We start from the raw sequence: 41,950 nt of genomic DNA, 5'->3' as shown, positions 1-41,950 counted from the left end.
CCGCGCTGGCTGTAATGTAGGTTAGGGTATCTACGCCTGCTCCTCCATCCATGATATCATCTCCTAAGCCGCCGGATAGAATGTCATTACCTCCTAAGCCTAGTAGGGTGTCGTTGCCCTCTAAGCCGCTTAGGGTGTCATAACTTCCTGCATCAATTGCATCACCGTTTAGGGTATCGCTTCCAGCAGTTCCGGTTAAAACAAGATCATCGCGTATTGGTGTAACATTGAATGTTACTGTATTTGCAGTTGCAGAGTATGCAATACCATCAGAGACTTTAAATCCAAATGATGTGTAAGTGTTTCCATTGCCATTTGCATCTGGGGTAAAGATAAGATTGCCTCCACTGATATCGTAAGCATAAATCTCTTGGTTTAGGGTGACGCTATAGCCATTGAATGTCAGTGAACCTTTTGCCGGGAGGGTTGTAATCATGATTTTGGTGAGGATGTCACCACTGTCGATGTCTGTGAATGCAAAGTTGCTTAGGGTTAATATCTTTGCTGTGTCTTCGTTGGTAGTGAGAGTTGCATTGCTTGAAGTGGGTGGAGTATTGCTGAAAAGAGAAGCATCGATAATCGTATCTGAAAATTGAAGAAATTCGATATTTGTAAGGATGTCACTCCCTTCACTTCCAGTTATGTTATTGGTAACGGAAATAGAACCATCGTTATTGCCAATGATAGTATAGTCGTTTGAAGCGTATGTGTAAAGAGCAGTGTCTGTACCATTTCCTCCGTTGATTGTATCGTTACCACCGTTACCTTTGATTTGGTTATCGCTTGAATTACCAATAAGTGTATCGTTATAGGCACTACCGTCTAAATTTTCAAAATTCAAAATGGTATCATTGCCATATCCTGTATTTTGTGCTGTGGTAATGCTAAGATTTGCAGTGATATTTCCCGTGGCATTTTCAAAGGTAAATGTGTCGATGCCATTTCCACCGTCTACTGTATCGTTCCCATCACCGCCTCCGATAAAGTCATTTCCACCGCGTCCATAGATGATGTCATCTCCTGCTTTACCTTTGATATAGTTGTCCCCTTCAGTTCCATAGATAGTGTCATTGTAGTTTGAACCGATAACGTTTTCAAAGTTGAGAATCGTATCGTTACCGCCACCACCTGTGGCTTGTTGCGTGGTGATTTCGAGGTCAACGGTTACTCCGCTTCCCGCTTGTGCGAATTGAATCTCATCAATACCGTTTCCTCCATCGAGATAGTCATCTCCTGCTGATGCTCCAATAAAATCATTTCCAGCATCACCGTAAATCGTGTCATTTCCAGCTCCGGCACTAATGGTATCACTACCATCTCCGCCATGAATGATGTTTGCTTGAGCGTTTCCGGACAATGTGTCATCATAGTTTGATCCGACAAGGTTTTCAAAGTTAAGCAAGGTATCAGTACCTGCACCGATAGTATTTTGTGCGGTGGTGAGTCCAAGGTTTACTGTAACACCGGCAGTGGCTTGATCGTATAAAACGGTGTCATTTCCAATGCCACCATCCAATACGTTTGCATTATTATCACCGGTGATTATGTCTGCGTATGCACTTCCTGTCACATTTTCAAATCCAAAAATTGTATCATTTCCAGATGCCCCTGTCGCTTGTGGAGAAGTGGAGAGAAGAGAAATGACTATACTACCTGTTGCATTTATATACGATAAAGTATCGTTGCCTCCTCCTCCATCGATGATATTGTCACCGCTTCCAGCTATTATAGTATTGTCTTGTCCATTCCCAAAGGCACTAGCTACGCCGGTATTCATGATTTTGAGTGTTTCGACATTCCACTGTAAATAAGAATAATCTAGGTAGCTTAAAACTGTGTCATTGCCCGCATTATCGTTTTCCCAATAGTTGTCTCCTGCATCATCAACGACATACGTATCATCACCCATTCCACCGCTCATATTGTCCGAACCAATTTCTCCATTAAGTGTATCGTTTCCATTACCTCCATCGAGTTCATCATTTCCATCGCCACCATTGAGTGTATCATTGCCATCATCACCGCGCAGTTTGTCGTTTCCAGGCGTTCCGGTAATCGTATCATTACCAGCACGACCTTCAGCTTCTGTCACACCAGTTAATAGTGAAAGATCGATGATGTTATCCCCCGTTCCACCCATAGCAGACATAAAGGGATCGGTACTGGTAAAGGTATTGCCTACACCATCGGTTGCTGTAAATGCATGAGTTGCAGTAGCATCGACGACAACGAAATCAGTAGCGCTTAGGGTTTGTGTAGAGGAGGTCATTGTGACGGTAGAACCATTAAGTGATTGGGTTAAAGTGCCCATATCGGTAGTACCATTCTTATAAAGCTTAAGTCCGGTAATGAGAGCCGAAGCAACCGTTTCTCCATAATAAAGGTTGATGCCATTGGAGGTAAGTACTGCATTTAAAATATCAGGACCTGTCGTATCGACGATTTGAACAACGTTTGTCCCTTGGGTAGTGCCGAGAGTCGCTCCGGATATACCATTGAGTGCAACTACAAGGCTTTTATTCCCCGTTGCTCCTTTTTGATAAATCCCAAGAGCTGTACCATCTACCGATACTTGTGTTCCAATAGTGGTTCCCGGAGTAGTAATATTGGTTTCAAGATAATCGTACATTGCTTGCGCTTTTTCTGCCGTATCGATGGTAATGATTACCCCATTCGTATCTTTAAAAGAAGCAAGACCATTGGTAATACTGTGCGAAGCGAAAATCCCGACATCGGTTCCATCAACATAACCTACGGTATTGGAGGCTATAACATTAGAAATCATACTAAGCTTATCATTGGTTGTTGTTCCGGAAATATCAAAACCTTGGATAATCTGAGGTCCTTGCGTCAATAAGCTAAAACTATCATTTACCCACTGATCTCCAAAACTAACCGTGTCGGAAGCAGCAGTGCTTTCTGTGAGGTTGACGTAAGTCGGTACATTGCCACCGCTAAGCGTGATACTATCGGCTCCATTATTGGCAAAAACAGAATAAGGCTGATTGTAATTGTAAACATTCATCAAATCGATCGATGAGACACCGCTTCCTCCAACGAAAGCTGTACCATAACTCAAATATTGTCCACTGTTAACACCCTGCGCTACTCCACCGGATGATTGCATAATCACATACTCGGTAGATGTAATAGGGGAGCTGAGTGTTAGCGTCCAGATACTTGTGGCAGGGGAACCATATCCCGCACCACTTACAGCAGTAATACCTAATTGATTTCCCGTACTTGTATAAAAAGTTACGTTGGATGGGTTTGTTAGTTGCATTGCCTCATCATAAGTGATTGTTAGAATGTTGTTAACGACTGTTGCTGAAAGTATTGTTGCCATAGTAAATCCTTTCGTGATTTGTATGGAAATCATTTTAGGTTATAAAAGCTAATTTTTGTATTAAGAAAAATAACAAGAAGTTATTGTGAGAAGTGAGGTGAAAAACCTCACGAAAAAAGGCTAGAATTTTAAGACGACGTTTGCAGCAATAGCGATTTGATAAAGGATTTGCGTTATTGCACTAGCTACTTGGAGTGTTTGGCTTTCAGCTTTTGGAAGTACTAAAACAGAGTCCCCTTTTTCCATTTTAGGTTGGTTATTAAACGAAAACATGGATGCATCATATTTTTCTGCTTTTCCACTTGCACGAATTACTAAAATACGTTCTTTATTGGCACGTTCACTGATGTCGCCTGCCATTGCAATATAATCATTTAAAGTGTATTTGTCCATATAGGTAAATGCACCTGGAAGAGCCACTTCTCCCTGAACAACAACAATATTGTTTTTTGTTGGAACTCGAATAGTATCACCCTCTTGTAAGACGATAGTATCAAGCGCAGAAAGGTCACTAATCGTGATTTGACCGGTTGGTTCTACTTTTTTTGCACGATCGATAAATTGGAGAATTGATTGAGTCTCTTGTGACCTCATTGAAGCTTCTTGAGGTGAAACAGAAGAGGTGGTAAGTGCTAGTGTTTCCAGCTCATGCAGTTGGGCATCAATCAACTTTTTTTGTATCTCCGCAACACTTTTACGGTATATTTGGATTGCGTCGACATTGGACTCAGTATTAAAATGTATCTGCTGACGTAGTTTTCCTAAAGTTGTCCCTTTAGGTACAATGAGCGTATGTAATCCTGAGTGTTCTCCGTCAATAGTTATTTGAACATTCGATGCTGAGTAATCGGGTAAAAATTCTACTGTGTCTCCAGAACTCAACGTGATAGAATTAAATTTGTTAAATGGATATGATTTAATGTTTAAATGATTATCACTACCATAGTTTTTAACAACTGCATTGGTTGCTGTCGGCTTTATCCCGCTAAGACGAGCAAGTTCTGAGAGAGACATCGTTAACTCTTTGGCTTCAAAACGGAAAGGGCGTTGCACTTCTCCTAATGCGCTGATATAAGTTCCGACACTATCAACCAATATGACGTCTCCTGTCCGAAAGGCAAACAGTTCCATTTGTCCGTTAAGCATGAAATCGTAGAGGTCAATTTTTTTAAGTATTTTATTATCTCGTAAGACAGATATACGCCGAAAACTACCAAATTCAGGATTAATTCCTGAAGCTTTGTCAATATATTGCAAGAGGGAGTCGGAGCTAAGCCCTTTATATAGTCCCGGTTTATTAACATTTCCGGTAACAAATAAGGAGACATTTTGATATGCTCCCATATCTGCATAAACATACACATTATTGCGATACACTTTTTTCACATTATTGGTGATAGTTGTTACTAAATCTCCATTACGAATCCCTAAAAGCTGTACCGTTCCTACTCTGGGAATAAAAATATTGCCTTGAGAATCAATAGTCAGTGGTTGCTCATAGTCAAAAGCTCCCCACATTTTAATCGTCACAACATCTCCGATTGCAAGTCGATAATCGGGATTATAGATATGTTGGGTGCTTTGGGTAAAGTTACCGTTAAAGAGATGTGCTCCAAAAATTGCTTTGGTACTTATTGGTGAGATCGATGAGTTATTGGCTTCGCTCATGGTGATGGATGATACATCAACGGCAAAGAGATTGATGGATAGTAACAATTGTAAAGTGAAGAATTTTAGTGTTTTCATTAGTATTTACGATCCTCTATGGTGGCTTTAATAAGACGTCCAATTCCAAATAATATCGACAATACGATAAATAATGTAATCAAATTGTACAAACGGCGCGGATATGTAGCCATCTCAGGGAGAGGAGGATTCTGTATAACCGCTAAATATTTAGTTTTTTGAAGGGCGTTGATACGACTTTTTTCTACTGCAGTTAGTGCTAATTTATAGCTGTCTTCCGCAAATCCTGCATCAATAGTTAAATTTTGAAATTCTGATGCTAACGCATTCATCGGTTTCCCGGATGAAGAAGCAACCGCTGCACTCTCTTTTTTCATCTGCTGTTTGATAGCCGCGATCTCACTTTTGAGAGTAACTACTTGAGGAGCACTCTCTTGCAGATAAGAAAGCATACTGTTTAATTCAGCCTCTTTTTGAGCAAGTTGTGTATCAAAGCCGGTAGACAATGATGCTTTTGCTTGAGCTTGACTTATTGGGTCAAACATCCCGTATTTATTTTGGAATGCTAAAAGTTTATTTTTAGCATTGCTGTAACGCTCTTTTGTTTTTAATAATTCTGATTCTGCAAAAGTGAGTTGTTGACGGGACATTTTGTGAGAAAGTTCATTAACGAATTGTTCACTTTCTTCTAAAATGGTGGATGAAAGAAGTTGTGCTTGTTCCGGCGTAAACCCTTCAGCCCTTATTTTTAATAAACCCGTTATGTCATCATAAACAATTTCGACACGGTTTTGATAATACAATAAATATAACTCTTCTGGCATCCAATCATACAAACGGTAAAGGGGATCTCGCTTTTGAGCTTGAAAAGTTTTTTTAAGGGCAATTTTTTGATCTAAAGTTTTCAGCATATCGATAGAATGGATATATTCACGTAAGTAAAGGGTATCTTGCTTAGATGATGAAGTCATTCCTGTTAGCATAGCTAAACCGCTAAGTGAACTATCTGCCCCGTTAGCCTGAGTGACGCTGACGACACTTTCACTAACATAACGGTTTGCAGCAAAGAAAAAATAATATGCCATTGCAATTCCTAATGGAATCAATACAAAGAGTGTAAACGGTTTTGAGAATCTCATTTTTTTTGTCCTATTGTTTGGTACACACTGATCCCTTCATTAACATCTTCATAGATAGTTGCTTCCCCGTGATTAATAATGACAACATAGTGACATAGGGATCGAATATCTGCCATGTTGTGAGACACCATGATAACATTTGCGTTGGCTAATTTCTCTTTATAAACTGCGGTACTTTTTTGTTTGAATTGAGCATCCCCGACGGCGCCTATCTCATCAATTAGATAATAATCAAAATCAAACGCCATGCTAAGACCGAAGGTTATTCGTGATCTCATGCCGGACGAATATGATTTGATAGGCTGATCAAAATATTCACCGATCTCAGCAAATTCTTGGACATAAGTTATTTTTTCTCGCATCTGATCCCCAGTATACCCATAAATACGACAAATAAATTTGATGTTATCCCGTGCACTAAGAGATCCTTGCAATCCACCGGATAACCCTACTGGCCAAGAAATCGATTTATCCGTTATTACACGTCCACTATCGGGGATATCGATTCCCCCTAAAATTTTCAATAATGTTGATTTACCAGCACCGTTTGGCCCCAGCAAGCCAATACTATGATTCTCAGGAAAGGTGAATGAGAGATTTTGAAAAACATGATGATACCCTCCCCCGGCTAAAGGGTACGACTTTGAAATATTATCTAAAATAATCATGTACTTGTCCCTAATGCAATTCGATTACGATAATAAAACCATAGAGAGATATATAAAACAATCAAAGTGAAAAAGATAGGATAACCGATGGTTATTCCCTCTATTGTAGGATAATAAGAAAAAAAAGACTCGCGAAAAATTTCAATAACATGCAATACTGGATTATATTGTAAGACGGATAGATATTCGGCGGGAATTAACCAGATTGGAAACATCACACCTGAAACAAGATAAAGTACCGTTATTACCGCATTGACAATTACTTTAGTGATTGAAAAAGCATGCGCCAACATACTTACAGCAATTCCGACACCAACCCCCATAATAATAATTAATCCAAGAGCTCCTAATGCTTCCAGTGGATGATTGACGGTAATATCAACACCAAAAAACCACCCCATAATGATGATGATAAAAGTAAAAACAGTTAAATAAATAGTAACTTCTAGGACTGTACGCGTTATGTAAGTATCGATAGGCTTAACAGGCTTATAGGCAAATAATGCACGATTGGCATCCAGGCTAGACATTAATCCTGTAACAATATTTTTAAAAATAAAAAAAGGGAGCATTCCTGTTACATAAAAAAGGGCAAAAGGGACTTGAGGCATCATGCTCGACCGCATAAAATTAAAAATTAATAGCATAAGTACAATTTGTATCATTGGCTCTAAAAAAACCCATAATACCCCAAATTTACTATTTCCAAAACGTGTTTTAAGCTCTCTCAAAAAAAGGGCAAAAACAACAGTACGGAAAATTTTAAACGGAGAAATTGCCATCGTAAAGTGTTTACTCGCTGTATTTAAATTTAAGGGTGATATTAAATTATACTCCATATTATATTAAAACTACTGTCATTGACTAATGAATACATACTACTATTGCTTCAACCTTAAAGCATCCTAAATATAAAAAACCCTTAAGGTATCTATAACATCGTTTGCACTATTATCCCAAAAGTTAAACAAGACTATTTTAGTCTTTTATTTGAAATCCTACTTAGGAGCATGAAATGCAAGTCTATTTGGACAATAACGCAACAACGATGGTCGATCCCATCGTCACTGAAGCGATGATACCGTTTTTTAGTGAGATTTACGGTAACCCAAACTCGTTGCACCGATATGGAACCGCGTCGCATCCCGCGATCACGAAAGCGATTAATCAGATGTATAAAGGGATCGGGGCGAGTGATAACGATGATATTATCTTTACGTCGTGTGCGACCGAAGCGAACAATTGGGTTCTTCAATCGGTATGGGTGGATAAAATTCTAAACGGCGATAAAAACCATATTGTGACCACCGAAATTGAACACCCATCCGTCCTCTCTACCTGTAAGTTTCTCGAAGAGCAAGGGGTAAAAGTGACCTATTTGCCGGTGAATGATCAAGGGGTTGTGGAGGCGCACACGGTACGTGCTTTTATCACCGAAAAAACGGCATTGGTCTCGATCATGTGGGCGAACAATGAGACAGGGATGATTTTTCCGATTAAAGAGATTGGTGAAATATGCCGTGATAAAGGGGTTCTTTTCCATACCGACGGTGTTCAAGCGGTGGGTAAAATCCCTGTGAATATGCAAGAGGTTCATGTCGATTTTATGTCGATGTCTGCCCATAAGTTTCATGGGCCCAAAGGGATTGGTGCCCTTTATATCCGTAATTCGCAAGATTTGAGTCCATTATTGCACGGTGGGGATCAAATGGGGGGTCGTCGTTCAGGGACTCTCAATGTCCCCTACATCGTGGGGATGGGGATGGCGATGGAGCTTGCAACCACTAATATCGACGAAAAAATGGCGCTCATCCGTGCCAAGCGCGATCGTCTCGAAGATGCTTTGCTCGGTTCACTTCAAGATGTCTTTACGGTAGGTGATCGCAATAACCGTACCCCAAACACTATTTTAATCTCGATTCGCGGGGTTGAAGGTGAGGGGATGTTGTGGGATTTGAACAATGCCCTTATTGGTGCCTCTACCGGCTCTGCCTGTGCTTCGGAAGATTTGGAAGCAAACTCGGTTATGCTCGCTATCGGTGCCGATAATGAGTTAGCTCATACGGGTATCCGTCTGAGTCTGAGCCGTTTTACGACGGATGAGGAGATCGATTACGTCATAGAGAAATTTGAGTCGGCAGTCAAGCGGTTACGGGCAATTTCGAGCTCGTATGCAATCGTACAGCCAACCCCCGGCGGTGAAGCCGGAGAATGTCACATTCACCATTAAAAGGATACCACTATGGCAAAAAATGATTTATTGGGAGGGTCTCTTTGGGATCAGTACTCCAACAAAGTAACCACATTGATGAACAATCCCCACAACCAAGGGGAGATTACTGAAGAGGAGTGTGCGGCAAGCGGACATAAACTCATCGTTGCCGATTTCGGTGCGGAGAGCTGTGGGGATGCGGTACGTTTGTATTGGGAAGTAGATCCGCAGAGTGATACTATCGTCAAATCAAAATTTAAAAGTTTCGGTTGCGGCACGGCAATCGCCAGCTCCGACATGATGGCGGAACTCTGTATCGGTAAAACGGTTCAAGAAGCGGTTAAAATCACCAATATCGATGTGGAGTTTGCTCTTCGTGATGAGCCAAATACTCCAGCCGTTCCACCTCAAAAAATGCACTGTTCCGTTATGGCGTATGACGTTATCAAAAAAGCGGCAGGATTGTATCTCGGTGTCGATGAATCGAGCTTTGAAGATGAGATTATCGTGTGCGAATGTGCCCGCGTGAGTTTGGGGACGCTTCGTGAAGTGATTCGCTTGAATGATCTTAAAACCATCGAGCAAGTGACTGATTACACGAAAGCGGGCGGTTTCTGTAAATCGTGTATCAAACCGGGTGGACACGAAGCGCGTGAGTATTATCTCGTCGATATTCTCGCCGATGTACGTGCCGAAATGGATCAGGAGAAAATGCGCGCTGCTGCCGATGCGGGAAGTCACGGAGATTTCGAAGCGATGACGTTGGTGCAAAAAATCAAAGCGATTGATAGTATCGTCGATGAGTCGATCCGTCAGTTTCTCATCATGGACGGCGGAAATATGGAGGTTATCGATATTAAAGATTCTCCCGATTATATCGATGTCTATATCCGCTATTTGGGTGCGTGTAATGGGTGTGCGAGTTCCAGCACGGGGACATTATATGCTATCGAAGCGACGTTGAAAGAAAAACTTTCACAAAAAATCCGCGTTCTTCCAATCTAATTTTTCTCCCGTCATTCACCCTAAAGAGCATTTCGCCCGCGAAGGCGGGCATTGCCTTCATAGAGGAGGCTTTGCACTGCCCCCTGTTGCAAATCCAATTTTTCTAATATTAAAAAGTTTATTGTATTAACTCACCAAACTGGTCATTTTTAAATGTCGCTTGACATCATAGCGTTCACCTTGCATCACATCCATATAACCATACGGTAATGTGGGGTCATTTGATTTATGTTCCCATCCGCTTATTGTATACTGAGTTCCATTTGTAGTGGTATAAATCAAAAATTTATGATAATACTCTACGCCACCAAATGAACCTATATTTCTATAGCCAACTTCTATTGTTTCCATTTTAAAAATCTTCCTTTTATTATTGTCGTCTAAAATAACGTGAGCTAATGCTTACTAGCTTATTATTGCTATCAAATTCAAAAAATACTTCTACGGTTTTATCATCATCTTTAGAAAATAAAGGATTATTCCCCTTTATACCAAATGCAACAATTCTGCCATCACTCTTTACATTTGAGTCGATTTTCATTTGAGATAGTTTTGTTATTACCTCTTCTTTACTTTCACCAATTTGAAAATACTTCATCACCATGTTCGTAACTTCAGCATAATTTTTTTGTATACCCAAGTAATTATCTGGTTTTATTTTTGAATTGTAAATTTCATTAAACATCGCTTTATCCCCTTTTGCATTTATATTACTAAATTGAATCGCCGAACTATTACACGCACTTAATCCAATGACTAAGGTCGATTTCAAAAGTATTTGCAACAAACTTATTTTTATGTTTCCATTGTGTTTTGACTGTGTATTCATTTACGCCACTCTCCTTGTATCTTTAAAGTTTTGATTATTCACAGCATCTATTTTTTTATGAGCTAGATTCCCGCCTTTGCGGGAATGACGAGGAAGTGCCGCAAACCCATTTTGTGCTCTTTTGCCATCAACTATCGTACGATCTCCAAACAGTTCTCCACCGTTATCAATAGTCCCATTGCCATTACGATCCAATACCAACATACCATCATCCGCACTAACCCATCCGGTAGCGGTTTTTATCCCATCACCATCATGATCGAATAATACATTTCTAGCATCACTCACTCCGATTGTTTCGATCCCATCTCCATCGAGGTCAAGAACGAGAGGATCAGCACGAGGAGGTGACCAGTTTTTCGCGGAGGTGTAGAAGTCACTGACGGAGGGATCGATAGGTCGAGTAGTGTGATTGTCGGGGAAAGGGTCATTTTTCCAATCTTTTCCTCCAAGTGTATCTAGCTGCGCTAAAGCGACATGAGCTAAATCCCATAAGCTCTTAGCCCCAAATGCCAGTTCTGCCAATGGAGCATATAACACTCCGTATAATCCAGAATCCCAATTGCCATTTGCTATATCACTCAATAGAGCGATATCGGCATCAAAAATCATTTGAGCCGCAACAACAGGGTCTGCTACAGCCTTTTTCTCAGCTTCCCAATAAGCTTTATCATGTTTTAGAAAAAGTGCATCAAGACCATCATATACACCATAATTCCAATCGGGTTCTTTCCCTGGAGGAGTTCTTTCCCCAGCAGACCAACCCGGTCCACCCCAATATCCGTATGTCGGTACAATTTCATTAAGTGTCATGATTGCACCTCTTGTCCTACATTAATCCAACTAGTATTTTCAGGCTTTAACTCTATGGGTGCTGTTGTATTGGTCTCGATGTTGTATAAGTAAACTTTCCGTTCACTTCCTCGTGATGGTGTGGTATCGGCGACAAAAACAGCCTGTGTTCCATCAGGGGTAATTGCCCCATCAATGATCATCCATTTTAGATCGGTGAGCTGGCGTCTTTGGCCATCTTCATACAGAAATAGGTCATAATTGTAAGGAGTAGTATTATGTAAATGGCTTCTTGCAATACAAAGGATTTTTTTACCGTCTTTAGAGATATCTGAAAAATATGAGATATCTTCATAAATAATTGCTGGGTTGGCTTCAGTTTGTAGAATTTTACTATTATTAATATAAGTTATATTACTTTTATATTTCTCCTCGTGTATATTTTGACGTTGTTTTATTTCTTCAGTGTAATCAAATCCAGAATAAGGCCAGTCGGCCGCAAAAATATAATTCTCTCCGTTTGGAAAGTAACGTGGTGCTGCTCGTCCACTGCGAAAGCAAATATTAGTTAGACGCTTTTCTTGTTTATTGGACAAATCCATTTCGAAAATATCACTATGACTATATTTAAGTTCTCCACTTTTTGTTCGAAAATATGCTGATTTAAAATAGATTAAGCGATCACCGTTCGGTGAAAATGATAGATATGTTCTTCCCGTATCGGATTTTAGAATTGTTCTAAAAGTTAATGTAACTAAATTTAATATACATAATCCAGTATCTTCTTGGAGTTTATTTTTAAGAGTAAATGCAAATACCATCTCTTTACCATCAGGAGAAAAACTTCCGTCATACCACATCTTATATTCTTCCGGTGGACGAATCAGCTGGAGCTTGCCTGTCGCAATTTCAAGAATCCCGATATACGAAATCCCTTCCTCATTATCCACCATCGGTCGATAATTGAGAACCACTTTAGTTCCATCAGGCGAAAAGTTTCCAAACCGTATATCGGGATCATGAGATGTACGCATCATCTGATGATAACTCTCAGATAAATGCCCATAATTGAAAAGTGTTCCGAAAAAACCTTTTATTCCTTCACTACTTGCCATCATTATTCCTCCTCCTATTAATAATAACCCTGCAAGAGCTGATCGTCTAGTGATTAATTTTTTTTGTTCATTTTCCATTGCTAACATAATCATGCTCCTTGTTTTATTGAATCCTGTATTATTTACGATTATCTCGTCATTCCGCACACGAGAAAACATCGTATTGTGAGCTCAACCCTTATCTTTATGCGGGAGCCATCCTCAAAAATTGATTCCGTGTCGTAGCACGAAATGATGGATGAGGTGAAATATTGAGATTACAAAATAAATAAGATTGGTATATTTTAGCAAATATGCGTTAAAAAATAATAAATATAATTGATAATATTTTATCGAGTCAGGATTGTATTATGGTTTTAAAGAAACTTTTATATGACACCAAAAGAGTTTTTACACCACATAGGAGAGATCTAATGCAAACAATGAGCTTAAGAATGCCAGACTATTTAAAATCAGCGGTCAGTGATGTTTGTGGGGCAGAAAAAATATCATTAAATCAATTTATCATCAATGCTTTGAGTGAAAAGGTATCCGCATTGCAAACGGTTGATATTATTGAACAAAAAGCTTCAAAAGCTTCAAAAAAAGATTTTTTAAATGCTTTAAATCAAGTTCCAAGCAATGAACCATATGAAGACGATAAGCTTTAAAGGCAAAATAAAGTGATTTTCGTTACGGTTGCATTATTGTTTTATAGCAAAACAGTTTATTCTTTGTAATTGTGAATCGGAAGGGTGATCGTAAAGATCGCCCCTTTCTCTTCATTTGCGGCTTCAATTTTCCCTTCAAAATGTTTTTCAATAATGGTTTTAGACATATAGAGCCCTATTCCACTCCCTTGTACTTTATTTTTGGTTGTAAAATAGGGATCAAAAATTTTAGGGAGTACGGTTTCGGGAATACCTCCCGCGTTGTCGGTAATCGAAAGGGTGATGGAGTCATCGGTTGCGCTGAGATCGATCCGTACATTGCCACTGTCATAACCATTCTCTTTGATCGCATCGCGAGCGTTGCTGAGGATATTGAGGAGTACTTGAGAGAGTTCTCCTTGCGGTCCGTATACAGTTATGGTGCGTAATGCATTATCGGGTGTGTATTCAAGCGAAATGTTGTTCATCTCATAGGCACCGCGAATAATGTTGATGGTTTGTCCGATACACTGATGGAGAGGAAAGATGGTTTTATCCTTATCGGGATTGGAGAAGTTTCGGAAATCATCGATAGTACCCGAGAGAAATGCGGTGTAGGTGTTGATTTGCTTAAAGGTTTCGAGTATCTCATCGGTTGTCATCCCTGCCAGTTCCAGGGCAAATTCAGCATTAATAATCGCGTTATTGATCGCCCCGATGGGTTGACGCCATTGGTGGGCGATATTGTCAAACATCTCTCCCAATGCCGCCGAACGTGATTGTGCAATAAGGCTTTCTTGCTGCCCTTTTATCTCTTGGGTAGCTTCGTAAATTTTTGTTTGAAGGGTACGCAGATGGGTTTCAAGTGCGGTGACATCGATTCGCATATCCATATACTCTTCGATTTCGTATTTACCGTTTAAAAGAGGGATGATATAGGTATCGGTATAGATGTCATCCTCTGATTTAGCTTTGTTGATAAGTGTACCATGCCATACATGTTTTGATTGAGCCTTTTTCCATAAATCGATCATCTGCTCTTTTGCAGTATTCTCAGGATGGTGAAAAAGTACGTGTCTTTGCCCGATAATCTCTTCGGCTTTATACCCATAGAGGTAGCAAAAATGTTCATTAACATAGGTTATGACACCGTTAATATTGGTTTTAGAGATATTGAGGCAAGAGTCAAGGGCGTTTTTGTATTGGTTTAATAAGAGATTTTGTTTGATTGTTTGCTGGTTGGAGAGGGAGATAAAATAGAGTTTTTTTGACATCTCTTCAATCTCATGGGTTTGCAACGGGAGTGTCAGTACGGCATTGATAGAGATGCGGACAGCTTGCAGAAGCTCTTCACAGGTTGGATGGGTAGCTACAATGATGGTAAGAAGAGATTTTTTGACCATTTTGATTTTCTCTACGGTGTTGAGCGCTTCGCTAAAAGGAAGTGAATCATCGATCAAAATCGCATCAAAGGAGTTGTGGATTACCTCTTGGAGTATGTCAGTACCGTTAGTGAGCTGTTGCATTGTGGGGAAGTAATGATGAATCATCTCCATAGAGGATTGGCGATGCCCTATATAGAGGAGATTAATAGTGTGCATTAGAAAAATTCTATCTCACCGTCGACTTCGGTTTGGGTGAGGATGTTATGGATAAGCTGGATATCGCTTAAAAGGGACGCGTTATAAAAGCATGGGTCAGAAGATGGTTTTTCCCATACATTTTGTCTAAATGTTATGAGGGTAAAATTAAAACTCTCTAATAGTTCACGCAACGAGGAGATTTTTTCGATAAATACATCTTTATGTATTTCAAATGCACGTGCCATCTCCTGTAGTTGAAGACCTATCTCTACAAAAAGGGTATGCGCATAGAGAATAGCGCCGTAACGTCCGTACTGTTTTGCTATATGGGAAATAGAAGGGTAATCGATGTGATCATTTTGAAACATCATTAAAATATCGCTATCAAGCTCTTCATTGAGATCGCGTAGCTCATCTATCTCATCGGGGAGAAGTTGGCTGAAGTAGTCTTGGTTAGCCTCAGAACAGGGTATAGGGTTAACATTTTTGACTTGTTGACTTTTGATATGCTCTTTTTTGATTTGGGTTTGAAGAATACGAATCTTATGCTCTAGATCTTCTTGATACGCTTTGATTTTTCGTCGGTTGTCGATGGCAGAGCATACGCTGTACAAGGCATTGATAAGATTGATTTTATTGATCGGTTTGGTAAGGAAGCGATCAACCCCAAGATTGATTAACGTGAGTAGTCTATCAGCATCATTTTGAGCGGAAGTGACGATAATGGGAGCTTCAGAATTTACTTCTTTAATCTGATCAATCATGGTGATCCCATCCATAGTAGGCATCGATATATCGGTGATGATGAGGTCATAGTGATTGGTGTTATAAAGTTTTAACCCTTCTGAGCCATTTTCGGCAGCATCTACCTCTTTAAAAAGCTGTTTTAAGCTTGCAAGTAATCCATCACGAATCATTGCCTCATCTTCAACGTATAAAACACGTAGCTCTGAGGTAATGAGTTTGAGTTCCGAAAGGGTAAATTGTTTCATGTGATTTCTCCTGTAATGGTTTCATAGGCGAGTTTTGCAGAGGTTATATTTAAGGAATATTCTTCCAAGATAGGTTCAATCGTCTCAAATGGTTCAATACCTTTGAGTGTAAAAAGGAGACGTGCACATTTGAGGACAGCACACAATTTTGGATCATGTGCATAAGCAGGTGCAAGTGAATACTGGAGGCAATTAATCAAAGTGGTATCAAAAAACCATAGCTCGAACAGTTTGCAGGCCAGTTCATCGCCGGAACTTCCGATAATATTTTTCTCTTCCAAAAGGAGCTCTTGGGGAGAATTTTTGGTAAATCTATAAGGATTGGAGGCAAACATCAGTGCATAAGAGGCGATAAGACGACCTATTTCAAGGATAAAAGGGAGAGCCCCAAGGGATTTAAGAAGATGACGCTCTGTTTTTCCTAGCCAAAGATTCAAAAATGCTTGTTGTCTCTCCATCACTTTAAACCATATCTCAATAGTAATCCCAAAGGGTGTGAGATCGTTAAACGGATGAGCTTTAAGTGCGGCAACCATCGCCATACCTTTTAGAGAGTTAAGTCCAAAAAGGGAAATTACTTGTGAGATATTGGAGAGCGGTTTTTTAAATCCGTACTGGGGGGAGTTAGCGTAGCGTAAAATATCGGTATAAAGAAGTGGATCGGATTCTACAAGGCGTTCAACTGCTTTGTTGTTAATCTCCTCGGCGTTGTAGAGGTCGTTAAGTTTGAGAATAGTCTCTCTTAGAGGAGGGAACGATTCGATTGAATAGAGTAAAAAATCGTCCACAGTAACCCCTAAAAATTCTTATCAAACCAATCGGCAACATTACTACGGATGGTGTGGCGCAGTTGAATGCCGCCGATAAAATTACTGTGTTGTGCTTTGTTGAGCAATGTCACAAGGGCATTTCGACGTTTTGAGAGGAACGGATGGTCAATTTGCCCCGGATCTCCCATCACGACGAGGCGGGTTTCATCACCCATCCGCGTACCGATAAGTTTGAGGGTGGCATTGGTCATATTTTGCGCCTCATCGATGATGACGAATTTGCGTGAGATTGTTGTTCCCCGCATGTGGGCGATATCCATCACTTCGATGTTGTATTTTTTCATAAAGGTTTCGGTTGCATTTTCCCGTTTGACGGAGTTGGTATTTCCAGTATATTCGACCCGTGCATCGATGGAGCGTTTACTTTGGTGTTCAATAGTAAAGTTGATGGCAGAGTAGAGGGGATACATGAAATAACCCAGTTTTTGCTCTTCGTCCCCTTTTCGAAATCCGAGTTCGGCTTGTTGGTCGTTGGAGGTGACGGTGTTACGAGCATAAACAATCCCCTCGACAATCCCCTCGCTCACCAGCTCTAATCCCGCTTGCAACGCTACGAGTGTTTTCCCCGAACCGGTAGACCCAGCAACCACGGTGACGTAGTTTTGGGGATGGGTCATCATGGAGTAATAAAACTTTTGTTCCAGATTGAGCGGTCGAACTAAGTCATCATCGAAGTGTTCACCGAATCGGCGGTCGAAATCACACCACTCTAGGTTGTTATTGACGCTAAACGCGTGACGCTGAATCCCTGTCTCGTAAGTTTCGTTGGTACTGCTAAGGGCTTGTTGGATAAAGGTGAGCTGATTGAAGTTGTGATGCTCCATATCGGTAGGAAATTCAGGGGTTTCGGTATAGGTGTAGGTATAGTTAAAATCGATTGATTCAGGGGACTCGACACTGCTGTTGCGGATGCTCTCGGTAGGGATACCGCGAATTTCTGAGGCAATCCGAAACGACATGTCGTTCGTGAGGAGGGTGAGATCATAATCATCGGCAATTTCGCCGATTTTGGCATCATTTATCCCTTTTGGCTCAGTAAATGAGGAGGAGATACGGTAGTGTTCACGATGGATGATGATAAGCTCGATAAGAGTCTCTTCACCTCCGTGCAGTGAACGGTCATATTTGAGATCGAGCCGATAATAGCGATCCTCTTTGCATTGAGCCGTATCGAGGGTCTCTAAAATACATTCGGGAAGCTCTATGGCGGCGATGGGTTCACCGAAAGCGACATCGGCAAGGCGAAAGAATTCACGTGCCATATAGCCCGCTTCGGAGCGTATGTCGTCTTTTTTACTGTTAAGTTCGGCTAAGACGATATTGGTGATAACGACAGCGTTGGCATTCTCTTGGCTGATTCGTAAAATGTTGGTGGGATCATCGAGGATAACGGAGGTATCAAGTAGGTAGCATTTTTGAGTATCACTCACAAGCAAATCCTTGGAAAAGATTTCCTATGGTAGTGGAAAGTTTCTTAATGGGAGATAATAGCTATTTCGTCATTCCCGCGAAGGCGGGAATCCATCCCCCACTAAAATAAAGCTGGATTCACCCGCAGGGGGCACAATGCCCGCCTTAGCGGGAATGACGGGGAACTTATAGAAATGATTACTTGTAATATCCCTGTAACCCACTCATCGTGCGTCCCATATTGAGTAATACCATATCAGCACATACGAGCGCCGCCATCGATTCGGCAACAACTGACCCGCGTACGGCGACGCACGGATCATGTCGCCCTTTGAGGGAGACGCTAACACTTTCGTTATCGGTGTTCGTACTCTCTTGCTCGATAAAGATTGAAGGGGTTGGTTTGAAATGAACGCGTAATAGCACATCATCCCCGTTGCTCATACCCCCTAAAATCCCCCCAGAGTGGTTGGTTTTAAAGCCGTTGGGTGTGATGGAGTCGTTGTTTTCGCTCGCGAGAAGCTCCGCACTGTGAATCCCCTCGCCGATTTCGACCGCTTTTACCGCATTAATACCCATCATCGCTGAGGCTAACACCGCATCGAGTTTGTAATAAAGCCCCTCACCGAGTCCGATAGGGAGTCCGCTGATTTTTACCGTCGCAACACCGCCGACCGAATCATGAGCGTTTTTTGCCTCCAAAATAGCCGCTTTTTGAGCCTCTTCGACGGAAGGGTCGAGGGCATAGATAGGGCTGTTTTTCGGATACTCAAAGTTTAAATTTTGTGATTCGATACCGTGTATGGCACTGATACCGCTGGCAAAGTCGATTCCCAATATTTTGAGCATCAGTTTGGCTACCGCACCCCCCGCAACCCGCGCGGCTGTTTCGCGGGCACTTGAGCGACCACCTCCGCGATAATCGCGTAATCCGTATTTATGAAAATAGGTAAAATCAGCGTGGCCTGGGCGGAAAATATCTTTGACGTTGGAGTAATCACCGCTTTTTTGGTCGGTATTATAAATCACCATCATGATGGAAGTTCCGGTGCTGAGACCTTCGAATACACCGCTAAGGATTTCGACTTTATCGTCTTCTTTGCGCGCAGTTGCAAACTCGTTTTGTCCCGGTTTACGGCGGTCTAATTCGCTTTGAATATATGCCTCATCGATTGCTAGCCCCGCAGGGACACCATCGAGCATACATCCGATAGCTTTGCCGTGGGATTCACCAAAAGTGCTAATGCAAAAACGTTCTCCGAAGCGGTTCATATTATGTTATCCTTTATTAATTTTATTATTGGAATATATTTTTTATATAATCAGTAAGCATTGTATTCGTATGATTTAATTCTTTTGCAACTTCAACATATTTATTTGCAAATTCAATTTTTCGATATCCATCGTTTTGATCGAAAAAGTTTTTGATTTTATCTTTGTCACTTTCTCTGAGATTTAAACAATAATATGAATTTGTTGCTGAAGTGTCTATGTTATTAGTATCATTTAAAATAGTTTTGATATCAGTATCTTGAAATTTTTTTAAGGTTTCTAAAAATATTATAGGGTCTAAACAATCTTCTATTTCTGTGGGTGGTGTGTGTGTTTTATTTGTTACAGCAACCAATTCAATAATTTTATTTGTGTTTAATAATCTTCTGGCTTTTAAATGATCATACTCTTTTGCTTCAAAATCAATTCTTTGTTTATCTGTATCTATAAGACACAAGATTTTACCTTTGATTGCTTTTTCTTTTTCTTTAAGGGGCAACTCTAAATATTCAAAAATTCTTTTAACTTCTGGTGCTCCACCTACAGGTAAAATACGTAGTTTATTATTTTTAATTTCATTTGATAAATAATGTTCAAAATATATTTTTTCTGAACTTCCTTCACATATTAACCAATTATATGGATCCTCAGATTTTACAGAAGAAACGATTGATTGTATTAAATCATTTAAACTTTTTAAGTTGATATCATCAGGGAGCTCTTTTCTGTTTTGTGTCATGTGTTTTAAAGCTTCTCTATAATTGAATAGATTAAAAGAAGTGATTTTAGAATTTGTTATAAAATGTGCAGTTCCTTTTGAAATAATTGGTAAAAATCCATACCAATGTGTAGTAAGTAGAATTTGATTATTATTAGTTGCTAAATTAAGAAGTTTTTCAAATTGTTCATAGCATTTTGCTACATTTAGTGAAGCTTCCGGTTCATCTATACCTATTATGATTTCTCGGTCAAATTTACCAATTTGTGCTGTTAAAAATGCTTCAGCTATGTCCAAAACTGCTTGTCTTTTTTCGCCTGCACTTAATAATTCTACTGAGAGTAAATTTTGGTTTTGTTCTTTATGTAAGGTTCGTATAGAAAAAAATAATTCAATAATTTTATTTACAATTTCTGCTGGACTTATGTTGATTCGACCGGCTTTACTTTTATATTTATATTTTGTTAAGGCCTTTTCAATATTTTCTACAAATGTATTAAGCGATGTATTAATTTTTTGTAGTTCACCATCTCCAACAGCTTCACGAATTACTTTTTTGATGTCTTGACCCATTAGTTTTTGCATATCAGTCGTTTCAAGCTTTGTAAATTCTTTGATATCAATTTCAACTGGGATATATATATAAGAATATTTTTCTTTGATATAGGAATTAAAATCCTTAAATTTTGATTTAAATTCTTTTTCTTCTGCTAATGTAGATGTATCCTCGTCTGTATTTTTGCTAGTTGAAGGGATAGTTTCTTCTGGAATATTTTTAAAAAGTTCTCTTATTTTTTTATCAAGGGTACTAAAATGAACTTCATTTTCATTAGCACCATATTGTTTTCCTGTAATAACTAGAAAGTGAGTATCTTTGAATTGCAATATTTCATTTTTTATTTTAATAAACTCTTTTGCTTCATCTCTAAAATATTTTTCTTCTAAAGACCATAAATAATTACTAATTGTTTCAATATTTGGATAGTTTTTCTCGGTAGTCTTAAACTTATTTTTTTCAATTAGAAATATAATTGAAATATGAGGAGTATGAGTATCGGTTGTTCCGTGTCGTGATGAAGATTCTTTATTGATATTCCATGGTCGGTCATTAAAGAAAGTATCCAAAGCCTCAAGAATTGAGCTTTTACCAATTCCATTATCTCCAATAATTGCAGAGAATTTATAGCCCTTTGTAATCGGTATATATCTTAAACCTTTGTATACTTTATAATTTTTGAGAAACATACCTACTATCATAAAGCCTCCTTTTCTTCCATTTAAAATGAACAACTATACAGAAAAATTATTGAATAACTAAATATTTCATTTAAGTTCCTTTGAGAGGATGTCGAGGGCAATTTTTGCAGCCTCTTGTTGCGCTTGTTTTTTACTTTTCCCCAATGCGGAAGCGTACCGTTTACCGTCGATAAAGGCGGCAACTTCAAACTCTTTTTTATGGTCAGGTCCGTGAGAGGCGATAAGTTGATAATCGGGGGTGATGCCGAAATGGGCTTGGGTGAGCTCTTGGAGAGAGGTTTTATAATCTTTAAACAATGAGTTGAGCGAAATATCTTCGTGGACAAGTTCGAGAAATTCGACGGTGATATTGCGGACGGTCTCTAATCCTGATTCGAGATAAATCGCCCCCATCACCGCTTCGAAAGCGTTGGCTAAGAGCGAGCTTTTGTTTCGCCCGTTGTTGTTCTCTTCGGCATTTGAGAGGAAAATATACTCACCCAAATGGAGATGGTTAGCCAAAAGGGTAAATCCATCTTCGTTGACCAAAGAGGCGCGCATTTTGGAGAGGTCACCCTCGTCAAATTTGGGAAACTTTTTGTAGAGGTATTCGCCGACGACGAGATCGAGTACCGCATCACCCAAAAATTCGAGTCGCTCATTATTGTAGGGCTGTTTATGGCTTTTGTGCGTCAGCGCTTCAATAAGGAGCTTCGTATTATGGAATTGGTACCCTAGTCGTTGTTGTAGGGTTTGTAAATCGTTCATTTAAATAAAATTCCTTTTAGTAATTTTAATACGCCATCGGAACAAAGTCCCGATTGGCTACGCTAACGCTGAATTCTCTTCGGCAGAGAGCCCGAGCACGCTTGCGTGCTTTTATAGAGCAATCCATTTACTTCTGCTTCATGAATGTGACGGAAAAATTAGAGCAATCCATTTTTAAATTTCTCCGCCTCGTCACGGGCGATTTGGTCGCACCGCTCATTTTCCGGATGACCGTTATGCCCCCGTACCCAAACCCCTTTGATGCGGTGGGGTTTGGAGACGATGAGGTACTCGCTCCACAAGTCGGGGTTTTTGACTTTGGCGAAGTTTCGTTTTACCCACCCCTCTAGCCACTCGTTAATCCCACGGATAACGTAGCTAGAATCGGAGATAATCGTCACATCGCAGGGCTCTTTGAGGGCGCGTAATCCCTCGATAACCCCTAAAAGCTCCATCCGATTGTTGGTCGTATGAACTTCACCGCCGGAGACGATTTTCTCTATCTCGCCGAATCGTAAAATCGCCCCATATCCCCCCGGTCCTGGGTTTCCTAGGGCTGAACCGTCACTGAAAAGAGTTATGGTCTTCAAATCGCTCCTTTGTGAGGCTCATGGTACTCTCAATCGAATCAATCGCACCGCAGTTACCGCAACGGTGAAATGGAAAAAACGAGAGGTGATGACAGCTGTTACAGACGTATTCAAATTGCAATGTTGCTTTTGAATGTCCGCATTTATGGAGGCTTATGAGGGTGTCAAGCTCAAAAATATTGCTTGAGGTTGAAAAATCGCACACCCCTTTGGCACTAAAAAGTTCCCGTAAAAAACTGTTGCGTGAAATTATATCCAAATCAAGATTCTCCGGAGATAATCTCCATAAAATATCGGCGAGTCGGGGTGAGAGGGAGGGGTCAAAATGGCTCCAAGCAAGTTTCGGGGCGTAGGTAAAGAGGTATTCGAAGACGAGATATCCCAGTTTGGCGTGTTGGGTGTAGAGATTTATCAAAAAGGTTGTTTTTTCATCGACGGAGGCTTTTGGGTTGGAGAGGATTTGGCGTGCTTCGAGGTAGAGTTGTTCGCATCCTATCTCCCCTTGGAGTTCGTTTAACGATTCCATCACTTCGAGTGCTTTGTCCCATTGTTGGAGCTGTTCGTAGATTAAGATGAGATGGTGAAGTGCCGCCGGAGTGCGGGGGTGGTTTTGGAGGATTTGGAGAAAGCTTTGGCGTGAACGCTCCAAAAACCCCGCTTTGAAATAGCCCCGTCCGAGTTTGAGCAACACCTCTTTTTCGACGATTTTATCACTTTTTTTACTGAGGAGGGCGAGGTAAATCTCGATACTTTTTTCATAGTTCCCCTGATGCTCGAACCCTTGGGCGAGGAGAAGCCATGTTTCGTTGGTGGTGGTGTTGTGGTGCACTTCGGAGGTGAAGCTTGCGGTGGATTCACCCTCGCTAAATTGCCCTAAAAAGCTCTCCAAATCTTTCCCCTCAGTAACGCTTTTGCGTCGTCCCCACCAGTAGCTGATAAAGGAGAGGAGGAATAAGAGGAGAAAAAAGAGGAGAACGCTAAAGAGGGGGTCGCGAAATTCGATAAAAAACGTATCCATCTAAAACAACCTCTCAATTAATAATTGCATTGATACTTTACCATTAAACTCATTTTTATTGACCGTGTAGCTACAACTGAGGGTTTTGGATTCGGGACACTCTAGGATACGTCGAAACGCGATAAACTCCAATGTTTGGGGATGAAGCGGGTTGGGGCGAAGGGAGAGCCTGCTATGGGATTTATCGCTACCGAAAAGTTTGACTTCACTAACGTGTGCAGAGCGTAAAAGAAATCGCGGTCTGGGGTTCCCCTCGCCATAGGGTTCAAATCTCTCCAGCAGATGGAGTAAATCAGGGGTGATGGATTCAGCGGCAAGCTCTCCGATAATATCGCTTTTTGGGATAAAATCGGCAGAATCGATTGCTCTACCCGCCGTGTTAATCCCCAGTCGAAACGCTTCTACCGCCGATTCACTCATCGATAATCCCGCCGCCATTTTGTGACCTCCGAATTTTTGGAGATGCTCTTCTTGGGATTTGATGAGGCTATAGAGATCGACATTGCCGATACTGCGACCTGAGCCTTTGGCGATACCGTTATGGATGCTGAGGACAATGGCGGGCTTTTGAAAATGGTTGACGAGTCGTGAGGCGACAATCCCCACAACCCCCTCATTCCACCCCTCACCGGCGACGACGATAATGGAATCCTCGGGGTTTACCTCCAGCATTGCCTTAGTGGTGGTGTCGGCCTCGATTTCCTTGCGCATTGCATTGAGTGAGGTGAGGAGTTCAAACTGATGATAAGCCTTCTGGGTGGTATCGGCGCTTAAAAATTCGAGTGCGATAGAGGCATCTTCGAGCCGTCCTGCTGAGTTTAGTCTCGGGGCAATCTGAAAACCGATATCCTCTGAAGATATGCGCGATTTGTTGAGTACGTCTCGAATGATGACGAATGCTGGAATGGGGGAGGTGCTCATCATCTCTAACCCCGCTTTGACGATGGAGCGATTAGCCCCTGTGAGAGGCATCACATCGGCAACGATAGCGAGTGCGAGATAGGGGAAAAATTGGCGCATATCAACATCGAGGTTTAGTTCGGCTTTGAGAAGGGCCATCAATAGCCATGCAACCTGTGCACCGCAAATCTCTTTGAGAGGGTAGGGGCAATCGTGTTGTTTGGGGTTGATGATGGCGTAGGCGTCTGGGAGGAGCTCAGATGGGGTATGGTGATCGGTGATGATGAGATCAATCCCTCGTGCACGACATACTTCGGCAGCTTCGATGGCATTAATCCCATTATCAACGGTAAAAATGACATCGGCATCGATTCGTTCAAGTACACTACGCGAAACACCGTATCCGTCGCTAAAGCGGTTGGGGATAGTGGCAAACAGTGGAGCATTGATGAGGTGAAAAAAGCGCTTTACGATGGCGGTTGAGGTGACACCATCCACATCATAATCCCCGACAAGGGCGATTCTTTCCTTGCGACGGATGGCATCGGCGATTCTTTTAGCCCCTTTGAGGGCATCTTTGAGTTGTGAGGGGTGGGGAATATCGGAGAGTTTTTCACTCTCACACGCAAAACGGCTACGAAGATACGCTTCGAGCATGTGCGTATCTAAAAGGGGAGCCTCAGGCAGTGGTATTGTGCTCAAAAGTCGCCTTCACAAATGCGAGGATAGAAGGGTTCGGGCTTTGGAGATGAGAGGTGAATTCAGGGTGAAATTGTACCCCTAAAAACCATGGATGGTTCGGGATTTCGACCGCTTCGATGAGACCGTTGGACTCACCCGTAATCATCATCCCCGCCTTTTCTAACGCTTCACGATAGATTGGGTTGGCTTCATAACGGTGGCGGTGACGCTCATGAATCAGTTTCTCCCCGTTGTACGCCGCTCGGAGGTTTGAACCCTCTTTGGTTTCACACGGATATTCACCCAAACGGAGCGTTCCCCCCATAGGTGAGTGGTGAGTTCGGAGTTGTTGTGAGCCTGATTGGTCGATAAAGTTGTCGATGAGGTAAATCATCGGATGGGTTGTCGTCGGGTTAAACTCGATAGAGTTGGCATCGGCGTAACCCAAGACATTACGGGCATATTCGACGATAGAGAGCTGCATCCCCAAACAGATTCCCAAATACGGGAGGTTGTTTTCACGGGCGTAGCGGATTGCTTGGATTTTACCCTCAACCCCACGATTACCGAAACCGCCCGCAACGAGGATAGAATCACAATCGCTCAAGAGTGCTTCTGCCCCTTGAACCTCAATCTTTTCGCTGTCAATCCAGTTGATTGCCACGCGGGTATCGAGGTGACCTCCTGAGTGGATAAGGGCTTCGATGAGCGATTTATACGACTCTTTGAGCTCCAAATATTTTCCGACGAAACCGATGGTGACGAGATGTTTCGGGGAGACGATTTTTTTGACCAGTGAATCCCATTGTTCCATATCGGGTTTGAGCTCCCCAAGCCCTAACTCTTTCGCGATAGGGGCGAGGATATTTTGTTGTAAAAAGCTGAGAGGAACGGCATAAATGGTTTGCTCATCCATCGCCTCGATGATACTATCCGAGCTTACGTCACACGCGAGGGCAAGTTTCTTTTTAAACGTTTTTGGGAGTTTTTCTTCACTACGGGCGATAATCATCTGAGGAGTGATACCGATACGGCGAAGCTCTTGGACGGAGTGTTGAGTTGGTTTACTTTTGTGCTCCCCTGCTGCTTTGATGAAAGGGATGAGGGTAACGTGGATAAAAAATGTCCCCTCTACTTCATCATCGTGCTTCATGGTGCGGATCGCTTCCATAAACGGCAATCCTTCGATATCTCCGACGGTTCCACCGAGTTCGACAACGAGAATATCGTGCCCTTCACCCGCTTTTTTGATACGATCAACGATTTCGCCGACGATGTGAGGGACAACTTGGATGGTTTGTCCGAGGTAGCCTCCGGTACGTTCACGCTCGATAACGGAGCTGTACACTTGCCCTGTCGTGAAGTTGCTGGTACGCAAAAAAGAGTCATTTAAAAAACGCTCATAGTTCCCGATGTCGAGATCGGTTTCCGCACCGTCTTTGGTGACGAATACTTCACCGTGCTCTAACGGACTCATCGTTCCGGGATCGACGTTGATATAAGGATCGATTTTGAGCATCCCTACTTTGATACCTGAGTGCTTCAGAAGCGCACCGATACTCGCAGCGGTAATCCCTTTTCCGAGAGAACTGAGTACTCCACCTGTTACAAATATATATTTTGTCATGATTGAATTCCTTAGTGGTATCGGTGAATTTTTAAGTAGGACATTATATACTGTTAACACTTATAAAAGGATAATCGTGGAATCTGGACTTTATTATTTAACAGTTGCATTGGGGATCTCAATCGTTGTTAATCTTATTTTAAAACGGTTCGGTGTCTCCCCTATAATCGGCTATATTATGACCGGTACGGTAGTTGCGTACGGGTTTGATTTGCACCATATGGTTGATAATCATACCTTGGAGATGATTGCCGAATTCGGTGTCGTTTTTTTAATGTTTACAATCGGATTAGAGGTTTCACTACGCCGTTTGGCAACGATGAAAACCGATGTCTTTTTTAACGGTTTTTTGCAAACGACCCTCACCGCAATCGTTTTTTTTATCGCTTCGTTTTGGGTATTTCACCTCGATTTTGCCACCTCACTGATTGTCTCGATGTCGCTTGCCCTCTCTTCTACCGCCGTTGTTTTGACTCAGCTCAAAGCGACGAAAGAGATAACAAGACCTTATGGGCAGCGCTCTATGGGGATTTTAATCTATCAAGATATCGCCGTTATCCCTATTTTATTGTTAATCGGGTTTTTGAGTAACGGTTCTGAAAATATCGCCGCTGTATTGCTCCAAACAACCCTGAGTGCTGTGGTGATTGTAGGGCTTTTGTTTGTTGTGGGCAAGCGGGTGATGGCATGGTTGCTCCATTTCTCCTCTAGCTCGAACGTCGATGAACTCTTTATGGGATCTGTTCTACTCATCGTCGTCGGTGCATCGCTCTTAGTTCACGCCTTTGGTTTTACCTATTCATTGGGGGCATTTATTGCAGGGATGATTATCGCCGAAACCCAGTATCATCACAAAGTCGAAGCCGATATCGCACCGTTTAAAGATCTTCTACTGGGGACATTTTTTGTTACCGTAGGGATGAAGATTGATTTGACGTTTTTTGTTCACCATGTTGCCGAAATTATGGGGATATTGGTTGCTATTTTGGTTATCAAAGCGGTGGTGCTATTTGGGGTGGTTCGGATTTATTCGAAAGCGAAGGTGGCATTTAAAACCGCCATTGCCCTCTCTCAAGTGGGGGAATTTTCGTTTGCGATTTTTGCTTTGGCGGGAAATGCCAAGATACTCGATGAGGATCTCAATCAATTGCTTGTCTTGGTGGTTGTCCTCTCGATTATTTTTACCCCTTTTATCCTCTCGAAAATTGCTTCGATTGCGGGGATATTTTTTACCGAACCGGGTATGACTGAGGATTTTAGCACGTTAGGGGTGCACAATAACCATGTGATTGTCTGCGGATACGGAGTAGTGGGAAAATTTGTTGTCAAAGCGTTGCATGCCGAGGGGGTAACGTACGTTATTATCGATAACAGTTACAAACATGTCCAAGAGGCGTTAGCGGATGGTGAAAAAGCCTATTATGGAGATATGTCGAAAACAGCAATCCTCCAAAAACTTCATACCGAAGATGCGGTAAGTGTTATCGTAACCCTCGATAACAGTGCTAAAAAACGGTTGGTTTGTGAATCAATCTTGACCTATGCACCCCATGTCAAAGTGGTGGTCAAAGTGGTGAGTTTGGAAGAGAAACGGGAGTTGCGAGGTCTCCCGATTAGCGTCACCGTCGATGGGAAAAAAGAGGTGGCGGCTAAACTGGTGTGTGAAGCACTTTATTGTGATATAAAAGAGAAAATTTAATCTTTTTTCGGCTGTTCGGTGACGAGCCATTGGAGATAGTTGATTGACCAATCGAGATCGAGATACGCCTCTTCAATCTCTTGGAGTGGAGCATCGAGATGGCTACGGAGCTCTTTGACTCGTTGTTTGAGATACTGAGCCATAGAGTAGTAGGTATTAAGTGACGTATCGTCTTGGGCTTTAATGATTAAATCTTCAAGCGTTTCGATAAGTGCTGTTTCGTTGGGGAAAATATTTCCCGATTTACGGATGGTGCGTTGCACTTTTTGCAGATGCGCCATATCGAGTTTGAACTTCTCCGACATTAATTTCCTCGTGATCCTGGTTTGATTGCCTCAGAGCCATCTTTACACAACGGACAATTTTCCGGTGCATACATTTCGAAATCAAAATCAGCGAGGGCAAAAAGAGGTTTGTCACTAGGAAGAGCACAATTTACTTTACGCTCTAATGCAGACCCCTCACGTTTACAAAATCCACGGTTAGCGAGTGCCGCAAAACCGACGACGATACCGCCGAGAGCTTCGATAGCCTTTGCCGCTTCCATAGCCGAGCCGCCGGTGGTGATGATATCTTCACAGATGAGGACACGCTCACCCGCACTAATCTCAAACCCGCGACGAATTTGCATCTCACCATTAACCCGTTCGGCAAAAATCGAGCGTTTATCGAGCGCGGTTGCGAGGGCAAAACCGGCAATCAAACCGCCGAGTGCAGGAGCACAAACGGTATCGATTTCCAAACCGCTCTCTTGGATATTTACCGCTAATGCATCGGCAAGAAGTTTTGCGATGCGAGGTTGTTCCAACACTTTTGCCGATTGGAGATAATAGGCAGAGTGATTGCCGGAGCTGAGTTTAAAATGCCCCTCGAGCATCGCGCTCGCATCGAGGTATATTTGTTTAATATCCATCGTAGTTATACCGTCAAGATATCTTGCTCTTTAGCTTTGAGCAATTCTTCGATTTTAGTGATAAATTTATCGGTGATTTTTTGCACTTTATCTTGTGCCCCTTTTGACTCATCGGCGGTTACCAATTTATCTTTTTCGAGCACTTTGATTTTGTCATTGGCTTTTTTGCGATCATTGCGGATTGCTACTTTGGCATCTTCTGCCATCCCTTTGGCTTTTTTCGCCGTCTCTTGACGTTGGTCTACCGTCATTGGAGGGAAGAAAAGTTTGATCTCTGTTCCGTTGTTGTTTGGATTAACCCCGATATCGGCTTTCATAATCGCTTTTTCGATGACATTAAGCATTGATTTATCCCACGGAGAGATGGTAATCGTTGTTGCATCGGTCGCGAGGACGCTTGCCGCTTGATCGATTGGGGTGAGTGAACCGTAGTTATCGACGCGAACGTTATCTAAAATTTTGGTGGTTACACGACCGGTACGTAATGTACGAAAGTTGACGAGCAAGTGATCGGCTGAGCCTTGCATTTTCTCTTCACAAAAAGTGTAAACTTCGTTAAGCATGATTTCTCCTTACTTGGTAGTGTTGGTATCATTGACGATGTTAATACTAGGAGCTTTAACATCATTTTTATCGATCATATCGTCGACAACCGAACTGTTTTTTTGTTGAGCGTAAAAATAGCCCAATGCGATGGTATTAACCACAAATACAAAGCCAAGAGCAAAAGTGATCTTGGTTAAAAAACTCGCAGGTCCTTTGGCTCCGAAAACCGAATCATTAGAACCGCTGTATGCGCCAAGCCCGATGCTAGAGCTTTTTTGTAAGAGTACGGCGATGACGATCATCACCACGAGTACGATTTGTACGATGAGCAAAATGCCAGTCATAGTTATCCTTAGGGTGTTAAAAAAGTTCGCGATTATACCATAGAGTAAATAAGACTCTTATGAAGAGTATTTGTGTTAAAATCGCCTTTTACTGAAATTATAAATAAGGGGTTATGATGTGTAAGAAATGTTCTGAAAAGAAGAAACTAGCCTTTTTCTTTGCGATTATGGTCTCCTTTGTGGCGTATTACATTGCCTATTTTGGTTAAGCCAAGACCAAAAATATCCCTGCTAACAACATAATACTCACCCCTAAAATATCAATAATTTTAAGCGCCCTCTCTCCTCTAGAACTGCTTTTGCGTCGTAATGCACTCCCCAGTGTCGCTGTGATGGCGATGGTAAACCCCATTCCTAAACTCATTACGATGGCACTGAGTGCTCCTAACATATACATCCCCATTGAGAGGGTAAATAAGAATACGACGATTGTTCCGGGGCAGGGGACGATTCCCGCACCCAATATGAGCATCAAATCGGTGGAATTTGAGGTGGTTTTACAGCTATGGCAACCACAACTGCTAATATGGGGAGGGGTTGAACTAAAACTCATGGCTTTGGATTTAGATCGGTAGTAGTTCCATTTTTGACGAGCAAGATAGAATGCGATTCCTACGATGATAATACCACTAAATTTGGTCATATAGAGCGATACATTGGTGATAGTTTGGGAAAACATCGTGTGGACAAATCCGTATAAAATCAGTGTAATAACAAAGGCGCTGATGACATGGGTAAGTGCGATAAGCAAAGCCACACTTATCCCCCGTCCATAACTCCGCTCATTGGTGCTAAAATAGCTCGCCACGAGGGTTTTTCCATGTCCGGGACCTGCCGCGTGGAGGATGCCATAGAGGAGTGAAAAAAGGAGTATTGCACCGATACTGGCAAAGCTCGGGTGCTCTTGCGCTTCGACGAGGGCAGCGTGAATTTTTTCGGTGATGGTACGGAGGCTTCGGCTAAATCCCCCCTGATTTGCCCGATTTTGGATATTTCCCCCTAAGGGTGATGCGAGGGCGAGCGTGTTGGGTTTGAGGGTAATGTTAAGTGTCCCATCATTTCCTTGGGGTACTTTTGGCACAAGCAATGTGGTCGTAAGTTGTGCAGATTTTGGAGGGATAAGGTAAACATTTTTATCGTTGAGATGATAAATAATTCCGTTGTTAAAGGCGGCATTTTTATCATAGGTGATGGAGAGATTGAGGATTTGGTTTATTTTTTCGTTGGTGGGGATGGTAAATCTATAAATCACCAATCCCCTCTCTTGGCGAACGGTAAAATTTTTGAGTTCCTTGAGCCAAATTTTATGGTTATTGAGGGTGGGACGGATAAAAAATCCAAATTCATTCATTTGTTCGATGGCTTTATAGACCTCATATTTTTCGGATGTTTCAAATTGTCCGTTACGATTGAGGTCGAAATCACCTAAAACCATTTGGGAAAACATCGGATCGAGTGTCCACTCTACGTCGATAGAGGTGAGGGTGTTGTTGGAGATGTTTAGATAAAGGTGGGTAAGTACTTTGATATCACCATAGCTACACGCGAGACATCCCCAGCTAAGAGAGAACCATGTGGAGAGGATGACTAGGATTCGGAGCATTGAGGACAGTTCCCTTTGTAGGTGATTGAATTGATTTGATAGCCGTTTAGTACAGGTGCGGGTATCGGTTCTAAACAGCTAATTGTATGACACTGTTGGCAAACGAAGTGAGGGTGAAGTGTATCCGCGAGCTCAAAATAGCGGCGCCCTTCATCCGATTCAATCCCTTGTATAATATTGGCTGTTTCAAAGGTTTGCATATTACGATAAAACGTCGATTTATCCAATGTGGGATCGAGAAGAGAGTACTCTTCAAAACAGATAGGTTGAGATTGATGGGATAAAATAGTGAGTATTTTTTGTCGGGGTTGTGTGAGACGTAAACCGCTAAGGTGGATTTTTTCAGTGAGATCCATATTGATAATACTTCTTAAATTTAAGGTTTATTGCAACTTGGTTGCATTAGAATGCTAGCTGAAATTCATTAAAAATCCACCTAAAATTCTCGAAAACGGATAAATTCATTTTCGTGTTTAATATCAACAAAAGGAACCTGAATTATGGATACAAGACGACTGATAGTTTTTGGCGGTGTGATTGCCGCAATCTTCATAGGGATGACATTTTTTTCTCCGAAGCTTCAGCCGATACCGACATCGAAAGAGACAAAACCGGTGGTATCCGTGAGTACATTTTCTCTTTTGGAAGCGGCACATGCGGTAGCGGGTGATGCGATTGATCTTCACACTATCGTTCCACTTGGGAGCGATGCTCATATGTTTTCACCTAACCCGACACAAGTAGCTGAACTTTCTAAATCAGTACTATTCGTCTATAACGGTGCAGGATTCGAGACATGGGCAGAGGGTCTAAAAAATACCCTTCCAAAAACAATACAGATTCTCGATATGAGCCAACATGTTGCTTTGGAAAAAGGGGGAGAGGAACATCATGATGAGGCTTCTGATGACGAACATACTCACCACCACGGAATGTATGACCCTCACTATTGGCTCGATATTGATAATATGATTAAAATGACGCAGACGCTGGATGGTGAGTTCTCCAAGTTAGCTCCCATAAAAGCGGAACAATTTCATAAAAATGCCGCTACCTATATTGCTGAACTTGAAAAACTAAAGTCAGAATATACTACAGGCTTAGCTGAGTGTAAAAATCGTACCTTGATTTCCAACCACGACGCATTCGGTTATCTCACCCATGCCAATAAACTCGAAAATGTGTCGGTCATCGGACTCTCTTCGGATGAACAACCGAGCGCACAAACGGTTTCACATATTGTCGAATTAATCAAAGAACACGGGATGAAAACAATCTTTTTTGAAGAGCTAATCAACGATAATGTCTCCCAAACGATTGCCCGTGAGACAGGTGCTCGTGCAGTACCGCTTCAACCGCTTGAAAATATTAGCGAAGATGAGTTAAAATCACATCAAACCTATCTCTCCATCATGCGGGAGAACCTGAAAAAATTACGAGAAGCGATGGAGTGCCGTTGAAATTTTCCCCTAGCCTTTTTGAAGTGAACCACCTCAACTTTGAACGGCAGGGGAATTTGGTCCTCAAAGATTCAACGTTTAAAATTTTACCAGGGGAATATTGCGCTATCATCGGGCCCAACGGTGGTGGAAAAACGACCCTTGTTCGCCTTTTATTGGGTCTTGAAAAACCGACATCGGGAGAGATAAAACTTTTTGGTACGCCTCAAAATCGTTTTCGCGATTGGAACCGTATCGGTTATGTCCCTCAACGCTCCGCCCTTGTGGATAGTTCATTTCCCGCGACTGTACGCGAAGTAGTGGGGATGGGACGCTATGCCAAACGGGGGATTTTCGGATTTGAATCCGCCGAAGATAAAGCTGCGATTGCGGAGGCGATGGAGCTGATGGGAGTCTCTGATTTATCGGATCGCCTTATCGGAAACCTCTCCGGCGGTCAGCGTCAGCGGGTGATGATTGCCCGTGCTCTCGCCTCTAACCCTGATGTTTTGATCGTCGATGAACCTAACACAGGGGTCGATGTTGAATCACAGCACCGTTTTTATGAGCTACTTCGTACCCTCAACCGTACTAAAAAACTCTCTATCCTCTTTATCACTCACGATGTCGGGGTGATTGCCGAGGATATTACCCGCGTTTTATTTGTCAATCAAAGTGTATTGGTTTCCCAAAATCCTGCCGAAATGATCCGATGTGACGAGATGAGCCGACTCTATGGAACGCCTGCCCATGTTATATGTCATAACCACTAGGATGCCGAAATGATAGAGATGTTACAGTATCCGTTTATGCAACGCGCTTTTGTCGCAGGGTTGATGATTGCGATCCTCGCGTCGCTCAGCGGTTCGTTTATCGTCCTTCGCCGCTACTCCCTTCTCAGTGAGACATTAGCCCACGTCTCACTCGTCGGTGTCGCGGTGGGATTACTCCTTGGGATGAGTCCGTTGTGGATGGCGGTGTTAGCCTCATTGGTCGCCTCATGGCTGATCGAGTATTTGCGCAGTGTTCACGGGATGTACTCCGATTCGGTACTCGCGATTTTCCTCTCAGGCTCCCTCGCTCTCGCGATCGTGATCGTCTCGCTGGCAGGGTCGTTTAATGCCTCGCTCTTTAGCTATCTTTTCGGCTCTATCCTCTCGGTCAGTACGCAAGATTTGTGGGTGATGGGGATTGCAGGCTCTATCGCGATGGCACTCTTGATTACCTTTTTCAAAGAGCTTTATTTTATTGCGTTCGATGAAGATGTTGCCCGTGCGGGGGGTATTCGTGTCACCCTCCTTAACTTCATGCTCGTGAGTGTTATCGCCGTCATTATCGCCCTCTCGATTCGGGTGGTCGGAACCCTTTTGATCGGGGCATTGATGGTGATCCCTCCCGTCGCCGCAATCCGATTTGGGATGGGGTTTTATCCGACAACCCTCCTCTCTATGGCGATTGCATTGGTTTCGGTAGTGATCGGCTTGAGTGCATCGTATCTCTTTTCGTTGCCGAGCGGTGCAGCGATTGTTTTGTGTTTGTTGCTCATCTTTATCATCGCATTGGTCATTAACCGCCGATGAGTAATGCGTGCCATGAGTTTTCCCGCTACGCCGCAGAGTATGGAAGTCGTAATGTCATTCAGCGTCTCGTCGCGGATAAACTGATTGCTTCTACCCTTGACCAACCAAAACGTATTTTAGATTTGGGATGCGGAAACGGAACCCTCTTCTCGTTGATCGATTGGGAAATTGAGCGTTTTGTCGGAGTCGATTTTTCTGATTCTATGCTTTCCCATCATCCCATATCCCCGAATGTCGAGTTGATCTTGGGAGATTTCAACGACCCCGCATTGTTTGAGAGACTGGGTAATGAGCACTTTGATCGCATTTACTCTGCTTCCGCGTTGCAGTGGGCGGAGGATTTGGATCGTGTTATGGAGTCTCTCGCTTCCCTTAACACCCCGATGTCATTGGCGATCTTCACTGCGGGCACCTTTAAAACCTTACATGAGTGCGCGGGAGTCACTCCGTTGCTCCGAAGTAGTGATGAAGTGATGGCGATTGCCGAGAAACATTTGGATGCCCGTTTTGAAGTGCTTCACACTACGTTAGAGTTTGATTCGGTGCGGGAGATGTTTCGTTATATCAAGCGCAGTGGTGTAAGTGGTGGGCGAAGAGTTCTCGATTTTTCACAGACGAAGCGGTTGATGGAAACGTATCCGTTGGAGTATCTTGAATTTGAGGTTGTGTTTATTACAACCCCATCTCACTAAACAGCGGTCTCTCTTCCACCGCTTCATTCATACATTTCTCTCTTAGCTCTTCCAACATAGTATAGATAGACCCCTCTTTGGTAGGACAGAGCGAGAGCATATCTTCCAATAAACATCCGAACGCCCGCACTTCGATCCTCTCGAACTCTTTGCGGTGGGGTTCATAAAAACTTGCCGCACCGAAATCTCCCAGATAGCAGTGGTCATCGTCGTTGATAAGGATGTTGTGGGCGTAGAGGTCGCCGTGCATGAGTCCTCGTGCGTGCAGATGCGCCGCCGCAGAAGCGATCCCTTTTGCCACTGCGTAGATGCTCTCAGGGGTGAAGGAAGTTTCCTCGGTGAACGTATCACGGGTACAGGTCTCAAAATCGGGGGGAAGTCCCAGATTGCGATAATCTTTGGGAATGTATTCGAGTACTAACCCCAGCCGCTCGTCTCCCGCGAGTTTTGAGAGGACTTTGATGAGGTTCGGATGTTCGCCCGTACTCATGGTGGCATTCATCTCATCGTGTGCGTATCCGTCACTCGTGATAGCGCCTTTGAACACTTTTAGGGCAACGGGGTGGTCATGCTCTTTTGAGTAGGCTTTGTAAATATCTCCCGAAGCCCCCGAACCCAATTTTTCTTTGACCTCTAACGATTCATAAGGTATCTCTTGAAGCTCAAATTGAGCCTTGGGACTGCATGGATTTCCTGAAAAGGCAAGCCAAGAGAGTTTCGGCAGATTCCACAGCCATGAGGGGATTTCTCGAAGGTTATTGGCTGAGAGTCGAAGGAGTTCGAGATTTTGGCATGCTGCCATCTCATCAGGGAGCGTTTCGAGGCGGTTTCCTGCGAGGGGAAACTTTTGGAGTTTGGTAAGTTTTCCGATAGAGCGAGGGAGGGTTCTGAGACAGTTATCGGTTAGAATCAGCCAGTTGATATCCAGCGGGAGGATATCTTCGTCAAACTCTTCGAGTTGATTTCCTTTAAAGCCTAGCATAGTGAGATTAGGACATCCGCTAAAAGAGGGGAGTTTAGTAAAATGGTTATAAGAAAAAAAAGCGATTCGAAGCTTGGTGAGTTTACCGATATCGTGCGGTAGAGAGGTAAGCGCGTTATGGCTCAAATCCAAAATCTCCAATGTATCTGCGAGATCAAATATCTCTTCGGGAAATGAGGTGAGGTTCTCGCTGAGCGTTAGCCGCTTGTTCCCTTTGAGGTCTCCTGCGCGAAGTTGTTCTAATGTATCCATAATGCCTTTTCCAATTCACTTAAGATTGGAATATTATCGAATCTAACCTTTTTATGGTTTGTCTATAAGAAAGAAAGGAGTGAAATGCCTTTTATAATCTATGGTTACTTTAGCAGAATAAATTAAATTGAAATGGATGCCAATTTTTGATTTAAAGCGTTATACTATCCATTAATAAGATAAAAACCGCATGGGGAGATTTGATATGATTGGAATTGAAAAATATGCTAACCTCCAAGAGGTTATGCCTCAGCTACTACCGGTATTGGTCCATGCAGTACAGTCAGAATTTTTGGAGATTAAACATCTTAACAAAGAGTGCGAAAAATACATTGCAGCGTGTGAACAATTTCCAGAATTGAAAAATGGGGAATATGTTATTTTTTCTCAGCACATAAAGAAAAATGAGCACAAACATGAAATTTTTGTTTTTATTGACGGAGATGGAAATACTATTAAGCATTTGACAGGAAGAGAAATGGAGTTGTACGGATTATTAGATTCGTGTTCAAATCTGAATCTTTCGGAAGAATACATTGCAGAACATCAACATTGTCATGATGATGAATGCCGTCACTGAGCTGTTAAGTTTATTTTTTCCAGTGTATAAAGCTCATAACGGATGGTTTTAAATTGCTCGCTCAAAGAGGGGTCAACTATTTTATAAAGCTCTTCCAAAACACGGGAAGATTCTTGAGCCCTTTTGTAATTAGCGATAATAATACTTTTTAAATCTGTTCGATTCATTTCACTTTCCATTGTGGGGCGCAACACATCGTTAACACTGTCTCGTGAGGCAAGAAGTTCTTCGATGGGTTCGATACGACACAGATGGCGAAGATTTTTGAGAGAGGTAGAGAGTTCCTTGTCATTGTGAACATAGCGCGCTATATCCTCAATCACACGGAGTCCCTCTTTGAGGCGGTTAAGGTTGGCATCGACCACCCGGAGAAGTTCCGGTGGAAGAGTGTTACTCGTCACGGCCACCGAAAATCCCGAAAAGTTGAAGTAATGCGGTGAAAATATTCAAGAAATCCAAATAGAGTGCAAGAGCACCGTCGATCGGCGTTTCATAATTACCATTCATGATGTTTTGAGTATCAAAAATGACCATAATACTGAACAACACGACAACGACACCCGAAATAGCAACGGCGATTAAAGGGTTACCTAAAAAGATATTCAAAATTGAAAAACCTACGATTACCAACATGGCGATCATAAGAGGTTTACCATAAGTAGTAAAATCACGTGTTGTTTTGATGGCATAAAAACTCATTGTAGCAAATACTACCGAAGTCATAGCGAATGCATTTCCGATAATAGCACCACCGCCTGAAAGTCCTAGTGTTCGAGCTAACAACGGAGCGAGCATAAGTCCTGTCATAAACACAAAACCAAACATTACCGCGAGATTGATTCCCGGTTTATGTTTAACGAAATGCAAACCGATCAATAGAGCAATCTCAACAATAAATAAAGGGATGAAAAGCCCTTGAATAGTACCTGCTAAGGGTACACCGACATACGCACCAACCGCGCCAGCCATCATAGAGGCAGCAAACAGTTTATAAGTATCTTTCACAAATGTGACAATATTTGCCTCATTGCGTGAGATCCCCTCATACCCCATAGCACCTTGTTGTGCATAATCACGATCATATAAAGCCATAGCTTGTTCCTTATAGTGGAAAATTTAACAGTGCGATTATACAATAGATTCATTAACTCTCTATATGAGCTACAAGATAATTTTTTTTTGTCATCCTGTAAAAAGTAATTTTCTATATATAATGTATATAAAGGGCAAAAAGAGAGGTAATATTGTTACAAATAATTACAAAATGGCACTTAATTTAAATCTTTTTACAAATTCTTTTAAATTCTTTCGAAAAGCTCTTGACATTCATTTCATTTTCCCCTATAATTCCCGTCCACAAACGATGAGACGCTTCGAAAGAAGGGTTAAGTTTGAGTTTGAGATCATTGAAAACTAAGTAGAAATGGCGGTCAGGCGGATGCTTGAACGACATTTTAATAATGTCAAAACAATACAACAACCGTCTATTTACTTTCTACTACGGTAGACCAAAAAGTAAAATAGATACAACAATTTATGAAGCCAATGATTTAAAATCTTGGGTCATAGGATTGGACAAACCAATTATGGAGAGTTTGATCCTGGCTCAGAGTGAACGCTGGCGGCGTGCCTAACACATGCAAGTCGAACGATGATGGAGAGCTTGCTCTCCTGATTAGTGGCGCACGGGTGAGTAATGCATAGATAATGTGCCCCTTAGTTCGGGATAGCCACTGGAAACGGTGATTAATACCGGATACTCCTTCTTGTTATAAGACAAGTCGGGAAAGTTTTTCGCTAAGGGATCAGTCTATGTTCCATCAGTTAGTTGGTGAGGTAATGGCTCACCAAGACAATGACGGATATCTGGTTTGAGAGGATGATCAGACACACTGGAACTGAGACACGGTCCAGACTCCTACGGGAGGCAGCAGTGAGGAATATTGCACAATGGAGGAAACTCTGATGCAGCAACGCCGCGTGGAGGATGACGCATTTCGGTGTGTAAACTCCTTTTAAGAGGGAAGATTATGACGGTACCTCTTGAATAAGCACCGGCTAACTCCGTGCCAGCAGCCGCGGTAATACGGAGGGTGCAAGCGTTACTCGGAATCACTGGGCGTAAAGGGTGCGTAGGCTGGCTTCTAAGTCAGATGTGAAATCCAATGGCTCAACCATTGAACTGCATTTGAAACTGGGAGCCTAGAGTTCAGAAGGGGCAGATGGAATTAGTGGTGTAGGGGTAAAATCCGTAGATATCACTAGGAATATCAAAAGCGAAGGCGATCTGCTGGGATGATACTGACGCTGAGGCACGAAAGCGTGGGGAGCAAACAGGATTAGATACCCTGGTAGTCCACGCCCTAAACGATGAATGCTAGTCGTCGGGGAGCTCGTCTCTTCGGTGATGCACTTAACAGATTAAGCATTCCGCCTGGGGAGTACGGTCGCAAGATTAAAACTCAAAGGAATAGACGGGGACCCGCACAAGTGGTGGAGCATGTGGTTTAATTCGAAGATACACGAAGAACCTTACCTGGCCTTGACATGGTAGGAACCCTTAAGAGATTAGGGGGTGCTAGCTTGCTAGAACCTACACACAGGTGCTGCACGGCTGTCGTCAGCTCGTGTCGTGAGATGTTGGGTTAAGTCCCGCAACGAGCGCAACCCTCGTCCTTAGTTGCTAACAGTTCGGCTGAGCACTCTAAGGAGACTGCCTTCGTAAGGAGGAGGAAGGTGAGGACGACGTCAAGTCATCATGGCCCTTACGGCCAGGGCTACACACGTGCTACAATGGGGCGTACAGAGAGCTGCAATACCGCGAGGTGGAGCCAATCTCTTAAAGCGTCTCTCAGTTCGGATTGTTCTCTGCAACTCGAGAACATGAAGCTGGAATCACTAGTAATCGTAGATCAGCTATGCTACGGTGAATACGTTCCCGGGTCTTGTACTCACCGCCCGTCACACCATGGGAGTTGATTTCACCCGAAATCGGGATGCCAAACTGGCTACCGCTTACGGTGGAATTAGCGACTGGGGTGAAGTCGTAACAAGGTAACCGTAGGAGAACCTGCGGTTGGATCACCTCCTTTCTAAGAGTAACGAGGAACCATTCATTTGGTTGCCTCATCTTAAAAAATCTCACATGAGTCTTGTATTTGTTTGACAGTCATTTTCTACTTAGTTTTCAGTGATCCATGTTATTTGACATAATACATTGGGTTTGTAGCTCAGCTGGTTAGAGCACACCCCTGATAAGGGTGAGGTCGATGGTTCGAGTCCATTCAAACCCACCATAAGATCACTTATCTGGGGAATTAGCTCAGCTGGGAGAGCGCCTGCTTTGCACGCAGGAGGTCAGCGGTTCGATCCCGCTATTCTCCACCAGAGATCAGAATAAAAAGTCTGATTCAAGTACTTAGTTTAGAGTATTTGAATTAGACTTTTAAAGTCTAAATGTTATTTGAATTATTATTGTTAAGTCGTCAACTAAATATACAAACGACAGATTTTAATGAGCATTGCTTATTGAAGAATGTCAATTATGTATTTTAAACATAACTACAAATTTATTTTACTGTCTTATTTTTAATAAGGCGGTGAAGCGCGAATTAGAATAAAGATATTACTTCTCATAACTGCTATTGATGCAAAAGCAATAGTAGGAGAGTAATTGAAAAAGATATTAAGAGCCATAGGTGGATGCCTTGGCTGGTAGAGGCGATGAAAGACGTACTAGGCTGCGATAAGCCTCGGGGAGCTGCCAAGAAGCTTTGATCCGGGGATTTCTGAATGGGGCAACCCACTGTATCGAGAGGTACAGTACCCTGCGGGGGGCGAACCTAGGGAAGTGAAACATCTCAGTACCTAGAGGAATATAAATCAAACGAGATTCCCAAAGTAGCGGCGAGCGAAATGGGATTAGGGCAAACCGATCACTTGTGATCGGGGTTGTGGACTGCATACGGTATTGTGGAATGATAGAAGAATGAGTTGGAAAGCTCGACCATAGAGGGTGATAGTCCCGTAATCGAAATTATGAAGCAGCTAGCAGTATCCAGAGTAGGTCGGGACACGTGTTATCTTGACTGAAGCCGGGGGGACCACCCTCCAACCCTAAATACTACTACCAGACCGATAGCGAACAAGTACCGTAAGGGAAAGGTGAAAAGAACTGCGGTGAGCAGAGTGAAATAGAACCTGAAACCTATGGCTTACAATCATTCGGAGCCCTATTCTTTATGAAGGGTGACGGACTGCCTTTTGCATAATGA

The 41,950-nt window shown here is 42.4% G+C and carries 38 protein-coding genes, 2 tRNA genes and 2 rRNA genes; 13 read left to right on the top strand and 29 right to left on the bottom strand.

Features of this window, described 5'->3' with window-relative positions:
• From PHC76_RS12760 to PHC76_RS12740, 5 genes are all read right to left on the bottom strand, one after another.
• The coding region (locus PHC76_RS12760; RefSeq protein ID WP_299972747.1) for a calcium-binding protein at window positions 1-3,346 on the bottom strand (3,346 nt) is incomplete at its 3' end.
• Between the two features lie 120 nt (window positions 3,347-3,466).
• On the bottom strand, window positions 3,467-5,092 hold the full coding sequence (locus tag PHC76_RS12755; protein ID WP_299972745.1) for a polysaccharide biosynthesis/export family protein: 1,626 nt from the start codon (window positions 5,090-5,092) through the stop codon (window positions 3,467-3,469).
• Entirely contained in the window at window positions 5,092-6,171 is a 1,080-nt protein-coding gene (locus PHC76_RS12750) for a capsule biosynthesis protein (protein WP_299972743.1), read from the bottom strand. Before PHC76_RS12750 ends, PHC76_RS12755 begins: the two co-directional genes overlap by 1 nt.
• A complete protein-coding gene (locus PHC76_RS12745; protein ID WP_299972740.1) occupies window positions 6,168-6,839 on the bottom strand; it encodes an ABC transporter ATP-binding protein in 672 nt (223 codons plus the stop codon). The genes PHC76_RS12750 and PHC76_RS12745 overlap by 4 nt, the downstream gene beginning before the upstream one ends.
• Window positions 6,836-7,678 carry an ABC transporter permease gene (locus PHC76_RS12740; RefSeq protein ID WP_300210306.1) on the bottom strand — a complete coding sequence of 281 codons (843 nt, stop codon included), beginning with the start codon at window positions 7,676-7,678 and terminating at the stop codon, window positions 6,836-6,838. Before PHC76_RS12740 ends, PHC76_RS12745 begins: the two co-directional genes overlap by 4 nt.
• A gap of 176 nt (window positions 7,679-7,854) precedes the next feature.
• Here PHC76_RS12740 and PHC76_RS12735 point away from each other — a divergent pair, with 176 nt between their 5' ends.
• Window positions 7,855-9,069, top strand: a complete 1,215-nt coding sequence (locus PHC76_RS12735) for a NifS family cysteine desulfurase (RefSeq protein WP_299972736.1) — start codon at window positions 7,855-7,857, stop codon at window positions 9,067-9,069.
• A gap of 12 nt (window positions 9,070-9,081) precedes the next feature.
• Entirely contained in the window at window positions 9,082-10,056 is a 975-nt protein-coding gene (locus tag PHC76_RS12730; RefSeq protein ID WP_299972734.1) for an iron-sulfur cluster assembly scaffold protein, read from the top strand.
• A 126-nt stretch (window positions 10,057-10,182) separates the two neighbouring features.
• Here the strand turns inward: PHC76_RS12730 and PHC76_RS12725 are convergent, their stop codons facing one another.
• The 4 genes from PHC76_RS12725 to PHC76_RS12710 are packed head-to-tail and all read right to left on the bottom strand — an operon-like array spanning window position 10,183 to window position 12,879.
• The gene (locus PHC76_RS12725; RefSeq protein ID WP_299972732.1) at window positions 10,183-10,407 is read right to left on the bottom strand and encodes a hypothetical protein; all 225 of its coding nucleotides are present in this window, start codon (window positions 10,405-10,407) and stop codon (window positions 10,183-10,185) included.
• A gap of 19 nt (window positions 10,408-10,426) precedes the next feature.
• The gene (locus PHC76_RS12720) at window positions 10,427-10,885 is read right to left on the bottom strand and encodes a hypothetical protein (protein ID WP_299972730.1); all 459 of its coding nucleotides are present in this window, start codon (window positions 10,883-10,885) and stop codon (window positions 10,427-10,429) included.
• Entirely contained in the window at window positions 10,886-11,698 is an 813-nt protein-coding gene (locus PHC76_RS12715) for a hypothetical protein (protein ID WP_299972728.1), read from the bottom strand.
• Window positions 11,695-12,879 carry a hypothetical protein gene (locus PHC76_RS12710; RefSeq protein WP_299972726.1) on the bottom strand — a complete coding sequence of 395 codons (1,185 nt, stop codon included), beginning with the start codon at window positions 12,877-12,879 and terminating at the stop codon, window positions 11,695-11,697. Before PHC76_RS12710 ends, PHC76_RS12715 begins: the two co-directional genes overlap by 4 nt.
• Before the next feature lie 326 nt (window positions 12,880-13,205).
• On the opposite strand from PHC76_RS12710, the gene PHC76_RS12705 reads away from it, so the two are divergent.
• Window positions 13,206-13,442, top strand: a complete 237-nt coding sequence (locus PHC76_RS12705) for a hypothetical protein (RefSeq protein ID WP_299972724.1) — start codon at window positions 13,206-13,208, stop codon at window positions 13,440-13,442.
• Window positions 13,443-13,498: 56 nt separating this feature from the next.
• On the opposite strand, the gene PHC76_RS12700 is transcribed toward PHC76_RS12705, so the two are convergent.
• The 11 genes from PHC76_RS12700 to PHC76_RS12650 all read right to left on the bottom strand — a co-directional run bounded on the left by PHC76_RS12700 (window position 13,499) and on the right by PHC76_RS12650 (window position 27,046).
• Window positions 13,499-15,022: an ATP-binding protein gene (locus PHC76_RS12700; protein WP_299972722.1), complete on the bottom strand. Its 1,524-nt coding sequence runs from the start codon at window positions 15,020-15,022 to the stop codon at window positions 13,499-13,501.
• Window positions 15,022-15,996: a response regulator gene (locus tag PHC76_RS12695; protein ID WP_299972720.1), complete on the bottom strand. Its 975-nt coding sequence runs from the start codon at window positions 15,994-15,996 to the stop codon at window positions 15,022-15,024. The genes PHC76_RS12700 and PHC76_RS12695 overlap by 1 nt, the downstream gene beginning before the upstream one ends.
• Window positions 15,993-16,784, bottom strand: coding sequence for an HDOD domain-containing protein (locus PHC76_RS12690; RefSeq protein WP_299972718.1), 792 nt, complete (start codon window positions 16,782-16,784; stop codon window positions 15,993-15,995). The genes PHC76_RS12695 and PHC76_RS12690 overlap by 4 nt, the downstream gene beginning before the upstream one ends.
• A gap of 8 nt (window positions 16,785-16,792) precedes the next feature.
• Window positions 16,793-18,256, bottom strand: a complete 1,464-nt coding sequence (locus tag PHC76_RS12685; RefSeq protein ID WP_299972716.1) for a PhoH family protein — start codon at window positions 18,254-18,256, stop codon at window positions 16,793-16,795.
• A gap of 178 nt (window positions 18,257-18,434) precedes the next feature.
• Window positions 18,435-19,508 carry a chorismate synthase gene (gene aroC / locus PHC76_RS12680; RefSeq protein WP_299972714.1) on the bottom strand — a complete coding sequence of 358 codons (1,074 nt, stop codon included), beginning with the start codon at window positions 19,506-19,508 and terminating at the stop codon, window positions 18,435-18,437.
• A gap of 25 nt (window positions 19,509-19,533) precedes the next feature.
• The gene (locus PHC76_RS12675; RefSeq protein ID WP_299972712.1) at window positions 19,534-21,483 is read right to left on the bottom strand and encodes an AAA family ATPase; all 1,950 of its coding nucleotides are present in this window, start codon (window positions 21,481-21,483) and stop codon (window positions 19,534-19,536) included.
• A 66-nt stretch (window positions 21,484-21,549) separates the two neighbouring features.
• Window positions 21,550-22,230: a ribonuclease III gene (rnc, locus tag PHC76_RS12670; protein WP_299972710.1), complete on the bottom strand. Its 681-nt coding sequence runs from the start codon at window positions 22,228-22,230 to the stop codon at window positions 21,550-21,552.
• Window positions 22,231-22,388: 158 nt separating this feature from the next.
• Window positions 22,389-22,820 (bottom strand): ribonuclease HI, encoded by a 432-nt coding sequence (rnhA, locus tag PHC76_RS12665; protein WP_299972708.1) that lies wholly within the window; start codon window positions 22,818-22,820, stop codon window positions 22,389-22,391.
• The gene (locus PHC76_RS12660) at window positions 22,795-23,838 is read right to left on the bottom strand and encodes a tetratricopeptide repeat protein (protein ID WP_299972706.1); all 1,044 of its coding nucleotides are present in this window, start codon (window positions 23,836-23,838) and stop codon (window positions 22,795-22,797) included. The genes rnhA and PHC76_RS12660 overlap by 26 nt, the downstream gene beginning before the upstream one ends.
• Entirely contained in the window at window positions 23,839-25,440 is a 1,602-nt protein-coding gene (gene recJ, locus PHC76_RS12655) for a single-stranded-DNA-specific exonuclease RecJ (protein ID WP_299972705.1), read from the bottom strand.
• A complete protein-coding gene (locus PHC76_RS12650; protein WP_299972703.1) occupies window positions 25,418-27,046 on the bottom strand; it encodes a CTP synthase in 1,629 nt (542 codons plus the stop codon). Before PHC76_RS12650 ends, recJ begins: the two co-directional genes overlap by 23 nt.
• Before the next feature lie 76 nt (window positions 27,047-27,122).
• Here PHC76_RS12650 and PHC76_RS12645 point away from each other — a divergent pair, with 76 nt between their 5' ends.
• Complete coding sequence (locus tag PHC76_RS12645; protein WP_299972701.1) at window positions 27,123-28,745, top strand: cation:proton antiporter; 1,623 nt, start codon at window positions 27,123-27,125, stop codon at window positions 28,743-28,745.
• Here PHC76_RS12645 and PHC76_RS12640 read toward each other — a convergent pair.
• The 6 genes from PHC76_RS12640 to PHC76_RS12615 form a co-directional block, all read right to left on the bottom strand.
• Window positions 28,742-29,050, bottom strand: coding sequence for a hypothetical protein (locus PHC76_RS12640; protein ID WP_299972700.1), 309 nt, complete (start codon window positions 29,048-29,050; stop codon window positions 28,742-28,744). The genes PHC76_RS12645 and PHC76_RS12640 overlap by 4 nt on opposite strands.
• The gene (pyrE, locus tag PHC76_RS12635; protein WP_299972698.1) at window positions 29,050-29,658 is read right to left on the bottom strand and encodes an orotate phosphoribosyltransferase; all 609 of its coding nucleotides are present in this window, start codon (window positions 29,656-29,658) and stop codon (window positions 29,050-29,052) included. The genes PHC76_RS12640 and pyrE overlap by 1 nt, the downstream gene beginning before the upstream one ends.
• 5 nt (window positions 29,659-29,663) lie before the next feature.
• Window positions 29,664-30,221, bottom strand: a complete 558-nt coding sequence (gene frr / locus PHC76_RS12630; RefSeq protein ID WP_299972696.1) for a ribosome recycling factor — start codon at window positions 30,219-30,221, stop codon at window positions 29,664-29,666.
• Between the two features lie 9 nt (window positions 30,222-30,230).
• Window positions 30,231-30,548 (bottom strand): preprotein translocase subunit SecG, encoded by a 318-nt coding sequence (gene secG, locus PHC76_RS12625; protein WP_299972694.1) that lies wholly within the window; start codon window positions 30,546-30,548, stop codon window positions 30,231-30,233.
• Window positions 30,549-30,753: 205 nt separating this feature from the next.
• A complete protein-coding gene (locus tag PHC76_RS12620) occupies window positions 30,754-32,151 on the bottom strand; it encodes a DUF1007 family protein (RefSeq protein WP_299972693.1) in 1,398 nt (465 codons plus the stop codon).
• The gene (locus tag PHC76_RS12615) at window positions 32,136-32,507 is read right to left on the bottom strand and encodes a transcriptional repressor (protein ID WP_299972692.1); all 372 of its coding nucleotides are present in this window, start codon (window positions 32,505-32,507) and stop codon (window positions 32,136-32,138) included. Before PHC76_RS12615 ends, PHC76_RS12620 begins: the two co-directional genes overlap by 16 nt.
• Window positions 32,508-32,651: 144 nt before the next feature.
• Between PHC76_RS12615 and PHC76_RS12610 the strand changes: the two genes are divergently transcribed.
• From PHC76_RS12610 to PHC76_RS12595, 4 genes are read left to right on the top strand one after another with little or no spacing between them, the layout of a single operon-like run.
• Complete coding sequence (locus PHC76_RS12610) at window positions 32,652-33,611, top strand: zinc ABC transporter substrate-binding protein (RefSeq protein WP_299972690.1); 960 nt, start codon at window positions 32,652-32,654, stop codon at window positions 33,609-33,611.
• Window positions 33,602-34,363 (top strand): metal ABC transporter ATP-binding protein, encoded by a 762-nt coding sequence (locus PHC76_RS12605; RefSeq protein ID WP_366519969.1) that lies wholly within the window; start codon window positions 33,602-33,604, stop codon window positions 34,361-34,363. The genes PHC76_RS12610 and PHC76_RS12605 overlap by 10 nt, the downstream gene beginning before the upstream one ends.
• Window positions 34,364-34,372: 9 nt before the next feature.
• Window positions 34,373-35,170: a metal ABC transporter permease gene (locus PHC76_RS12600; RefSeq protein ID WP_299972686.1), complete on the top strand. Its 798-nt coding sequence runs from the start codon at window positions 34,373-34,375 to the stop codon at window positions 35,168-35,170.
• Window positions 35,167-35,862: a methyltransferase domain-containing protein gene (locus PHC76_RS12595; protein WP_299972684.1), complete on the top strand. Its 696-nt coding sequence runs from the start codon at window positions 35,167-35,169 to the stop codon at window positions 35,860-35,862. The genes PHC76_RS12600 and PHC76_RS12595 overlap by 4 nt, the downstream gene beginning before the upstream one ends.
• Here PHC76_RS12595 and PHC76_RS12590 read toward each other — a convergent pair.
• The gene (locus tag PHC76_RS12590) at window positions 35,843-37,096 is read right to left on the bottom strand and encodes a protein kinase (RefSeq protein ID WP_299972683.1); all 1,254 of its coding nucleotides are present in this window, start codon (window positions 37,094-37,096) and stop codon (window positions 35,843-35,845) included. The two genes, PHC76_RS12595 and PHC76_RS12590, sit on opposite strands and share 20 nt — an antisense overlap.
• Window positions 37,097-37,301: 205 nt before the next feature.
• Between PHC76_RS12590 and PHC76_RS12585 the strand changes: the two genes are divergently transcribed.
• On the top strand, window positions 37,302-37,676 hold the full coding sequence (locus PHC76_RS12585) for a hypothetical protein (protein WP_299972681.1): 375 nt from the start codon (window positions 37,302-37,304) through the stop codon (window positions 37,674-37,676).
• Here PHC76_RS12585 and PHC76_RS12580 read toward each other — a convergent pair.
• Together PHC76_RS12580 and PHC76_RS12575 are read right to left on the bottom strand one after the other, a co-directional pair.
• The gene (locus PHC76_RS12580; protein ID WP_299972679.1) at window positions 37,670-38,077 is read right to left on the bottom strand and encodes a thiamine-phosphate pyrophosphorylase; all 408 of its coding nucleotides are present in this window, start codon (window positions 38,075-38,077) and stop codon (window positions 37,670-37,672) included. The genes PHC76_RS12585 and PHC76_RS12580 overlap by 7 nt on opposite strands.
• Window positions 38,067-38,768, bottom strand: coding sequence for a Bax inhibitor-1/YccA family protein (locus PHC76_RS12575; protein ID WP_299972677.1), 702 nt, complete (start codon window positions 38,766-38,768; stop codon window positions 38,067-38,069). The genes PHC76_RS12580 and PHC76_RS12575 overlap by 11 nt, the downstream gene beginning before the upstream one ends.
• Before the next feature lie 491 nt (window positions 38,769-39,259).
• Here PHC76_RS12575 and PHC76_RS12570 point away from each other — a divergent pair.
• From PHC76_RS12570 to PHC76_RS12555, 4 genes are all read left to right on the top strand, one after another.
• Window positions 39,260-40,768: ribosomal RNA gene (locus PHC76_RS12570) — 16S ribosomal RNA — on the top strand.
• 127 nt (window positions 40,769-40,895) lie between these two features.
• A tRNA-Ile gene (locus PHC76_RS12565) sits at window positions 40,896-40,972 on the top strand.
• Between the two features lie 15 nt (window positions 40,973-40,987).
• Window positions 40,988-41,063: transfer RNA gene (locus PHC76_RS12560), tRNA-Ala, on the top strand.
• Between the two features lie 288 nt (window positions 41,064-41,351).
• Window positions 41,352-41,950 (top strand): 23S ribosomal RNA (locus PHC76_RS12555); the annotation flags it as partial.

Source organism: Sulfuricurvum sp. (assembly GCF_028710345.1).
GTDB lineage: Bacteria > Campylobacterota > Campylobacteria > Campylobacterales > Sulfurimonadaceae > Sulfuricurvum.
Note: the sequence above shows the minus strand (reverse complement) of the source record. Positions and strands in the feature narration are given on the sequence as shown.

Excerpts from the sequence above, each read along its gene's own strand:
- aroC (WP_299972714.1), bottom strand. The coding sequence starts at position 19,508 with ATGAACCGCTTCGGAGAACGTTTTTGCATTAGCACTTTTGGTGAATCC.
- PHC76_RS12650 (WP_299972703.1), bottom strand. The coding sequence starts at position 27,046 with ATGACAAAATATATATTTGTAACAGGTGGAGTACTCAGTTCTCTCGGA.
- PHC76_RS12675 (WP_299972712.1), bottom strand. The coding sequence starts at position 21,483 with ATGATAGTAGGTATGTTTCTCAAAAATTATAAAGTATACAAAGGTTTA.
- PHC76_RS12755 (WP_299972745.1), bottom strand. The coding sequence starts at position 5,092 with ATGAAAACACTAAAATTCTTCACTTTACAATTGTTACTATCCATCAAT.
- PHC76_RS12620 (WP_299972693.1), bottom strand. The coding sequence starts at position 32,151 with ATGCTCCGAATCCTAGTCATCCTCTCCACATGGTTCTCTCTTAGCTGG.
- PHC76_RS12710 (WP_299972726.1), bottom strand. The coding sequence starts at position 12,879 with ATGTTAGCAATGGAAAATGAACAAAAAAAATTAATCACTAGACGATCA.
- PHC76_RS12725 (WP_299972732.1), bottom strand. The coding sequence starts at position 10,407 with ATGGAAACAATAGAAGTTGGCTATAGAAATATAGGTTCATTTGGTGGC.
- PHC76_RS12705 (WP_299972724.1), top strand. The coding sequence starts at position 13,206 with ATGCAAACAATGAGCTTAAGAATGCCAGACTATTTAAAATCAGCGGTC.
- PHC76_RS12600 (WP_299972686.1), top strand. The coding sequence starts at position 34,373 with ATGATAGAGATGTTACAGTATCCGTTTATGCAACGCGCTTTTGTCGCA.
- PHC76_RS12745 (WP_299972740.1), bottom strand. The coding sequence starts at position 6,839 with ATGATTATTTTAGATAATATTTCAAAGTCGTACCCTTTAGCCGGGGGA.
- PHC76_RS12615 (WP_299972692.1), bottom strand. The coding sequence starts at position 32,507 with ATGGATCTCACTGAAAAAATCCACCTTAGCGGTTTACGTCTCACACAA.
- PHC76_RS12640 (WP_299972700.1), bottom strand. The coding sequence starts at position 29,050 with ATGTCGGAGAAGTTCAAACTCGATATGGCGCATCTGCAAAAAGTGCAA.
- PHC76_RS12660 (WP_299972706.1), bottom strand. The coding sequence starts at position 23,838 with ATGGATACGTTTTTTATCGAATTTCGCGACCCCCTCTTTAGCGTTCTC.
- PHC76_RS12730 (WP_299972734.1), top strand. The coding sequence starts at position 9,082 with ATGGCAAAAAATGATTTATTGGGAGGGTCTCTTTGGGATCAGTACTCC.
- frr (WP_299972696.1), bottom strand. The coding sequence starts at position 30,221 with ATGCTTAACGAAGTTTACACTTTTTGTGAAGAGAAAATGCAAGGCTCA.
- PHC76_RS12700 (WP_299972722.1), bottom strand. The coding sequence starts at position 15,022 with ATGCACACTATTAATCTCCTCTATATAGGGCATCGCCAATCCTCTATG.
- PHC76_RS12720 (WP_299972730.1), bottom strand. The coding sequence starts at position 10,885 with ATGAATACACAGTCAAAACACAATGGAAACATAAAAATAAGTTTGTTG.
- PHC76_RS12750 (WP_299972743.1), bottom strand. The coding sequence starts at position 6,171 with ATGAGATTCTCAAAACCGTTTACACTCTTTGTATTGATTCCATTAGGA.
- PHC76_RS12715 (WP_299972728.1), bottom strand. The coding sequence starts at position 11,698 with ATGACACTTAATGAAATTGTACCGACATACGGATATTGGGGTGGACCG.
- pyrE (WP_299972698.1), bottom strand. The coding sequence starts at position 29,658 with ATGGATATTAAACAAATATACCTCGATGCGAGCGCGATGCTCGAGGGG.
- PHC76_RS12610 (WP_299972690.1), top strand. The coding sequence starts at position 32,652 with ATGGATACAAGACGACTGATAGTTTTTGGCGGTGTGATTGCCGCAATC.
- PHC76_RS12740 (WP_300210306.1), bottom strand. The coding sequence starts at position 7,678 with ATGGAGTATAATTTAATATCACCCTTAAATTTAAATACAGCGAGTAAA.
- PHC76_RS12590 (WP_299972683.1), bottom strand. The coding sequence starts at position 37,096 with ATGGATACATTAGAACAACTTCGCGCAGGAGACCTCAAAGGGAACAAG.
- PHC76_RS12595 (WP_299972684.1), top strand. The coding sequence starts at position 35,167 with ATGAGTAATGCGTGCCATGAGTTTTCCCGCTACGCCGCAGAGTATGGA.
- PHC76_RS12695 (WP_299972720.1), bottom strand. The coding sequence starts at position 15,996 with ATGAAACAATTTACCCTTTCGGAACTCAAACTCATTACCTCAGAGCTA.
- PHC76_RS12585 (WP_299972681.1), top strand. The coding sequence starts at position 37,302 with ATGATTGGAATTGAAAAATATGCTAACCTCCAAGAGGTTATGCCTCAG.
- PHC76_RS12575 (WP_299972677.1), bottom strand. The coding sequence starts at position 38,768 with ATGGCTTTATATGATCGTGATTATGCACAACAAGGTGCTATGGGGTAT.
- secG (WP_299972694.1), bottom strand. The coding sequence starts at position 30,548 with ATGACTGGCATTTTGCTCATCGTACAAATCGTACTCGTGGTGATGATC.
- rnc (WP_299972710.1), bottom strand. The coding sequence starts at position 22,230 with ATGAACGATTTACAAACCCTACAACAACGACTAGGGTACCAATTCCAT.
- PHC76_RS12735 (WP_299972736.1), top strand. The coding sequence starts at position 7,855 with ATGCAAGTCTATTTGGACAATAACGCAACAACGATGGTCGATCCCATC.